This window comes from Streptomyces sp. NPDC111744, from assembly GCF_055634995.1.
This window is the reverse complement of sequence record NZ_JBVKCG010000007.1, coordinates 221,620-278,481: the sequence shown is the minus strand read 5'-3', so window position 1 is coordinate 278,481 and position 56,862 is coordinate 221,620. Positions and strand designations below refer to the sequence as shown.

The following is a 56,862-nucleotide window of genomic DNA, read 5'->3' as shown; positions in this document are numbered from 1 at the left end:
CCCGGGGCCGGGGTCAGAACGAGAACGGGATGTAACAGAGGGCGGCGAGGACCACCGCACCCCAGCCCAGCAGCGCCGGCCGCCGGTACCAGGCCTCGTCGCCGGGCGCGGGCGCCTCGGTCACGCCGGGGGAGCGGGTGCCGTAGACCAGGCCCGCGAGCTCCGCCTCCGGCTTGGGCGCGGTGAACAGGGACACGATGACCATCACCACCGCGCCGGCGACGAAGCCGGCGATTGCGGAGACGAAGTTGGCGCCCTGGTCGGAGGGGATGCCGATGATGTCCTTCTTGTAGAGGACGAAGTAGTCGACCATCGCGGTCACCGTCCCCGCGAGCAGCCCCCAGAAGCCGGATTTCGCCGAGGCGCGCTTCCAGAACATGCCGACGATGAAGACGACGAACATCGGCACGTTGAAGAAGGAGAACAGCGTCTGGAGGTAGCTCATGATGTTCGAGAACGACGACGCGAGGAACGCCGTACCGACGGACGCGCAGACGCCGATCGCCGTGATGAGACGTCCGAAGCGGACGTAATAGCCGTCCTCGCGGCCGCGCACCACGTACTTCGCCCAGATGTCCGTCGTGAAGACGGTGTTGAAGGACGACACGTTGGCCGCCATGCCGGCCATGAAGGCCGCCAGCAGACCGGTGACCGCGATGCCGAGGACGCCGTTTGGAAGCAGCTGGGACATCAGGTACGGGATCGCGTCGTTGTACTGGAGGCCGGAGCCGGACGTGCCGATGTTCGGCACCAGCGCGGCGGCGACCAGGCCCGGGATCATCACCAGGAAGACGATGAAGATCTTCGGGTACGCGGCGATCAGCGGGGTGCGCTGGGCGGCGGAGAGGTTCTTCGCCGACAGGGCGCGCTGGACCTCGGCGAAGTTGGTCGTCCAGTAGCCGAAGGAGAGGACGAAGCCGAGACCGAGGATGATGGTCAGCCAGTTCGCGCCGAGCGGGTTGGCACTGCCGATGCCGGTGCCGCCCCAGGCGGTGGTGAAGTTGTGGCCGTGGGTGACGGTGAGCTTGTTGACCAGACCGTCCCAGCCGCCGACCTTCTTCAGGCCCAGCACGGACAGCGGGATGAGGGCGGCCAGGATCACGAAGAACTGGAGCACCTCGTTGTAGATGGCCGATGAGAGGCCGCCGAGCGTGATGTACGCCAGCACGAACGCGCCCGCCACCACGATCGCCACCCACTGCGGCCAGCCCAGCAGCGCCTGCACGACGATCGCGAGGGCGTACAGGTTGACACCCGCGATGAGGATGGCGGCGAAGGCGAACAGGATCGAACTCAGCAGGTGTGCGCCTCTGTCGAAGCGCAGCAGCAGGAACTCGGGGACCGAGCGGACCTTGCTGCCGTAGTAGAAGGGCATCATCACCAGGCCGAGGAAGACCATGGCCGGGATGGCGCCGATCCAGTACCAGTGCACGGTGTACGCGCCGTACTGGGCGCTGTTGGCGGCCATGCCGAGGATCTCGGTGGCGGCCAGGTTCGCCGAGATGAACGCGAGCCCGGTGATCCAGGCGGGCAGTGACCGTCCGGAGAGGAAGAAGTCGAGGCTCGTCTTCACCGAGCGGCGGGCCGCGATGCCGATGCCCAGGACGACCACGAAGTAGATCGCGAGGATCGCGTAGTCGAGGCCGTTGGTGGGGAGGCGTAGCCCCGCCGCGAGGTATGTGGGGGATGTTGGGGCATTTGTGGGGTTTTGCATCCAGTAATTCAACACTTTTGTTGTCTCACCTTGATTGATTGCGATGTTGACTGACCTGGTGAGTTGTGTTTTGGTGTGTTCGGTTCTGTTTGAAGGTTGGCTGACTCGAACAACGCTCGATATTCGGGAGTCCGCAGTGAAGAAGACCTCGACCCGGCTGGCCGACGGTCGCGAGCTCATCTACTACGACCTGCGCGACGACACCGTGCGCGACGCGGTGGACCGCCGGCCGCTGGAGCGGACGCACACCTCCTCCGAAATCCGCCGTGACGCGCTGCTCGGCGACCAGGTCGCCGTCGCCTCGCACCGGCAGGGCCGCACCTACCATCCGCCGGCCGACCAGTGCCCCCTGTGCCCGACCCAGGGCGACCGGCTGAGCGAGATCCCGGACTCGTCGTACGACGTGGTGGTCTTCGAGAATCGTTTTCCCTCGCTGGCCGGCGACTCCGGGCGCTGTGAGGTGGTCTGCTTCACCTCGGACCACGACGCGTCCTTCGCCGGCCTCACCGAGGAGCAGGCGCGCCTCGTCCTCGACGCGTGGACCGACCGGACCTCGGAACTGTCCCATCTCCCCTCCGTCCAGCAGGTGTTCTGCTTCGAGAACCGCGGCGAGGAGATCGGCGTGACGCTCGGTCACCCGCACGGCCAGATCTACGCCTACCCCTTCACCACCCCCCGCACCGCCCTGATGCTGCGTTCACTCGCGGCTCACAAGGAAGCGACCAGCGGAGAGAACCTCTTCGACGCCGTCCTGGAGCGTGAACTCGCCGACGAGCGGATCGTCCTTGAGGGTGAACACTGGGTCGCCTTCGTGCCGTACGCGGCACACTGGCCCTATGAGGTCCACCTGTACCCGAAGCGCCGGGTCCCCGACCTGCTGGGTCTCGACGAGGCGGCACGCTCAGAGTTCCCCAAGGTTTATCTGGAACTCTTGAGGCGCTTCGACCGTATCTTCGGTGAGGGTGAACCTCCCACGCCCTACATCGCCGCCTGGCACCAGGCGCCGTTCGGGACGCTGGAGGAGTTCGACGGTGTCACGCGCGACGACTTCGCGCTCCACCTCGAGCTTTTCACCATCCGCCGAACGTCCGGCAAGCTGAAGTTTCTCGCGGGTTCCGAATCCGGCATGAGTGTGTTCATCAACGACGTGCCGCCGGAGCGCGCGGCCGAGCGACTGCGAGAGGTAGCGAGTTGATGAAGTACCTGGTGACGGGCGGGGCGGGTTACGTCGGCAGTGTGGTGGCCCAGCACCTGCTGGAGGCGGGCCACGAGGTCACCGTCCTCGACAACCTCTCCACGGGCTTCCGTGAGGCCGTCCCGGCGGGCGCGGCGTTCGTCGAGGGCGACATCCGCGACGCCGCGAAGTGGCTCGACGCCTCCTACGAGGCGGTGCTGCACTTCGCCGCGTTCTCCCAGGTCGGCGAGTCGGTGGCGAAGCCCGAGAAGTACTGGGACAACAACGTCGGCGGCACCATGGCGCTGCTCGCCGCGATGCGCGAGGCAGGCGTACGCAAGCTCGTCTTCTCCTCCACGGCGGCCACCTACGGCGAGCCGGAGCAGGTCCCGATCGTCGAGACCGCCCCGACGAAGCCCACCAGCCCGTACGGCGCCACCAAGCTCGCCGTCGACCACATGATCACCGGTGAGGCGGCCGCCCACGGCCTGGGCGCGGTCTCCCTGCGCTACTTCAACGTGGCCGGTGCCTACGGCGCGCAGGGCGAGCGCCACGACCCCGAGTCGCACCTGATCCCGCTGGTCCTCCAGGTCGCCCAGGGCCGCCGCGAGGCCATCTCGGTCTTCGGCGACGACTACCCGACGCCCGACGGCACCTGCGTCCGCGACTACATCCATGTCGCCGACCTGGCCGACGCCCACCTGCTGGCCCTGACCGCCGCACGCTCCGGCGAGCACCTGATCTGCAACCTCGGCAACGGCGAGGGCTTCTCGGTCCGCGAGGTCATCGAGACGGTCCGCCAGGTCACCGGCCACCCGATCCCCGAGGTCGTGGCCCCGCGCCGGGGCGGCGACCCGGCCGTCCTGGTCGCCTCGGCGGCCACCGCCCGCGAGAAGCTGGGCTGGAACCCGACCCGCGCGGACCTCGCGGGGATCGTCGCGGACGCCTGGGAGTTCGCACAGCACATCGCAAGGGAGCAGTAAGTGGGGGCAGCACAGCAGGTCAGAGACGCCTTCGAGGAGCTGTACGGCACGGCTCCCGACGGCGTCTGGTCGGCGCCGGGCCGGGTCAACCTGATCGGTGAGCACACCGACTACAACGACGGCTTCGTGATGCCGTTCGCACTGCCGCACGTGACGACGGCCGCGGTCTCCCGCCGCACCGACGGCGTGCTGCGCCTGCACTCCTCGGACATCGAGGGCGGGGTCGTCGAGCTCTCCCTCGACGCCCTGGAACCCGGCACCGACCACGACTGGACGGCGTACCCGGCGGGCGTGGTCTGGGCGCTGCGCGAGGCCGGCCACCCGGTCACCGGCGCCGACGTCCACCTGTCCTCCACGGTTCCGACCGGCGCCGGCCTGTCCTCCTCCGCGGCCCTGGAGGTGGTGATCGCCCTCGCCCTCAACGACCTGCACGGACTCGGCCTCGCACGCTGGCAGCTGGCCCGCCTGTGCCAGCGCGCGGAGAACGTCTACGTCGGGGCGCCGACCGGCATCATGGACCAGACGGCGTCCGCCTGCTGCGAGGCCGGGCACGCCCTGTTCCTGGACACCCGCGACCTCTCACAGCGGCAGATCCCCTTCGACCTCGCGGCCGAGGGCATGCGGCTGCTGGTCGTCGACACCCAGGTCAAGCACGCCCACAGCGGCGGCGAGTACGGCAAGCGCCGCGCCGGCTGCGAGAAGGGCGCGGCCCTGCTGGGCGTGGACGCGCTGCGGGACATCGCCTACGACGACCTCGACGCCGCGCTCGACCGGCTGGGCGACGAGGAGGAGGTACGACGCCTGGTCCGCCACGTCGTCACCGAGGACCACCGCGTCGAACGTGTCGTCGCTCTTCTGAAGGCCGGTGACACCCGCGCCATCGGCCCGGTCCTCACCGAGGGCCACGCCTCGCTGCGCGACGACTTCCGGATCTCCTGCCCGGAGCTGGACCTGGTCGTCGACACCGCCCTCGCCACCGGCGCCCTGGGCGCCCGGATGACCGGCGGCGGCTTCGGCGGCTCGGCGATCGTCCTCGCGGAGGCGTCCGACGTCGACACGATCACCAAGGCGGTCGAAGAGGCCTTCGCGGCGGCCGGTTTCAAGGCGCCACGGACGTTCGAGGCGGTGCCGTCGGCGGGCGCCCGCCAGGAGAGCTGAGGCTCAGCCCAGCCGCTTCGTGAGGGTGTACTCCGTGATCCCCGGCGGATAGTCGGGGATCACGCAGACCACCTCGTAACCCTGCTTCCGGTAGAAACCGGGCGCCTGGAAGTCCCAGGTCTCCACACGCGCGCCGGTGCAGGCGCGGTCCTTCCCGGCGATGCGTTCCGCCACGGCCAGCAGCCGGCCGCCCAGGCCCACGCCGCGATGGCGGGCGTCCACCCACAGATAGGTGACGTGCAGCCAGGTCGTCCACGTGTGCCCCACCAGGCCGCCCGCCAGTTCGCCCGAACCCTCGTCCATCGCCCAGACGTGCAGCGGCACTTGGCGTTCGCCGGGGGTGCCGCGCAGGGCCGCGAGGAACGGGGAGGCCGCGGTGTTGGTGTCCCGCAGCCTCGCGTGGAGCAGTTCCCGCCGTTCTTTGTCGACTTCCGCCTCAATACGAAACATGCGGCACACCATAAACGCGTCGGACGGCCAGTTCTGCAAATTGCCTTCCGCTCCCGCCCCCCTTCCGTACTCTGAGGAGCAGTACCGGTGGGGGCCGGTGCTGATCAGGGGGCGAGACAAGTCGGGTACGACACCCGCGGTGGGGGTAGCAGTCCAGGCACGGCGGCGGCCGTGCGGTTCCGTCCTCCCACGGGTGTCGTGCCCGCATGATCCGTCGTTCTGAGCACCTTGGGGTATCCCCTGCTCATGAAGAGCAAGGGGAAGGGGGTTTTGTGGTTCGCATCCGAGTTCTGGTCGTCGACGACCACCGTATCTTCGCCGAGTCGCTCGCCGCGGCACTGGCCGCCGAGCCCGACGTCGACGTGTCCGCGGCCGGCAGCGGCCCGGCGGCGCTGCGCTGCCTGGAGCGCGCGGCCGCCGAGGGCCGCCGCTACGACGTGCTGCTCGTCGACGCCGACCTGGGAGGCCGACTGCACGGCGGCCGCCCGGCCGTACCGGTGCAGGAGGGCAACGAGGAGGGTCTGGTCGACGGGATATCCCTGGTCGCCGGGGTCCGCTCGGCCCAGCCGGGCGTCCGTGTCGTCGTCCTCGCCGAGAAGGACGACCCGCGGCGTGCCGCCCTGGCCCTGCAGGCCGGCGCCTGCGGCTGGGTCGCCAAGGACTGCTCGCTGTCTCGGCTGCTGAACGTCATCCGGGGGGTGCTGCGCGACGAGACCCATCTGCCGCCCGCCCTGCTCACCGGGGTCCTGCGGGAGATGACGGCCGCGCGCAAGCACCGCACCGAGAGCGAACGGCTCGTGGAGTCCCTCACGCCGAGGGAACGGGAAGTGCTCCGGTGCATGGTGGCGGGCCTGGGGCGCAAGGCGGTCGCCGAGCGCCTGTTCCTGTCCCCGCACACCGTCCGCACCCATATGCAGAACGTGCTCGGCAAACTGGGCGTCCACTCCACCCTGGCCGCCGTCGCGCTCGCCCGCCGGGCCGGGGTCGGGCCGGCGGACCTGGGGACTGCCGGGCGGATCATGTCGGAGGAAAGCAGCAGTGCCTGATCAACACCGGTGAGCGGGGCGATGGGGGTCCCCCGCGCGAGCACGTTCGAGCGTGGGGAGCGTCTGGCTGCCAAGCCCCGCGTCTCCGGCAGGATCCGCCCGGCAGGCCCCTCAGCCGGGGATGTTGTCGAACGGGGCGGTCAACTGGCGTAGCAGGCCGGCCAGTTCGGCGCGCTGGGTGCGGGAGAGTTCGGCGAGGATCGCCCGTTCCTGGTCGAGGAGTCCGGCCAGGGCCTGGTCCGCGCGGTCCTGGCCCTCGTCGGTCAGCCGCACCAGCACGCCCCGCCGGTCGCTCGGGTCCGGCAACCGCTCCACCAGGCCCTTCTTGGCCAGTCGGTCGATCCGGTTGGTCATCGTCCCCGAGGTGACCAGGGTCTGGGTCAGCAACTGCCCGGGGGAGAGCTGGTAGGGCGTCCCCGCGCGCCGCAGCGCGGTCAGCACGTCGAACTCCCAGGGCTCCAGACTGTGCTCCGCGAAGGCCAGCCGACGTGCCCGGTCCAGGTGCCGGGCCAGCCGGCTCACCCGGCTGAGCACCTCGAGCGGCTCCACGTCGAGGTCCGGGCGCTCCCGGCGCCACGCAGCCACCAGCCGATCGACCTCGTCCTCCATGACGATCAGTGTAGTGGTTGTGTCGACATGAAGTCTCTTGATGTCGAGCTTCTTGACATCGAGATATCAGCCCGGGGAAGGTGGAGTACATGACGACTCCCGCCTGGGACCCCGCCCAGTACCTCCGTCACGCCGGCCACCGCGCCCGCCCCTTCACCGACCTCCTCGCCCGGATCCCCGTCCTCCCCGGCGACCGCCCGGCAGTCGCCGACCTCGGCTGCGGCCCCGGCAACATGACCGCCCTGCTCGCCGAACGCTGGCCCACCGCCCACATCACCGGCTACGACAACTCGCCCGAGATGCTCGAGAAGGCACTCGTGGAGTACGAGGGCCCCACGGCCGGCGGTGGCCGCCTGGACTTCTCCCACGCCGACGTCCGCACCTGGGCGCCCGAGCGGCCGTACGACCTGATCGTCAGCAATGCCACGCTCCAGTGGGTCCCCGGGCACGCCGAGCGGTTCGCCGACTGGATCGCCGCCCTCGCCCCCGGCGGCACCTTCGCCTTCCAGGTCCCCGGCAACTTCACCGCCCCCAGCCACCGGCTGATGCGCGCCCTCGCCGAGTCCCCCCGCTGGCAGGACCGCCTCGCCGGGGCCCTCCGCCACGACGACGCCGTCCTCACCCCCGAGGCCTACCTGGAGCGGCTGACCGCGCTCGGCTGCGCCGCCGACGTCTGGGAGACGACTTACATCCACCTGCTGACCGGCGAGGACCCGGTCCTCGACTGGGTGAAGGGCACCGGGCTGCGCCCCGTCCTCACCGCCCTCGCCGACGATCCCCAGGCCCGCGACGCCTTCCTCGCCGAGTACCGGGCCGCACTGCGCGAGGCCTACCCGGCAGGACCGCACGGCACCCCGTTCCCGTTCCGGCGCCTCTTCGCCGTCGCCCACAAGGAGGAAGCCTGATGCTCACCGCCCTCGACCACGTCCAGCTCGCCGCCCCGGCCGGGTTCGAGGACCGGCTGCGGACGTTCTACGTGGACACCCTCGGCATGACGGAAGTCCCCAAACCGCCCGTGCTCGCGGCGCGGGGCGGCTGCTGGTTCCGGGCCGGCGAGATCCATCTGCACGTGGGGATCGAGCAGGCTTTCCGGCCCGCCAGGCAGGCCCACCCCGGCCTCCGGGTGACCGGCATCGACGCGTACGCGGCCCGGCTCACCGCGCACGGTACGCCCGTCGTCTGGGACGAGGACCTCCCCGGCCACCGCCGCTTCTACTGCGAGGACCCCGTCGGCAACCGACTGGAGTTCCTGGAACCGGTGCGCTGAGCCGCCGTTTGCCCCGGCCCGGTCACGGTTACCCGGTGGGGAGACAGCCGACTACCGACCCGTCAGGAGTGATCGACGGTGGCACGAGAGCAGAAGGCCAAGGCGAAGAAGGAACAGATCAAGGGCAAGGCCAAGGAGGTCGGCGGGCGCGCGGTGCGCGACGTGCCGATGGAGGCGGAAGGACGCCTCGAAGAGTCGAAGGGCGACGCCCGCCAGGCCAAGGAGAAGATGAAGGACATCTTCAAGCACTAAAGGGCATCTTCAAGAAGCACCAAGGACGCCATCAAGCACTGAGGACACCTTCGAGCACGGAACGGCGGTCTCACGCCCTCCGGTGCCCGATCAGCCGCGGCTTCTGCTCCAGGCCGTCCAGGCCGTGCCAGGCCAGATTGACCAGGTGGGCGGCGACCTCCGCCTTCTTCGGGCGGCGCACGTCTAGCCACCACTGGCCGGTCAGCGCGACCATGCCCACCAGCGCCTGCGCGTACAGCGGCGCCAGCTTGGGGTCGAAGCCGCGCGACTTGAACTCGCGGCCCAGGATGTCCTCCACCTGGGTGGCGATGTCCGAGATGAGGGACGCGAACGAACCCGTCGACTGCGGGATGGGGGAGTCCCGGACCAGGATCCGGAACCCGTCCGTGCTCTCCTCGATGTAGTCGAGCAGGGCGAACGCGGCCTGCTCGCACAGCTCACGCGGATGGCCGGCCGTGAGGGAGCTGGTCACCATGTCCAGCAACCGGCGCATCTCACGGTCGACCACCACCGCGTACAGCCCCTCCTTGCCGCCGAAGTGCTCGTACACCACCGGCTTGGAGACCCCGGCCTTCGCCGCGATCTCCTCCACCGAGGTGCCCTCGAAGCCCTTCGCCGCGAAGAGGGTGCGACCGATCTCCAACAGCTGCTGGCGGCGCTCCGCACCGGTCATCCGGGTGCGACGGGCCCGCCGCGGCTTTTCGGGACTGGGGGTGCTGGAGTCGGTCGCCACGGCGTCAATCATGCCGTCTCGACGGGCTCCGTCCCTCGCCGGGAGCCGCCTTCCCCGGTGTTACGGCGCGAATCGATACGCGAGCGTGACGGCCACCGCACGTCGTACGCCCAGCCCAGCTGCTCGCACCAGCGGATGATCCGCGCCGACGAGTCCAGCTGGCCGCGCTCCACACCGTGCCGCGCCGAGGTGGGGTCGGCATGGTGCAGGTTGTGCCAGGACTCGCCGCAGGACAGGATCGCCAGCCACCACACGTTGCCCGACTTGTCCCGCGACCTGAACGGCCGCTTGCCCACCGCGTGGCAGATCGAGTTGATCGACCAGGTCACATGGTGCAGCAGCGCTACCCGCACGAGTGAACCCCAGAAGAACGCGGTGAACGCGCCCCACCAGGACATGGTCACCAGACCACCGATCAGCGGCGGCAGCGCCAGCGACAACACCGTCCAGTAGACGAACAGGCGGGAGACCGCCCGGATCGCCGGGTCCTTGATCAGGTCGGGCGCGTACTTCTCCTGCGGGGTCTGCTCCTCGTCGAACAGCCAGCCGATGTGCGCCCACCACAGGCCCTTCATCAGCGCCGGCATGGTCTCGCCGAACCGCCACGGCGAGTGCGGGTCGCCCTCCGCGTCGGAGAACTTGTGGTGCTTGCGATGGTCGGCGACCCAGCGCACCAGGGGCCCCTCCACCGCCATCGACCCCGCGACCGCCAGCGCGATCCTGAGCGGCCGCTTCGCCTTGAACGAGCCGTGGGTGAAGTAACGGTGGAAACCGATCGTCACGCCGTGACAGCCCAGGTAGTAGAAGAACACCATCAGGCCCAGATCGAGCCAGCTCACGCCCCATCCCCAGGCCAGCGGCACCGCCGCCAGCAGCGCGAGGAACGGCACCACGATGAACAGCAGGAGGGCGATCTGCTCGATCGAACCCTTCTTCTCGCCGCCCAGCGTGGCGGACGGAATCGGAGCGTCGGCCGACTTGTGGGCCTCTTCGATCACATCGGAACTAGACGAGGTCATACGCGTCCCCTGGGGGGTCGAGGGTTGAGACAGGTGCCGATCCGCGGCGACCGAACGGGACGACAATGATTCTTCCCTACGGTTCCGTAACCTACGGCGACGTAAGTATGGCAGCGAGGCGTCTCACAGCAAGAGCCCGAAAGCCTGCGCGTCCTCATGGACACCTATCCTTGGAGTCGGTCGGACAGCGCGGTCCGCTCTGTTTCCTTCCCGGATGTCCGGCCCGTATGCGGACAGGCCCCGCCTGCCGCCCGGCCGACAGACGGGTTCCCTTCAGACGAGCTTCAACACTGCAAGGAGCCGCACCTGTGAGCAGTGCCGACGACCAGACCACCACGACCAGCAGTGAGCTGCGCGCCGACATCCGCCGGCTGGGTGACCTTCTCGGCGAGACCCTTGTCCGGCAGGAGGGCCCCGAGCTGCTGGAACTCGTCGAGAGGGTCCGCCGTCTCACCCGCGAGGACGGCGAGGCCGCCGCCGAACTGCTGCGCGGTACGGAGCTGGAGACCGCCGCCAAGCTGGTCCGCGCCTTCTCCACCTACTTCCACCTCGCCAACGTCACCGAGCAGGTCCACCGCGGCCGCGAACTGCGCGCCCGCCGCGCCGCCGAGGGAGGCCTCCTCGCCCGCACCGCCGACCGGCTCAAGGACGCCGACCCCGACCACCTGCGCCAGACCGTCCAGAACCTCAACGTCCGCCCGGTGTTCACGGCCCACCCCACCGAGGCCGCCCGCCGCTCGGTCCTGAACAAGCTCCGGCGCATCGCGGCGCTCCTGGACACCCCGGTCATCGAGTCGGACCGCCGCCGCACCGACATCCGCCTCGCCGAGAACATCGACCTGGTCTGGCAGACCGACGAGCTGCGCGTCGTACGCCCCGAGCCCGCCGACGAGGCCCGCAACGCCATCTACTACCTGGACGAACTGCACGCCGGCGCGGTCGGCGACGTCCTGGAGGACCTGACCGCGGAGCTGGAGCGGGTCGGGGTGAAGCTCCCCGACGACACCCGCCCGCTGACCTTCGGCACCTGGATCGGCGGCGACCGCGACGGCAACCCCAACGTCACCCCCCAGGTGACCTGGGACGTCCTCATCCTCCAGCACGAACACGGCATCAACGACGCCCTGGAGATGATCGACGAACTCCGCGGCTTCCTCTCCAACTCCATCCGCTACACGGGTGCGACGGAAGAGCTGCTGGAGTCACTCCGCGCCGATCTGGAGCTGCTCCCGGAGATCAGCCCCCGCTACAAGCGCCTCAACGCCGAGGAGCCCTACCGGCTCAAGGCCACCTGCATCCGGCAGAAGCTGGTCAACACCAAGCACCGCCTCGCCACCGGCACCCCGCACCAGCCGGGCCGTGACTACCTCGGCACCGCCGAACTCCTCGCCGACCTCCGGCTGGTCCAGGCCTCCCTGCGCGAGCACCGCGGCGGCCTGTTCGCCGACGGCCGGCTGGCCCGCACGATCCGCACCCTCGCCGCGTTCGGCCTACAGCTCGCCACCATGGACGTCCGAGAACACGCCGACGCCCACCACCACGCTCTCGGCCAGCTCTTCGACCGCCTCGGCGAGGAGTCCTGGCGCTACGCCGACATGCCCCGCGAGTACCGCGCCAAGCTCCTCGCCAAGGAACTCCGCTCCCGCAGGCCGCTGGCTCCCACCCCGGCGCCGGTGGACGCGGCCGGGGAGAAGACCCTCGGTGTCTTCCAGACCGTGAAGAAGGCCCTGGCGGTCTTCGGGCCCGAGGTCGTCGAGTCGTACATCATCTCCATGTGCCAGGGCGCCGACGACGTCTTCGCCGCCGCCGTCCTCGCCCGCGAGGCCGGCCTGATGGACCTGCACGCCGGCTGGGCCAAGATCGGCATCGTGCCGCTCCTGGAGACCACCGACGAGCTCAAGGCCGCCGACACCATCCTGGAGGACATGCTCTCCGACCCCTCCTACCGGCGCCTGGTCGCGCTGCGCGGAGACGTCCAGGAGGTCATGCTCGGCTACTCCGACTCCTCCAAGTTCGGCGGCATCACCACCAGCCAGTGGGAGATCCACCGTGCCCAGCGCCGGCTGCGCGACGTCGCCCACCGCTACGGCGTACGCCTTCGCCTCTTCCACGGCCGCGGCGGCACCGTCGGACGCGGCGGCGGGCCCTCCCACGACGCGATCCTCGCCCAGCCCTGGGGCACCCTGGAGGGCGAGATCAAGGTCACCGAACAGGGCGAGGTCATCTCCGACAAGTACCTCATCCCGTCCCTGGCCCGGGAGAACCTGGAGCTGACGGTCGCGGCGACCCTCCAGGCCTCCGCCCTGCACACCGCCCCCCGCCAGTCGGGGGAGGCCCTGGCCCGCTGGGACGCGGCGATGGACGTGGTCTCGGACGCCGCCCACCTGGCCTACCGGCGCCTGGTCGAGGACCCGGACCTGCCCGCCTACTTCTTCGCCTCGACACCCGTGGACCAGCTCGCGGACCTGCACCTGGGCTCCCGGCCCTCCCGGCGCCCCGACTCCGGCGCCGGTCTGGACGGCCTGCGGGCCATCCCCTGGGTGTTCGGCTGGACCCAGTCCCGGCAGATCGTCCCCGGCTGGTTCGGCGTCGGCTCCGGACTGAAGGCCCTGCGCGAGGCCGGTCTGGACACCGTGCTCGACGAGATGCACCAGCAGTGGCACTTCTTCCGCAACTTCATCTCCAACGTCGAGATGACCCTCGCCAAGACCGACCTGCGGATCGCCCAGCACTACGTCGACACCCTCGTCCCCGACGAACTCAAGCACGTCTTCGACACCATCCGCGCCGAACACGAGCTGACCGTCGCCGAGGTCCTGAAGATCACCGGCGAGAGCGAACTGCTGGACGCCACCCCGGTGCTCAGGCAGACCTTCGGCATCCGCGACGCCTACCTGGACCCGATCTCCTACCTCCAGGTCGCCCTCCTCAAGCGCCAGCGCGAAGCGGCCGCCGCGGGCGCCGAACCCGACCCGCTCCTCGCCCGCGCCCTGCTCCTCACGGTCAACGGCGTGGCGGCCGGCCTGCGCAACACCGGCTGACCACCACCACCGCACAGGGCTGTGCCCCCGGCGTCATACACCGGGGGCACAGCCGTCTCTGCTCACTGCAACGCGAAGAAGGCGGCCGTCAGCAGCGCGATCCCCGAACCGCCCAGCACCCACGCCACCCGGGTCAGCCGCAGCCCCCCGGCCACCACCACCGACGCCAGCAGCAGCGCGCCGCCCAGCGGCACCCAGGCCAGCAGGACCCCGGCGGGGCCCGACCGGACCACGCTTTCGGTACCGGGCTTCACGATCACGTCGTACGTCTGCCCCCTGCGCACCGCGACCGACTTGCCGATGACCGCACGGGAGCGCGCCGACGCGCCGGACGACACCGGGGTGAACGGGCCCGTGCAGGTGTCCGCACCGCACGCGGTCACCTCGATCGTGCCCCGCTCCTTGCCCTTCGTCAGCATCACGTCCTGGGCCGTGCCCCAGGAGCCCCACACCCCGCCGACCAGGATCAGCACGGCGACCGCGCCCATCGACACGACCCGGCCGAACCGCAGGGCGGCGACCGGAGGCGTACGGGAGGAGGGAACCGAGGCAGCAGGCATGGCCGGGATCATTGGCCATGTCCCTACGGCCGGTCAACTGCGGTAGGGGACAAGTCAGGAGTTGTACGAGCTTTGCGCCCGCTCCAGCCCCTCGGTGACCAACGCCTCCACGGCGTCGGCCGCCCGGTCCACCAGGTAGTCCAGCTCCTTGCGCTCGGCCGGGGAGAAGTCCTTCAGCACGAAGTCCGCGACCTGCATACGACCCGGAGGACGCCCGATCCCGAACCGCACCCGGTGGTAGTCGGCGCCCATGGCCTTCGTCATCGACTTCAGTCCGTTGTGGCCGTTGTCGCCACCGCCGAGCTTGAGACGGAGGATGCCGTAGTCGATGTCCAGTTCGTCGTGGACCGCGACGATGTTCGCCACCGGCACCTTGTAGAAGTCGCGCAGCGCGTTCACCGGGCCGCCGGACAGGTTCATGAACGACATCGGCTTCGCCAGGATCACCCGCCGGCTCGCCGGCCCCGGCGCCCCGATCCGACCCTCCACGACCTGCGCCTGCGCCTTGCCGGCCCGCTTGAACTTCCCCCCGATCCGCCCGGCGAGCAGGTCCGCGACCATGAAACCGACGTTGTGCCGGTTCATCGCGTACTCCGGTCCGGGGTTGCCGAGGCCGACGATCAGCCAGGGAGCGTTGGCAGGGGAGGCGCCTGCGGGGGTGGTCACGTCCATGTCTCCTTGATACGCGCCAGCCGCCGCTCCCGGGAGGAAGCAGCGGCTGACGGACGATGAAACGAAGGTGAGGATCAGGCCTCGGCGACTTCCCCGGCCGCCTCGCCCTCTTCACCCTCCGCGGCCTCCTCGGCCTGCGCGGCCAGGACCTGCAGGACGACCGCGTCGTCCTCGACGGCCAGGGTCGTGCCGGACGGCAGGGGGATGTCCTTGGCGAGGATGGAGGCGCCGGCCTCCAGGCCCTCGACGGAGACCGTGACGGACTCCGGGATGTGGGTGGCCTCGGCCTCGACCGGAAGCGCGTTCAGCACGTGCTCCAGCAGGTTGCCGCCCGGGGCCAGCTCGCCCTCGGTGTGCACCGGGATCTCGACCGTGACCTTCTCGCCGCGCTTGACCAGCTGGAGGTCGACGTGCTCCAGGAAGCCCTTGATCGGGTCGCGCTGCACGGACTTCGGGATCGCCAGCTCGTTGGACTTGCCGTCGATGTCCAGGGAGATCAGGACGTTCGGCGTACGCAGCGCGAGCAGCAGCTCATGACCCGGGAGGGTCAGGTGGATCGGGTCCGAACCGTGGCCGTACAGGACACCGGGGACCTTGCTGTCGCGACGGATACGGCGCGCGGCACCCTTGCCGAACTCGGTGCGCGACTGCGCGGCGATCTTCACCTCGGACATGGTGATCACTCCTCGTAGAGGTAGATACGGACGTGGTCACCCGGCCACGAACGGCCTGCTACGAAGAGCGCGTCGATAACGGAGCACCGACACCTGTACGGAACAGGTACGGCCTCCCTCGCCGAGCAACTCGAGCAGTCTACTCGGAGGGGGAGGCCGTACCAAAAGGATCTTCAGTTGCTGTGCAGAAACCTCACTGCAAGGTCCTTACACCGCGCCGCTCACTGCTCGTCGAAGAGGCTCGTCACCGAACCGTCCTCGAACACCTCACGCACCGCACTCGCGATCGTCGGCGCGACCGACAGCACCGTGATCTTGTCCAGATCCCGGCTCAGCTCACCCGGCGTCGGCAGCGTGTTCGTCAGCACGAACTCACTCACCCGCGAGTTCTTCAACCGGTCCGCAGCCGGACCCGACAGCACACCGTGCGTCGCCGTCACGATCACGTCCTCGGCACCGTGCGCGAACAGCGCGTCCGCCGCCGCACAGATCGTGCCGCCCGTGTCGATCATGTCGTCGACCAGGACACACACCCGGCCCCTGACCTCGCCCACGACCTCGTGGACGGTCACCTGGTTCGCCACATCCTTGTCCCGGCGCTTGTGCACGATGGCCAGCGGCGCACCGAGCCGGTCGCACCAGCGGTCCGCGACCCGCACCCGGCCGGCGTCCGGAGACACCACCGTCAGCTTGTTCCGGTCCACCTTCCGCCCCACGTAGTCCGCGAGCATCGGAAGAGCGAACAGATGATCCACCGGACCGTCGAAGAACCCCTGGATCTGGTCCGTGTGCAGATCCATGGTCAGAATCCGGTCCGCACCCGCCGTCTTCATCAGATCGGCGACCAGCCGCGCCGAAATCGGTTCACGACCCCGGTGCTTCTTGTCCTGCCGCGCGTAACCGTAGAACGGCACAATCACCGTGATGGAACGCGCCGACGCGCGCTTCAGCGCGTCGATCATGATCAACTGCTCCATGATCCACTGATTGATCGGAGCCGTGTGGCTCTGGATCACGAAGCAGTCGGCACCACGCGCCGACTCATGGTAACGGACGTAGATCTCACCGTTCGCGAAGTCGAAGGCCTTCGTCGGGACGACCCCGACACCCAGCTCGTGGGCGACCTCCTCGGCAAGCTCGGGGTGGGCGCGGCCGGAGAAGAACATCAGCTTCTTCTCGCCGGTCGTCTTGATCCCGGTCACAGCACTGTCTCCTCAGAGGTGTCTCAGCCGTACAGCTGGATGTCCAGCGACCTCCGCGCCGTGACGCGGGAGGCCGAAACAGCTGGTTAGGTGCGGGTGTGCACTTATCACGGTACGACGTCTTCGGCGCACCTGTTTCCGGTCAGTCCTCGCTCACGCCCCGCCGGGAAGCCGCCTCGGCAGCCTTCGCCGCCGCACTCCCCGGACGCTTCCGGGCCACCCAACCCTCGATATTCCGCTGCTGACCGCGGGCCACGGCCAGCGAACCGGGTGGCACATCCTTCGTGATCACAGACCCGGCAGCGGTGTACGCACCGTCCCCCACCGTGACAGGCGCCACAAACATGTTGTCCGAACCTGTCTTGCAGTGCGACCCGACCGTGGTGTGGTGCTTGTTCTCACCGTCGTAGTTCACGAACACACTCGCCGCACCGATGTTCGTGTACTCACCGATCGTCGCGTCACCGACATAGGAGAGATGCGGAACCTTGGTCCCCTCCCCGATGGAGGCGTTCTTGGTCTCCACATACGTGCCGATCTTGCCCTTCGCCCCCAACCGCGTCCCCGCCCGCAGATAGGCATACGGTCCCACAGTCGCGTTCGGACCGACATGAGCGGAATCGGCCACCGTGTTGTCCACCCGGGCCCCCGCGCCGACCCGCGTGTCCTTCAGCCGGCTGTTCGGCCCGACCTCGGCACCCTCACCGAGATGCGTGGAGCCCTGCAGCTGCGTCCCCGGATGGACCACGGCATCCCGCTCGAAGGTGACCGTCACATCGACCCACGTGGTCGCCGGGTCCACCACCGTCACACCGGCCAGCATCGCCCGCTCCAGCAACCGGTCGTTGAGAATCCGACGAGCCTCCGCCAACTGCACCCGGTTGTTGATCCCCGCGATCTCCCGGTGATCGCCGGCCACCGACGCACCGACCCGGTGCCCGGCCTCACGCAGGATCCCCAACACGTCCGTCAGGTACTCCTCGCCCTGACTGTTGTCCGTCCGCACCTTCCCCAGCGCATCCGCGAGCAACTGCCCGTCGAACGCGAACACACCCGAGTTGATCTCCCGGATCGCCCGCTGCGACTCGGAGGCGTCCTTGTGCTCGACGATGCCCGTCACCGCACCGGACGCGCCGTCGCGCACGATCCGGCCGTAACCCGTCGCGTCCGGGACCTCCGCGGTCAGTACGGTCACGGCGTTGCCGTCGGCGTGATGGGTCTCGGCGAGCCGGGTGAGGGTCGCACCGGTCAGCAGCGGGGTGTCCCCGCAGACGACCACCACGGTCCCGTCGACCGCGCCGCCCAGCTCCTCCAACGCCATCCGCACGGCGTGCCCGGTGCCGTTCTGCCGCTCCTGCACTGCCGTACGGACAGCGGGGTCGACCGCCCCGAGATGCGCGCCGACCTGCTCACGGGCGTGCCCGACGACGACGACCAGGTTCTCGGGGTCCAACTCGCGGGAGGCGGCGAGCACATGGCCCACCAGGGAACGGCCACAGATCTCGTGCAGGACCTTGGGTGTGGCCGACTTCATACGGGTGCCCTCACCCGCTGCGAGAACGACGACGGCTGCCGGGCGAATGGCGCTCACGGAGTTGCCCTTCGGCTTTTTGGGATGGGTGGGGGTGACATCCGCAGGATACCGGGGCGTTTCGCGGGGGACATGAGAGCGGGCACTGACGGTGCTGTCAGGGCCCGAACCGAGGCCTTGTGTGCTGTGGCTCCCCCGCAAGGATTCGAACCTTGTCCTGCTGGTACCAAAAACCAGTGTGCTGCCAGTTACACCACGGGGGACAGCGCTCCAGACCTTACCGGAGACGTGCCTCGGCCTGAGCCACGATTCCGTTCCACCAGCCCTCGATCCGGTTGTCCAAGTGGGCGCTGCGGGCCACACCGATGACGAGGCAACCGTGGTAGTCGTCGCCAGTGTTCTTGCGGACGGTCTTCGGGTTGTGCTTCTTCAGCGTCGGCTTGGCGAAGACCGACGGGTCGACGTCTGCGATACCTGCCCAGAACCGGTGCGCCGCCTCGGTGTCGGCTGATTCGTGGATGAGCAGCCTGAAGCCCCGCCGCTCGCGGTCCACCTCCAGGAGGTCGAGCCAGGCGAGGTAGACGCGGATCACCCCCGGGTCGCTGTTGACGAAGATTGCCCGCTCTCGTCGGTCGTACGGTTTGCTCTTTCTTCCGGTGTGTACCGGGGCTCGGGGCGCGGCAGATCCCGGACCCACAGTGAAACCGAGCTCCTCGAACACCCCAGCTCCGCCTCGATCCGGTCGTACGTCCAGCCCTGCAGCCGCAGCTCCCGAGCCCTGGCCCGCAGGTCGTCATTCCAGTGGGTTTCGGTGTTGTTCGGTTACGGAGTGTGGTGTAAGCGAGTAGACGAAACTCGCCGGAAAAGCCCACCCTCGCGCCCGTAGGCTGGAGCCATGACCACGACGGGGGCAGACCACGCGACGGCCTTGACCGGGCCGTGGTGGTGGTCGCGGTGGCGTAGTGCGGTGCTGGACGTGGGGGTCGCGCTGGTGTCGGCGCTGGAGTGCGCCGCGGAGGGGATGCCGTTCGCGCGGGACGCGGGGATCCCGGTGCCGGCGGGGATCGTGTTCGGTCTGCTGGCCGGTTCCGTGCTGGTGCTGCGCCGGAAGTGGCCGATAGCCGTGGTGCTGGTCGCGATCGCGATCACGCCGGCCCAGATGGGTTTCCTGATGGGCATCGTCGGCCTGTACACGCTGGCCGCGGCGGAGCTGCCGCGTCGGATCATCGTGGCGTTGTCGGGGATGACGTTTCTGGGGACGTTGATCGTGACGTTCGTGCGGGTGCGGCAGAGCATGGCGCGCGGGGATCTGACGATGGGGGACTGGTTCGTCCCGTTCGCGGCGCTGGCGACCTCGCTGGGGTTGACCGCGCCTCCGGTGTTGCTGGGCCTGTACGTGGGTGCGCGGCGGCGGCTGATGGAGAGCCTGCGGGAGCGGGCGGACAGCCTGGAGCGGGAGCTCCAGTTGCTCGCGGAGCGCGCGGAGGAGCGTGCGGAGTGGGCGCGGGGTGAGGAACGGACGCGGATCGCGCGGGAGATGCATGACGTGGTCGCGCATCGGGTGAGTCTGATGGTGGTGCATGCGGCGGCGTTGCAGGCGGTGGCGCGGAAGGACCCGGAGAAGGCGGTGAAGAACGCGGCGCTGGTGGGGGACATGGGGCGCCAGGCGTTGACGGAGTTGCGGGAGATGTTGGGGGTGTTGCGTTCGGGGGAGGCGGCTCAGCGGCGTTCGGCTGCGGCTGCCGCTTCGGCCTCGGCGTCGGTTTCGGTGCCGTTGGCGGCGGTGGGGGTGGCGGCCGCTGCGGCGGCTTCGCGGGTGGCGGCGGAGGAGGAGGGGCCGTGGCTGTCGGAGCTGGAGGTGCTGGTGGGGCAGTCGGCGGCGGCGGGGATGGTGGTGGACCTGTCCGTCGAGGGGGATGCGCGGTCGTACGCGGCGGTGATCGAGCAGACGGCGTTCCGGGTGGTGCAGGAGGCGCTGACGAACGTGCACAAGCATGCGGCGGGTGCGAAGACGCATGTGCGGTTGGCGCACCGGGTGGCGGAGATCGCGATGCAGGTGGAGAACGAGCCGCCGCCGGAGCCGGCGTCGGCGGCGTCGGCGGGTCTGCCGTCGGGTGGGAACGGTCTGGTGGGGATGCGTGAGCGGGTGCTGGGGCTGGGTGGGGTGTTCGTGTCGGGGCCGACGGATGCCGGGGGTTTCCGGGTGTCGGCGGTCATTCCGGCGGTCTGACCGGCAGGGCCTGGCTAGGAGTGGGCGGTGAGGCGTCGGGGTTCGACGCCTGCGATGAGGGTGGTCAGGGCGTGGTCGATGTCGGGGCCGACGTACCAGTCGCCGGTGTGGTCGAGGGTGTAGACGCGGCCTTCGGCGTCGATGGCGAGGAGGGAGCGGGTGTCGCTCTCCTCGCCCAGGGGGCAGACCTCTGTGTCGAGGGCGCGGCCGAGGTCGCCGAGGGTGCGGGCGAGGTGGAGGCCGTGCAGGGGGTCGAGGTGGAGGGTTGCGGGGGCGATCTGGCGGCCGGGGCCGGTGGGGTTGATGTGCAGGCCGCCGAATTCGGCCCAGGCTTCCACGGCGGCGGGGAAGACGGCGTGCCGGTGTCCGGCGGGCGAGGTGTGTTCGCGGAGGGCGTCGGCCCAGACCTCGGCCTGTTTTATGTCCCAGCGTCCGGGTTGCCAGCCGGCGGCGCGCAGAGCTGCGTCGACGGGCACGGAGAAGCGGGTGGTGGAGGTGCGGTCGGGGTGCATCTGCCCTTCGTTCGTGTTTGGTGCGGGTGCGGGTACGGGGAGTTGGGTGCCGCCTGCTGCGGCGGGTGTTGCGTGGGTGGGGGTGTGCGTCAGTCGTCGGTGGCGGTGGGGTCGACGATGCGGACGCCGAAGTGGGCCGTGAGGGCGGCGCAGGCCCGGCAGGGGGCGGCGAAGCTGCCGTGCAGGGGGTCGCCGTCCTCGCGTATGCGGCGGGCGGTGAGCTTGGCCTGCTTGAGGGCTTTGCGGGCTTCGCCGTTGGTCATGGGTTTGCGGGCGGCGCGTTTGCTGCGGGCGCTGTCGGCCGTGGCGATGTGCCGTGAGATGAGGATGGCCTCGGCGCAGCGGCCGGTGAACCGGTCGCGTTGTCCGCTGGGCAGGGTGTCGAGGAACTCCTGGACCAGCGGGTGCAGCGGGGGCGGCTGGTCGCCGCGGGCAGCGGTGCCGGTGAGGGTGGCGCCGCGGACGGAGAGGGCGGCGGCGACGGTGGGCAGAATGCCGTCGCGGCGGTGCCGGAGGGTGGGAGCGGGCGGTATTTCGGTGCTGCTCCAGCCGATGCGGGGGTCGCCGGTGGTGGCGCTGTGAGTGGCGCCGGGCATGGCGGTGTGCGGTCCCGTCTGTGTGGCGTTCATGATCGTCTTCCCCTCCCGGGCATCCCCCGAAAGTTACAGACTGCCAAATCCCGTGGCGGGTGGGGAAGCTGGGGCGGTGCGACACGCCCGCGTTTGGGCAGGCTGTCACGCGGGGTGACGGCTGGTCACGGAAGCGGAGGCCCGGTGACCGGGGTTCGCGTACCGCATAGGCTGTCGGCACCGCGATGGGCGCGGTCGACGCGTCTGGGACGTGGGAGAGACAGCCGGATACGGGCCGTGGCGTGCTTTGGGGTGCGGTCTCGGTTCGTACAGAGTGCCGCAGGGGGCAACCGCCATGACGACAGGTCGGCTCGGGCAACAGGCCGCGCCGCCGAACGCGGCCTATGCCGGGCAGGTCGTGCATTTCCCGGATCCGGTCCGGGCGGCACGTCACCCGAGAGGGGTACGTGTCGACGAGCATGGCTACCCCGACTTCTCGCCCTACGCGCGTGCGGCGGCGGAGATCGCGGACCCGCCGGAGGGCTTCGGGGTCGACGAGTTGCGGCTGACGGACTACGTGTCGGCGAACGCGGTGCTGTCCGCTTCGGGTCATGAGCTGTGGGACACGGTGCCGGCGGTGGCGACACCGCACGGCTGGACGTGGCATCACGTGGCCGGGTCGCGGCGGCTGGAGCTGGTCCCGGTCGAGGTGAAGGCGTTGCTGCGGCATCACGGCGGGGTGGCGACGGCACAGGTGGACCAGGGCAAGCGGGGCACGCGGCCGTTGCAGGAGACGCGTCCGGCGCATGTGGGGCTGCCGAAGTCGGGTCTGGCGGTGTCGGAGTCACAGGTGCAGGGGGTCGAGGAGGACCTGGGGTACCGGCTGCCGGGTGCGTACCGCTCCTTTCTGAAGGCGGCGGGCGGGTGCGCGCTGGTGGGTACGGCGCTGGACGCCGAACTCGGTCTGCTGCTGGACCAGCCGTTCTTCACGGTCCGCGACGAGGCCGCGGTCAACGACCTCGTGTACGTCAACAAGTGCCTGCGGGACCACCTGACCAAGGACTACCTGGGCGTGTGTTTCGTGCAGGGCGGTCTGCTGGCCGTGAAGGTGAAGGGCGACCGGCTCGGCTCGGTGTGGTTCTGCGCGTACGACGATGTGCGCGACGTGGATCCGTCGTGGTCGCCGGCGGAGCGGGTGGAGCGGCTGCTGCTGCCCTGCGGTGAGGACTTCGACGTGTTCCTGTCGCGGCTGGCGGGTTCCCCGCCGGAGCTGGAGACGGTGGCGAACCTGATGGTGGACGGCGGTTTCGCACGTGTCGTCTCTGCTGGCCCGGGGGAGTGAGTTTCGGCATGGTGACGTTCGCGCAGGCGCAGGAGCGCGCGGAGGAGTGGATCAACGGGGACGTGCCGGCGTATCAGCACCGTGAGGTGCGGGTACGGGAGTTCGGCCTCGGGTTCGTGGTGTGGGGCGAGGATCGCGCGGAGGGTCCGCGTTCCGACGCGGGCGGGCAGCGGCTGGTGATCGCCCGGGACAGTGGCGACGCGACGCTGTGGCCGGCGCTGCCCGTGGGCGAGGTGGTCCGCCGGTACGAGGAGGAGTACGGCCGTGAGGCGGAGATCGCCGACGCGGTGCCGGCGCCCGCGGCGCGGGTCGACCTGAACCAGACCTCGTTCCTGTTGAGCCCCCCGGAGTGGCTCCAGGAGGCGGCGGACAAGCTGGGTATTCCGGATCGGCGGTCGGGGGCTGACGGGGTGTCGGCGGAGGGGGCGGCCGGCGGGGCCGGTACTGGGGCCGGTGGACTTGCGGAGACGCGGGCGGGGGTGCCGGCGGGTGCCGGTGGGGCTTCTTGGCCGGCGGCCGCGGGTGGTGCGAGCGGTGCGGATGGCGCCGGAGTGGGTACGGGCGAGAGGGCGTCTGTCGGGGCGCAGGGTGGGCTGGGCGTGCCCAACGTGCCTGTCGGCGCGACCCCTTGGTCGGGTACCGACACGAACGCCGATGCCGGTGAGGACCGTTCCGTGCCGTTGCCCGCGACGGTGTTCGCGCCGCCGCTGAGCGACTCCGGCGACGGCGGGCTGGGGGACGCCGAGACGGCGCTGATGTCGGGGGGCAGTCAACTGCCGCGCACGGCGGTGTCTCCGGCTCTCGACGACGCGAGCGTGCAGGGCGTGCAGGGTGGGGCGCCCGGCGCTCCGCAGGGCAGCACGCCCCCGCTGCCTCCGCCGGGCGCCCCGACATACGGCTACCCGCAGGGGCCGGCGGCCCCGGGGACGCCCCCGCCAGGCGCGCCCGCCGATCCGCCGGCGCCCGCGGCTCCGCCCGCGTCTTCCTACGGCTATACGCAGGCCCCCGCCGCCCCGAGCTACGGCTACCCGCAGGCGCCGGCCGGTGCTCCGGGCGTGCCCCGGCCGCCGGCGGGTCCGGCCGCTCCGGGCCGCCCGCCGGCGCCGAACGCCGGTGACATAGCGGACGCCGCGACGAGCAGGGCCGCACCTCCTCCGCGCAGGGCGCGCGGTGCGGCCGGTGCGCCGCCTCCGCCGCCGGGCGCCCCGGGAACTCCGGGTGCACGCCCCGGGGGTGCGCCTCAGCCGCCCGCGCCGGGTGCGCCGGCGGGCGGGTATGTGCCGACGCAGATGGTGTCGGCGTTGGGTCCCGAGGGACCTGGGGGTCCGGCGGGTGCGGCGCAGGCGCCGGGCGTGCCGACTCCGTCGGGCGCCCCCAACTCGCCCGGTGCGCCGGGCACTCCGGGTGGCACGCCCCCCGGAGATGTCCATCGTTCGGCCTCGATGCCGGCCGGCCCGAGCGTGATGGGAGGGGGCGCGCCTCAGCCTCCGGGAGCCCCAGGTGCCCCGGGCGTACCCCCTGCGCCCGGCGCGACACCGCCGTCGCATGCCCCGGGCGCGCCTTTCACGCCAGGTGCCCCGCAAGCCCCGGGCGCCCCTGGTGCCCCGCAGCCCCCTGGCGCCCCCGGCATGCCTCCCGCGGCTGGCGCGCAGGGCTCTGCTGGTGGTGCGCGTGGGGCGGTTCACCACGCGGAGACCGTGCTGGCCGCGCCTTTGGTGGGTGCCCCGGGCGCGCCGTTGCCCCCGGCCGCCCCTGGCGTACCCGCGGCACCGGGCGTCCCCGGTATGCCTCCGGGTGCCCCGCAGATGCCGCCGCCGATGCCGGCCGGTGCGATGCCGCCGCCGATGCAGGCCGGTGCGATGCCGCCGCCGATGCCGGCCGGTGCGATGCCGCCGCCGATGCCGGCCGGTGCGATGCCGCCGCCGCCCGGGCAGCCTGTGCCGGGGCAGCCGCCGCAGGCGTACGGCTACCCGCAGCAGGGTCAGCCGACAGTGGGCCCCGGCTACCAGGCGGTGCTGCGCTACCGTGCGCAGGACGGTTCGGAGCAGCAGCTGATCCGGCGTTCGGCGCCGGGTACGCCTCACCCGGAGTGGCAGATCTACCACGAACTGCGGGCGATGAACGTGCCGCCGGACCAGGTGCTGGAGCTGCACACGGAGCTGGAGCCGTGCGAGCTGCCGGGTGCCTACTGCGCGCGGATGATCCGGGAGCAGTGGCCGCAGGCGCGGCTCGCGAGCATCGCGCCGTACGGGACGGATCACGCCAGCCGGCAGCAGGGGATGCGGCAGTTGCTGGCGCACCAGGGCGAGCTGCACCAGGTGGCGGCGGGTCCCGCGCGGCCCGCGCCGGTGCGGGCGCCGTTGCCGCAGGTGCAGGCGGCGCCGCCGATCCCGCCGGAGGCGATCGCGCAGGAGCTGGGGGCGGCGTTCGGTCCTGGCGTGTTCCGGTGCGAGCAGGCGGCGGTGTCGCGGCAGGGCGTGCCGCCGATCGTGGCGCACACCCTGGTCGCGGCGGGGCTGCCGCTGGACATGGGGCCGTTCTTCTGGGCGCAGGCCCAGCCGGGCCGTCCGGTGCCGACGCTGGCGGAGCTGGCGCAGGAGCGCGGGGTGCAGCCGGCGCCGGACGCGGGGTCGTACCTCGTGATGGGCACCGACTTCGGCAAGGCGGTCTGTGTGCAGTACGGCACCGCGAACATCGTGGCCGTGCCCGTGGAGGCGGGGCCGGGCGGGGCGTCCGTGCCGCCGCAGTTCGTCAACACCGGGCTGCCGGAGTTCGCACGCTGCCTGGCGCTGCTGGGCCGGATGTGGCGGCTCAGGTTCGGCCTGAACCAGGAGCAGGCGGGCCGCTGGACCGTCGACTTCCAGGCCCAGTTGGCCTCCCTGGACGCGGCGGCGCTCGGTTCGCCGGAGAGCTGGTGGTCGGTGCTGCTGGAGCAGATGTGGGACGGCCTGTTGTAGCGCGGCGGTAGGAAGAACGGCCGGTGGGGGCCGGTCCGGTCGGGTGACCGGACCGGCCCCCACGCGCGCGTGCACGCCTTTGTTCCCGGGGCCGTGGCGGGGCCGCGGTGCTGAGCTGGTAGCGCGGGGGCGCACGACCCCTGCGTTCGCGCCCCCTGGTGCTCTCGTGGGCCCGGGTGTGGCATGCGGTGCTTCGGCCGTGACATCTCTGCGGAGTGTCGCGTTATGAACACTTACACCCGATCCATCAAGATGTGCGCGAAATCATCATTTCGTGCGGGTCCGGCGGAGAGGGGTTCCAGGGTGAGCAGCGCATCGATGTCGCCGTACGGCTTCGTGACCGTCCGGGGGCGTGGTTACCGCCCCGAGCAGGTCGACGCGTTCCTGGTGGCGCTCTCGCAGGACAGGGACGCCGCGTGGGAGCGTGCCGCGCGGCTCACCGTGCTCGCCAAGGACATGGAGGCGGAGGCCGTGCGGCTGCGTGCCGTCGTCGCCGAGCTCCCGCCCCAGACCTACGAGACGCTCGGGGACCGCGCGCACCGTGTGTTCCGGCTCGTGCTGGAGGAGGCGTCGGCCGTACGCAACAACGCCCGGCGCGCGTTGACCGACGGGGTTGTGCAGGCCGAGACGGGCGCCGAGAACGCGCTCTGTGTGGCGCGCGAAGAAGCGGACGCGCTCCGCGCGGACACCGAGGAACGCGCCCGCCAGCTGCTTCTCGCCGCGCGCGCCGAGGCCGACGAGATCCGCATCGGCGCCCGGCTGGAGGTGAAGGAGATGCGCTCTGAGGCCCTCGCGGCGTTGCGCGAGGTGCGGCAGCGCACCACCGGGATGCTCGCCGAGCAGGCCAAGGAGCACGCCGAGCGCTGGAACGAGGTGGAGCGCGAGGAGGCCGCGCGCGCGGCCGCGGTCGACGCGCAGAACGCCGAGCGCATCGCCCGCGCGGAGGCCGCTCTGTCCGAGGCGAAGCGTGCCCTGGGCGACGCGGAGGAGTGGGAGCACCGTTCCCAGGAGGCGGCGCGTGTGCGTGCCGACGAGATTCTCGCGGAGGCGCGGGTCCGGGAGGAGCGCATCGCGCGGGAGACCGAGCGGGTGCTGCGCGAGCACGGGGAGACCTGGGACGACGTACAGGCGCACATGGACCACATGCGCGACAGCCTCATGACCCTGACGGGGCGTGTGGCGACCGAATAGCGCCCCGCCGCCCACCCCCGCTCCCCCGGCGCACCACCCGCTCCGCTCAAGCTCCCCGGCGCCCGGCTCCCGCGAGGATCCAGCCCTCCACCGCCTCGTACTGCCGTCGCTGTTCCGCCGCCCCGCGCCGACTGGAGACGACCGTCCCCAGCCATCCCAGGAGGAAGCCGGCCGGGATGGAGACGATGCCGGTGGTGGTGAAGGGGAACCAGTTGAAGTCGGTGTGCGGGAAGGCGGCACCCGGTGAGCCGGAGACCAGGTTCGTGCCCGGCATCAGGAGGAGCACGGTGAGGGTGCCGCCGAGGAGGGTGCACATCAGGCCGGTGCGGGTGTAACGGCGCCAGAAGAGGCCGTAGACCAGGGCGGGGGCGAGGGCCGAGGCGCCGAGGCAGAAGGAGAGGGTGGCCAGGGGCTGCAGGCTGTGGTGCTGGACCAGGGTCGCCAGAAGGATCGTGGGGACTCCTGTGGCGAGCGCGCAGACGCGGGCGAGGGTCATCTCGCGGCGGGCCGGGATCTCCTGGACGCGGGTCGCGAAGACGTCGTGGGCGAGGGAGTTGGCGCAGGCGAGGATCATGCCGGCGACGGAGGCGAGCAGGGTGAGGAAGATCGCCGTGGTGACGGTGGTGAAGAGCAGGGTGCCCGCCGTCGACACGTCGGTCCCGAACGCCGCGCGGGAGCCCAGCAGATAGGCCGTGTTGCCCTGCGGGTCGGCGGCGGTGATGGCGGTACGGCCGACCAGCGCGGTGGCGCCGAAGCCGACGACGCTGATGATCAGGACGAACAGGGCGACGCCCGAGACGGCCCAGGACATCGAGCGGCGGACCTGGCGGGCGCCGGCGGCGGTGTACATGCGCATGGTGATGTGCGGCAGGCAGGCGCCGCCGAGGACGATGGTCAGCTCCGAACTGATCATGTCCAGACGCGGGTTGGGCCCTCCGGTGAACTGGAGGCCGGAGTGCAGGTAGGCGGTGCCGGCGCCGCTGCCCCGGGCCGCCGCGGCGAGCAGGGCGCCGGGGTCCCAGTCGAAGCGGCGCAGGATCAGCAGGGCGACCACCGTTCCGGAACCGAGCAGCATCACGATCTTCAGGATCTGGATGAGGGCGGTGCCCTTCATGCCGCCGATGGCCGCGTAGCTGATCATCAGCGCGCCGAGGCCGATGACACAGCCGGTCTGCACGGACTCGTCGGAGAAGCCGAGGATGAAGGCCATCAGCTGGCCCGCGCCGGCCAGCTGGACCAGCATCAGCGGCAGCAGGGCGGCGATGGTCACCGCGCAGGCCGTGATCCGTACGCACCGGCCGGGCATCCGGCGGGCCAGCGCGTCGCCCATGGTGAACAGGCCCGCGTTGCGCAGCGGTTCGGCCAGCAGGAACATCAGCAGCATCAGCGACAGTGCCGTGCTGAGGGCGAGGACGACGCCGTCGTAGCCGCACAGGGCGATCACGCCGCCGGTGCCGAGGACGGTGGCGGCGGAGATGTAGTCGCCGGCGATGGCCAGGCCGTTGCGCAGGGGGGAGAGGGAGCCGTAGCCGGTGTAGAACGCGTCGAGGTCGTCGCGGTCCGGGCCGGTCAGCACGCACAGCAGGAGGGTGAGCGTGGCGACGGCGGTGAAGGCGACCAGGGACATGGACTGCGCGGAGTCGCTGAAGCCGGTCACCGTACCGCTCCCCGCCTTTCGTCGAGTTCCGCCGTTCTGCGGATGCGGTCGGCGAGCGGGTCGACGTGGCGGCGCGCGGTGTGCTCGTACAGGGCGATCGCCAGCCAGGTGACGGGCAGTTGGAGGAGGGCGAGGAGCAGGCCGGCGGGTACGCCGTCGGCGACCGTGCTCGTCATCACGCGCGGGGCGAACGCGGACAGCACCAGGAAGAGGGTGAAGTAGCCGAGCGCGGTGAGGGTCGCGGTGCGCCGCTGGAGGCGGTAGGCGCCGCGCAGCATCCGCAGGTCGCTGTGGTGGCCGACCGGCTCCCGGTGCGGCACATGGCGGGGCCGGGGCGGCTCCGGCGGCAGCGGCTGCCAGGGATAGGTGAGATGTGACGGCTCGCGCGGGGAAGCGTCGTAGGACATCCCGGTGCTCCTTGCGTGGCTCGGGTCCGTGGCGGCGGACCGCAGGGAGAGGAGGGAGCGGGGCCACGCACGCTACTCGCAAGTAGCCGGGGCTCGCGGCGTTTTCCGTCAACTGGCCGACCGGTATGCGCTTACTGGGGGAGAGCGCGTCTGACCTCGGGTGTTACCCGCGTTAACTCTGAGGCGGGAGTCAGTCGTCGAGGGCCCGGGTTGACGTCAGTCCTTGAGGACCGGGAAGCGTCGTGGTGCCACGAACAGCAGGACCAGGAACGCCAGTGCCGCCGCGCACGCGGCTCCGAGGTACACGGCGTGGACCGCGTCCGCGATCGCGTGGCGGGTGGACTCGGGGGCGGTTCCGTCGTCCGACCTGGCGGGAGTGCGCACCCACGTGACCCTCCCGCGAGGAGAGGGGGAGGCTGCCTGCACCGAAGGGTGGAGCCGGACCCGGAGAAGGGCTCCACCCTTCGGTGGACTTCCCCTAGGGGGTCCTCCGTACAACGGCTCGGGGAGGGTTCGTACCGCCGGAGGAGGAGACGGCACCCCTGCCGTCCTTAATCTGGCTTCAGGCCGCCGGGGGGCGGTTGACCGAACCGGCGGGGGTGGGGTTTTCCCCCGGGAAAGACGGGGCTTCGCACCAGCGCGGAGGGACCCCGCGCACCGCGAGACTCATCGTCGTACCAATCGCTGCACAGCAAGGCGCGGCATCGCGCCGCCCGTTCGCTGACCGACTTAGGAGACATACCGTGACATCGGCTGTGACCATTCCCAGGCACGGGGGCACTGGAGGGCGTACGGCCGTTGCCGCGCGGGCGCGGCAGGTCGTCAAGGCGTACGGGTCCGGGGAGACCCGTGTCGTCGCTCTCGACCACGTCGACGTGGACATCGCGCGGGGGCAGTTCACCGCGATCATGGGCCCCTCGGGGTCCGGTAAGTCCACCCTGATGCACTGCCTCGCCGGGCTCGACACCGTGACGAGCGGTCAGATCTACCTGGACGAGACCGAGATCACCGGCCTGAAGGACAAGAAGCTCACGAAGCTGCGCCGGGACCGGATCGGGTTCATCTTCCAGGCGTTCAATCTGCTGCCGACGCTGAACGCGCTGGAGAACATCACGCTGCCCATGGACATCGCCGGGCGCAAGCCCGACAGGGAGTGGCTGGGGCGCGTGGTCGACACCGTGGGGCTCGCGGGGCGGCTCAAGCACCGTCCCACGCAGCTCTCGGGCGGTCAGCAGCAGCGCGTGGCCGTGGCGCGCGCCCTCGCCGCGCGCCCCGAGATCATCTTCGGTGACGAGCCGACCGGAAACCTCGACTCCCGCGCGGGCGCGGAGGTTCTCGGCTTCCTGCGCCGCTCCGTCGACGAACTGGGGCAGACCATCGTGATGGTCACGCACGACCCGGTGGCCGCCTCCTACGCGGACCGTGTGCTCTACCTCGCCGACGGCCGGATAGTCGACGAGATGTTCAAGCCGACCGCGGAGACCGTCCTGGACCGCATGAAGGACTTCGACGCGCGGGGGCGTACGTCATGACCGTCCTGAAGACCTCGATGCGCAGCTTCGTCGCGCACAAGGGACGCATGGCCCTGTCGGCCGTCGCCGTGCTGCTGTCGGTGGCGTTCGTGTGCGGCACGCTGGTGTTCACCGACACGATGAACACGACGTTCGACAAGCTGTTCGCGGCGACCTCGTCCGATGTGACGGTCAGCGCCAAGGGCGCCTCCGACACCGGTGCGACGACCTCCGACAACGGCAGGCCGCCCGTCATGCCGGCCTCGGTGGTCGCCCGGGTCCGTGCGGCGGACGGCGTCGAGGCGGCCGAGGGAACGGTCTTCTCGACGTCCGTGACCGTCGTCGACGCCAAGAAGGACAGCCTGTCGCCGTCCAGCGGGGCACCGACCATCGTCGGCAGCTGGAACTCCAACGACGCCCGCACCATGAAGATCACCTCCGGCGCGGCGCCGAAGAACTCCGGCCAGGTCATGGTGGACGCCGACACCGCCGACAAGCACCACCTGAAGCTCGGCGACGAGATCGGCGTGATCAGCGCGGTCGGCACGCACACCGCGAAGATCTCCGGCATCGCCGACTTCACCGTCACCAACCCCGGTGCCGCGATCTTCTACCTGGACACCAGGACCGCGCAGCGCACCCTCGTCGGGCGAAGCGGTGTCTTCACGAACGTCAACGTGACGGCCGCCTCCGGTGTCACCGACGCGCAGCTGAAGAAGAACGTGATCGGCGAACTCGGCGCCGGCTACCGGGTGCAGACCGCCAAGGAGACCGCCGACGCCAACCAGAAGGACGTCGCGAGCTTCATGGACGTCATGAAGTACGCGATGCTCGGCTTCGCCGGGATCGCCTTCCTGGTCGGCATCTTCCTGATCATCAACACCTTCTCGATGCTGGTCGCCCAGCGCACCCGGGAGATCGGCCTGATGCGGGCCATCGGCGCCGGCCGCCGCCAGGTCAACCGGTCCGTGCTCGTCGAGGCGCTGCTGCTCGGCGTGGTCGGCTCGGTCCTCGGCGTCGGCGCGGGCGTCGGCATCGCGGTCGGGCTGATGAAGCTCATGGGCTCGATGGGCATGCACCTGTCGACCAGCGATCTGACGGTTGCCTGGACGACGCCCGCACTCGGTCTGGTCCTCGGCGTCGTCGTCACCGTCCTCGCCGCCTACCTGCCCGCCCGGCGGGCCGGCAAGGTCTCCCCGATGGCCGCGCTGCGCGACGCGGGCGCCCCCGCCGACGCCAGGGCAGGCGTCGTACGCGCCCTGCTGGGCCTTCTCCTGACCGCCGGCGGCGGCTACGGCCTCCACCTGGCCGCGGGCTCCGACAAGGCGTCGGAGGGCGCCGCCTGGCTGGGCCTCGGCATCGTGCTCTCGCTGATCGGGTTCGTCGTCATCGGCCCGCTGCTCGCGGGCGCCGTGGTACGGGTCCTGGGCGCCGTCCTGCTGCGGATGTTCGGCCCCGTCGGACGCATGGCCGAACGCAACGCGCTGCGCAACCCTCGCCGTACCGGTGCCACGGGCGCCGCCCTGATGATCGGGCTCGCGCTGGTCGCCTGCCTCTCGGTGGTCGGCTCCTCCATGGTCGCCTCCGCCACCGACCAGCTCGACAAGACCGTCGGCACGGACTTCATCATCCAGTCCGACAGCGGCCAGCGGATCACCCCGCAGGCCGTCAAGGCGATCAAGGACACGTCGGGGCTCGCGCGGGTCACCGAGTACCGGGTCACCGAGGCCGACTACACCACCCCCGACGGCAAGACGCTCAAGGACACCGACATCACGGCGGCCGACCCGACGTACGCGATCGACCTGCGGACCAAGACCGTCGCCGGTGACCTCAAGGACGCCTACCTGCCGGACTCGATGTCCGTGCACGAGAAGTTCGCCAAGGCGCACGGCATCCACCTCGGCTCGAAGATCACCCTCAGGTTCAAGGAGGGGCGGACGGCCCGGCTGACGGTCCGGGCGATCACCAGCAGCGACGGCCTCATCGACGCCGGAGCCAAGTACATGTCGATCGCCACGCTCGCCAAGTACGTGCCGGCCGACAAGATGCCGCTCGACGACATAGTCTTCGCCACCGCCAAGGACGGGCAGCAGGACAGCGCGTACAAGACGCTCAAGAGCGAGCTGCACGACTACCCGCAGTACACCGTGCGCGACCAGACCGACTACAAGCAGGCGCTGAAGGACCAGATCGGCCAGCTGCTGAACCTGATCTACGGGCTCCTCGCCCTGGCGATCATCGTCGCGATCCTCGGTGTCGTGAACACCCTGGCGCTCTCGGTGGTCGAGCGGACGAGGGAGATCGGCCTGATGCGGGCCATCGGCCTCTCCCGCCGCCAGCTGCGCCGCATGATCCGCATGGAGTCCGTGGTCATCGCCCTCTTCGGCGCCCTGCTGGGCCTGGGGCTGGGCATGGGCTGGGGTGCGACGGCCCAGAAGCTGCTCGCCCTGCAGGGCCTGAAGGTCCTGGACATCCCCTGGCCGACGATCATCGGGGTCTTCGTCGGCTCGGCCTTCGTGGGCCTGTTCGCCGCACTGGTCCCGGCGTTCCGGGCGGGCCGCATGAACGTCCTGAACGCGATCGCCACGGACTGACGGGACCGACTGGAGCGACAGGTCTGACCGACAGGTCCGACAGGTCCGACAACCCGACTCCGAGACCACCGCATACGGGGGTTGCGGGGGAAGGCCCGGCGCCGGGGAGTCCTGGAGACTCTCCGGCGCCGGGCACATGTGTCCCGTGCGAGACTCCCCGGGGCGCGCGAGACGCCGCGCAGGGTGTCCACAGGCGGGTTGTCCACAGCCCCCGGCGCACGCCCACGCGGCGACGTAGGCTGGAGACCCCCCGGTCGCAGCCCGCGCCGGGCACTTCGCGTTGCCCACCCCCGGACGAAAGCCGCCCTGAATGAGCCTGCACGGTCTGCTCGACGCCGTCGTCAAGGACGCCGCACTCGCGGAAGCGATCAAGGCGGCCGCGGACGGCAACCGCATGCACGTCGACCTGGTCGGCCCCCCTGCGGCCCGCCCCTTCGCGGTCGCCGCCCTGGCCCGCGAGACCGGCCGCCCCGTGCTCGCGGTCACCGCCACCGGCCGCGAGGCCGAGGACCTGGCCGCCGCCCTGCGCACGCTGCTGCCGTCCGAGGGCGTCGTGGAGTACCCCTCCTGGGAGACGCTCCCGCACGAGCGGCTCAGCCCCCGCAGCGACACCGTCGGCCGCCGCCTCGCCGTCCTGCGCCGGCTCGCCCACCCCAGCTCCGACGACCCCGAGACCGGCCCGGTCTCCGTCGTCGTCTCGCCCGTACGGTCCGTGCTGCAGCCGCAGGTCAAGGGCCTCGGCGACCTGGAGCCGGTGGCTCTGCGCACCGGCCAGAGCGCCGATCTGAACGACATCGTGGAAGCCCTCGCGGCCGCCGCCTACGCGCGCGTGGAGCTCGTCGAGAAGCGCGGCGAGTTCGCCGTGCGCGGCGGCATCCTGGACGTGTTCCCGCCCACCGAGGAACATCCCCTGCGCGTCGAGTTCTGGGGCGACGACGTCGAGGAGATCCGCTACTTCAAGGTCGCCGACCAGCGCTCCCTCGAGGTCGCCGAGCACGGCCTGTGGGCGCCGCCCTGCCGCGAGCTGCTGCTGACCGACGAGGTCCGCGCACGCGCGCGTGCCCTCGCCGAACAGCACCCGGAGCTGGGCGAGCTGCTGAACAAGATCGCCGAGGGGATCGCGGTCGAGGGCATGGAGTCGCTCGCCCCGGTCCTGGTCGACGACATGGAACTGCTGCTCGACGTGCTGCCCAAGGGCGCGATGGCCGTCGTGTGCGACCCGGAGCGGGTCCGCACACGTGCCGCCGACCTAGTTGCCACCAGCCAGGAGTTCCTGCAGGCCTCCTGGGCGGCCACCGCGGGCGGCGGCGAGGCGCCCATCGACGTCGGCGCGGCCTCCCTGTGGTCGATCGCGGACGTCCGCGACCGCGCGCGCGAGCGGGACATGATGTGGTGGTCGGTGTCGCCGTTCGCCGCCGACGAGGAGCTGTCCGCCGACACCCTCAAGCTCGGCATGCACGCCCCGGAGACCTACCGCGGCGACACCGCCAAGGCTCTAGCCGACACCAAGGGCTGGCTGGCCGACGGCTGGCGGACGGTGTACGTGACCGAGGGCCACGGCCCCGCCTCCCGCACCGTCGAGGTGCTCGGCGGCGAGGGCATCGCGGCCCGTCTGGACGTCGACCTGGGCGAGCTGAGCCCCTCGGTCGTGCATGTGTCCTGCGGTTCGATCGACTACGGCTTCGTCGACCCGGCGCTCAGGCTGGCCGTGCTCACCGAGACCGACCTGTCCGGGCAGAAGGCGGCCGGCCGGGACGGCGCCCGCATGCCCGCGCGGCGCCGCAAGACCATCGACCCGCTCACCCTGGAGCCGGGCGACTACATCGTCCACGAGCAGCACGGCGTCGGCCGCTACATCGAGATGGTGCAGCGCACCGTCCAGGGCGCCACCCGCGAGTACCTGGTCGTCGAGTACGCCCCCGCCAAGCGCGGCCAGCCGGGCGACCGCCTGTACATCCCCACCGACCAGCTGGAGCAGATCACCAAGTACGTCGGCGGCGAGTCACCCACCCTGCACCGGCTCGGCGGCGCGGACTGGACGAAGACCAAGGCGCGCGCCAAGAAGGCCGTCAAGGAGATCGCGGCCGACCTGATCAAGCTGTACAGCGCGCGGATGGCCGCCCCCGGGCACGCGTTCGGCACGGACACACCGTGGCAGCGCGAGCTGGAGGACGCCTTCCCGTACGCGGAGACCCCCGACCAGCTGACCACCATCGCCGAGGTCAAGGAGGACATGGAGAAGTCGATCCCCATGGACCGCCTGGTCTGCGGCGACGTCGGCTACGGCAAGACCGAGATCGCGGTCCGGGCCGCCTTCAAGGCCGTACAGGACGGCAAGCAGGTCGCCGTCCTCGTGCCCACCACCCTGCTGGTGCAGCAGCACTTCGGCACGTTCTCCGAGCGGTACTCGCAGTTCCCGGTGAGCGTGAAGGCGCTCTCCCGCTTCCAGACCGACACCGAGGCGAAGACGACCCTTGAGGCCCTCAGGGAGGGCGCGGTCGACATCGTCATCGGCACCCACCGGCTGTTCTCCTCGGAGACCAAGTTCAAGGACCTCGGCCTGGTCATCGTCGATGAGGAGCAGCGCTTCGGCGTCGAGCACAAGGAGCAGCTGAAGAAGCTCCGCGCCAACGTCGACGTGCTGACCATGTCGGCGACCCCGATCCCCCGCACCCTGGAGATGGCGGTCACCGGCATCCGCGAGATGTCCACGATCACCACCCCGCCGGAGGAGCGGCACCCGGTGCTCACCTTCGTCGGCCCGTACGAGGAGAAGCAGATCGGCGCCGCCATCCGCCGCGAACTGCTGCGCGAGGGCCAGGTCTTCTACATCCACAACCGGGTCGAGTCCATCGACCGCGCGGCCTCCCGCCTCCGTGAGATCGTCCCCGAGGCACGCATCGCCATCGCCCACGGCCAGATGTCGGAGTCGGCGCTGGAACAGGTCGTCGTCGACTTCTGGGAGAAGAAGTTCGACGTCCTCGTCTCCACGACGATCGTCGAGTCCGGCATCGACATCTCCAACGCCAACACCCTCATCGTCGAACGCGGCGACACCTTCGGCCTGTCCCAGCTGCACCAGCTGCGCGGCCGGGTCGGCCGGGGGCGTGAGCGCGGGTACGCGTACTTCCTGTACCCGCCGGAGAAGCCGCTCACCGAGACCGCGCACGAACGGCTCGCCACCATCGCCCAGCACACCGAGATGGGTGCCGGCATGTACGTGGCGATGAAGGACCTGGAGATCCGCGGCGCCGGCAACCTGCTCGGCGGCGAGCAGTCCGGGCACATCGCGGGCGTCGGCTTCGACCTGTACGTCCGGATGGTGGGCGAGGCGGTCGCGGACTACCGGCGGCAGCTGGAGACCGGGGAGATCGAGGAGGAGCCGCCGCTGGAGGTCAAGATCGAGGTACCCGTCGACGCGCACGTCCCGCACGACTACGCGCCCGGCGAGCGGTTGCGCCTCCAGGCGTACCGGTCCATCGCCGCCGCCGACTCGGAGGAGGACATCAAGGCGGTCCGCGAGGAACTCACCGACCGCTACGGCAAGCTGCCCGAGCCGGTGGAGAACCTGCTCCTGGTCGCCGGACTGCGGATGCTCGCCCGCGCCTGCGGGGTCGGCGAGATCGTTCTCCAGGGCACCAACATCCGCTTCGCTCCGGTCGAGTTGCGCGAATCGCAGGAGCTGCGGGTCAAGCGGCTGTACCCGGGGACCGTCATCAAGCCGACCGCCCACCAGCTGCTGGTGCCCCGCCCGAAGACCGCCAAGGTGGGTGGAAAGCCGCTGGTGGGGCGGGAGTTGCTGGGCTGGGTCGGCGAGTTCCTGGCATCGGTTCTCGGGTCGTAGAACGGGCGAGGCGCGGCTGGTACCGGTTTCCTTGACACTGGCCGCGCCCCCGCCCGTCCCGGTACGGCGCCCGCGTCACCGGGCTGCTTCCGCGCCCGCCCGGCCCGGGGCGCCGGACGACTTCGGGCAACGGCGGTACGCCTCTGACGCTCGCCGCGCCCCTCGTCAGCCCGTCCGCGCAGGACTTTCCCTGGTGCACGTCGAACCGGTCGAGGACCCGGGGTGAAGCGGTGGCCCTCGGGTTCCCACTGCCCAGGACGGGTCCTGCGGGCGGCGGGCTGAAGGTCACGCCGGGAAGAACACCGCCACGGCCGCCCCCCTGACCGGCACCGGATGCGTCCACCTCACGGTCGCCATCGTGGACGCGTCCGACCGGAACGTCACCGTGGACGGGGTGCCCGCCGGCGCGGCCTGCGACGGCCCGGCCGACGTACGGAACTGTCAGTTCGACGTCTCGATCGTCGGCAAGGCGTGCGGTGTGGTGTGTGACCGCGGCGTGGTGTGAGCGGGCGTGAAGGGGTACCGCCCGGGCTTCTTCCGGAGCGTCAAAGCGGTTCCGATAAGAGGGAGTTAGTCACTTTCCGCCCCTTTAGGTCCTGTTCGACGCGAACCGCGCTGCGGCTACCGTGGGCCGGGAGAGATCCGCCCGCGTGGAGGCGGAAACAGGGAAGGAAGAGGGGGCGCACGTGACGCGTCTGAGGGGCGGGGCGGTCATCGCTGTCGTCGTGATCTTCGCCGTGGCCGGCTGTAAGGACCTGCAGGACAAGGGGAGCCCGGGAGCCCCGGGCACGGGCGGCGGCGGGGGAGCGGCGCTTACCGCCGCCGACGCGCTGACCGTCAAGGGCCGGGCGCCGAAGACCGGTTTCACCCGGGAGAAGTTCGGCTCCCCCTGGGCGGACACCGACTCCAACTCCTGCGATACGCGGGTTGTCTCTATGCTGCACAACGTGATCGCAGGGTTTTCGCAGCTCATTCAGGGGATGGTGCGCTATGCGTACTGAGAGGCGCATGAGGCACAGTGTCGGGGGTCGGCGCGTTGTTCTGGCATCCGCCGCGCTGGCGGCCACCGGACTCCTGATCACAGGCTGCAAGGACATTGCCCCACCTGCGGGCAGCGGATCCTCCGGTTCATCCGTCTCGACCGCCGGTGACGACCGGGCCGTGAACCCGCTGGACAATCCGGACGGCACGAAACCGGGGCTGGGGGCGATCACGTCCACCGCGGACAGGGCGAAGGCGCGGTCGGTGATCGAAAAAGTGGCGACGAAGGGACGTGGGCCGAAGACGGGGTATGCGAGGGACAAGTTCGGCTATGCCTGGATGGACTCGGCTCCAGGCGGCATACCCTTTGCACACAACGGCTGTGACTCGCGAAACGATCTCTTGAAACGAGATGGCGAGAAAGTCCGCTTCCGGGCCGGCTCCGACTGCGTCGTCGCCTCCATGACGCTGCACGACCCGTACACCGGTAGGACCATCGAGTGGATCAAGTCCCACGCCACGACGGTGCAGATAGACCACGTCATGCCGCTGTCGTACGACTGGCAGATGGGTGCGTCCCGTTGGACGAAGGACAAGCGGGAGGACATCGCCAACGACCCGCTCAACCTGATTCCCGTGGACGGCCCCGCCAACGGCGCCAAGAGCGACTCGGGGCCCGCGACGTGGCTGCCCCCCAACAAGCAGATCCGCTGCTCCTACGTGGTGCGCTTCGCCCAGGTGTCGTTGAAGTACGACCTTCCGGTGACGGTCGCGGACAAGCGGATGATGCTGACCCAGTGCGGCGGCTGACAAAGCCGACGCGGTGGGTATCAGCCGCGGGCCGAGGGAGCCGCGGTGCTCGTGGAGGGCCATTCCAGAACGGTCAGCTCAGGCCATTGCTCGCGCCACCGTGCCGTCTTGGCCTCGTAGACCGACCGCGGCGCGAGCACCGGGTTCGGTCGGACGATGAGGTTGAACACATCCGACAGCCCATGTGGCGCATATACACGCCACGTGCTGTCCGCCTCGGCACGTACGCCCAGACAGCAAGTGGTTGCGGCAAAGCTGTCGATCGCCGCCTCGGTGGACTCGTACGGAGGACACGCCACCCCGAACTTGTCCTCGTACCAGAGGTGCACCCGCGCCTCGTTCCGGATCTCAACCTCTGCGGGCAGGCCGGAGAAGACATCCCGGCCGGCCTTGATCGCAGCGTCCTCCGCCTCCCAGGACAGATCGCCGGCGTCGAAGTAGAAGACGTCATAGTCCTTGATGCCTCTGGTCGGCGGTCTGTCCGTGACCACGTTCCATACGGTCTGGAACAGGCACCCGGCCGTCACGTACCACCCGGGCAGGCCCAACGTCGCGGTGCGTGCCAGTACCTCCGTCAACACCTCGTTCCGGGACAGCGCCGCACGTAGGTGCTCGAGTTGCTCATCGAGAGGGAGTCGGCCGATCACGAAACCTGCCTACCACAACGTGGCCAACGGCGGCCCTGATGCCGGCTCACGCCGCGCGTCACTTCGAAGGCACCGCCCGCATCGCACGACGAAGACTTGCTCTGGCGGCGGTGAGGTCGTCTTCCGACTCCTGCGAGCGCCGCTCCAGGGCGATCAGGCGATTGCGCGTGTCCGACAGTTCGCGATCAAGGTCCGTGTTTCGCTGTTCCAACTGCTGGTTCCGCTCGACCAACTGACGGCGGTCGGCGTCATCCAGTTCCGCTCCGACGGCCTGTGGGTCACCGCCGCCGAGAAGACCGCGATGAAGAAGGTCCTCGCCACCTGCCCCGGTCAGAAGCTTCCCGCGGGCGGAAACCCGACCAAGGCACCGTCGCGCTTCAAGGCACACTGACGCGACGGCTCGCGCATCGGCCCGCGCCGGGGGCGTGGACGGGACCGCCCGGCGCCCGGCACACAACGGTTCGATACAACCCGGACCGCACGTCGGCATCGGGCCATATGCTCGGAGCGACCACCGCGCGACCGGTGTTGTCCGTAAACGGATGCACCGGACGGGCACGTACGCCCTATTCCAGGCAATACAGGAGCGATCATGCAAGGCCAGGGCCATGCGCAGCCGGTGCAGCGGCCGCCGCACGACGCGGTACTGGTCCTGTTGCGCGTGGTGTTCGTGGCGATGGGGGTGTTCAGCGCCGGCTTCCTGGCCTGGGTGATGATGCTGCGGCTGGCCGTGGTGACCCGCAGGCCGGCGGAGTTCGGCCTGCTGGTGGCGGTGGCCGCGGCCGACCTCCTCAGCATCGTGCTGCTGGCCACCGAGCCCGGCGACGACGTGCACACGGTCGGCGGCTACCTGGGGATCACGCTGCTGTTCGGCACGCTCCTGGTCACGACCATCTACTACCTCGCCGCCGACGTACGCCACTTCCAGCGGCAGCGCGAGGCGTACGCGGCGCAGACGTACGGTTACGCGCCCCCCGCCTCGCCGTACACCACGACGACGCCCCTGCGCGCGCAGCCGCCGCACACCCCGCCCCCGCACACCGTGCCCCCGGTACCCGCGCCGCCCCAGCCCCCGATACCCACGCCGCCCCAGCGCCCGGCGCCCGCGCGGATCGACCAGGTGCGTGCCGAGCTCGACGAGCTCAGTGACTATCTGCGCAAGCACGACAGCCGTAACGAGGGCGGAAGGTGACCGTGGCGACCGGGCGGACCGTCGCCGACCGCTACGAGCTGTCCACGCTCATCGGGCAGGGCGGCATGGGCCAGGTCTGGACTGCGTACGACCAGCGGCTCGACCGGCGCGTGGCGGTGAAGCTGCTGCGCCCCGACAAGGTGGCGGGCGCGGACGCCGACGAACTGCGCCGCCGCTTCCTGCGGGAGTGCCGGGTGACCGCGCAGGTCGACCATCCCGGCCTGGTCACCGTGCACGACGCGGGCACCGAGGGCGACGAGCTGTTCCTCGTCATGCAGTACGTGGACGGCACCGACCTCGCCGGGCACCTCGCGGAGCACGATCCCTACCCCTGGCCGTGGGCGGTCGCGGTGGCCGCGCAACTGTGCGCGGTGCTGAGCGCCGTGCACGCCGTGCCGATCGTCCACCGCGACCTCAAGCCGCGCAACCTGATGGTCAAGCAGGACGGCACCATCACCGTCCTGGACCTCGGTGTCGCCTCCGTGATGGACACCGACACCACCCGCCTCACCCACACCGGCACCCCCATCGGCTCGCCCGCCTACATGGCGCCCGAGCAGGCGATGGGCGGCGCGGTCGGTCCGTACACGGACCTGTACGCGCTCGGGGTGCTGCTGCACGAACTGCTCAGCGGGGAGGTGCCGTTCGCCGGCTCCACCTCGCTCGGCGTGCTGCACCGGCATCTGTACGAGCAGCCGGTGCCGGTGCGCCGGCTGCGCCCCGAGGTGCCCGAGCCGCTGGAGGCGCTGGTGCTGCGGCTGCTCGCCAAGGACCCCCAGCACCGGCCCGGCTCCGCCCAGGAGGTGTACGAGAACCTCGTCCCGCTCCTGCCCGCGCGCGGCATGCATACCGGGGCGCCCCTGGACCCCACGCGCCCCTTCCTGCGCCCGCACGCTCCCTGGCCGGACCGCGCGCGGACGCCCGCGCCCCAGCCCGCCGCCCCCGTGGCCGCCGTACCCGCAAGACCCGATGTCGCCGCCGCCGTCGACGAGGTCAAGCGGCTGCTCGGGGAGGGGCGCATCACCCAGGCCGTCGACATCCTGGGCGCGATCCTGCCGGTCGCCGCCGACCAGCACGGCGAGCGTTCCACGGTCGTACGCACCCTGCGCAAGCAGTACGCGGCCACCCTGATGGACGACGGCCAGTACCGGCGCGCGCTGCCCGAACTGCGCCGGCTCGCCGACGAACGCGCCGCCGAGGCCGGCCAGGCCGACCCGCAGTCCCTGCGCTTCCGCTACGAGACCGCCCAGTGCCTGGAACAGCTGGGCGAACCGGCGGCGGCGCTCGCCGAGTACCGTGCGCTGCTGCCGTACTACGAGAACCAGTACGTGGCCGGCGATCCACAGCTCGCGCACGACGTGCGCCGCCGGATCGGGCATCTGCTGCTCGCGCTCGGCGACCGGCCGGCCGCCCAGGACACGCTCACCCGGCTGCTGTTCGACGTGGAAAGGCTGCACGGACCCGGCCACCCCGTGGCGGGCGAGATCCGGCGGACGCTCCAGTGGCTGGGACAGGTGCGGGGCTAGGCCCGGTCGGATCTGGCACGCGCGACAGGGGCCCCGCGGGCCGGGTGCCTTGACTCTTCTTGCACAATGATCCTCCTTGCACAGTGCACATACAGGGGTGGGGTTACGGCATGTCCAGCCATCGGCAGTCGAAGAAGCGCAGATACATCACCTGGGGCGTGGCGGGAGCCGCGGTCGTCGCCGGGGCCGGGATAGCGGCGCAGACATCCATGGCGGCCACCACCTGGCCCGCCCAGAAGACGTACACCGGCCGCGCCTTCGACACCTGCACCGCGCCCTCGCTCGGCGCGATGAACGCCTGGCACGGCGGCCTCTACGGCGCCGCCGCCGTCTACATAGGCGGCAAGAACCGCGGCTGCGCCCAGCCCAACCTGACCGCCTCCTGGGTCAAGTCCGTCTCCGCGGGCGGCTGGAAGCTCATCCCGCTCTACGTCGGCGCCCAGCCGTCCTGCCAGAGCGGCTCCAACCCGGAGAAGATGACCACCGCCAACGCTGCCTCCCTCGGCACCAGCGACGCCACCGACGCGGTCGCCAAGGCCGCCGCCCTCGGCATGAAGGCGGGCAGCCCGATCTACCTCGACATGGAGGCGTACGACACGACGAACACGTCGTGCAACAACGCCGTGCTCACCTATGTGCGCGCCTTCGACAAGCAACTGCACGCGAAGACCTACCGCGCGGGCTTCTACGGCTTCACCAGCTCCAGCGCCAAGGCGATCGCGAACGCCACCGACAAGACGGACCTGCCGGGCAACCTCTGGTACGCACTGTGGGACAAGAACAACACCACCACGGCGGACTGGCCGTTCGGCGCGACCCAGTTCACCGGGCACAGCCGGGCGCACCAGTACATGGTGAACAGCAAGGAGACGCGCGGCGGTTTCACGATCACCGTGGACCGTGACGCGTGGGACGCGCCGGTGGCGATCACGGGCTGAGCCCGTCCGTACCGCAAACCCTTCCGGGGAGTGGCGCGGCGGTGCCGGATGCGCGAGTGAATCGTTGGTCGAATGGGTTGGCCAGAGCTTGCCGACTGCCTACCATCGATCACCGCAAGACTTTGTGCACCGTCGCACAATCTCCTCGGGAGGTTCCCTTGCACCGCCGCCGTCGCACCGCGCTCCTCCTCTCCGCCGCGATCGTCACCGCGGCCCCCCTCCTCACCGCCTGCGGAAGCGACGCGCACCCGGGCGCGGCGGCCGTCGTCGGCGGCCAGCGGATCAGCGTCGCCCAGCTGCAGACCCGCGTGAACGAGGTCCGCCAGGCCCAGCGCGCGGCGGTGCCCGACGAGCGGCAGTACCAGCAGGTACTCGCCGCCACCAGCAGCCTCACCCGGGACACCCTGCACAACATGGTTCTCGACCAGGTGCTGCACCGGGCCGCCCAGGACGCGGGCATCAGCGTCACCCGCAAGGAGATCCAGCGGATGCGCACCGGCCTCGAACAGCAGGCCGGCGGCTCCAAGGCGCTCCAGAACGCCTGGCTCCAGAAGTACGGCATCGCCCCCAAGCGCCTGGACGACAACCTCCGCCTCCAGCTGGAGGCCCAGAAACTCGCCCAGCTCCTCGGCACCGACACCACCCAGCCCGCCTTCTGGAAGGCACTGTCCAAGGCGTCCCAGGAACTCCACATCGACCTCAATCCGCGCTACGGCGCCTGGGACGTCGGGAAGAGCAGCCGGGTGGACGCCAGGACGCCGTGGGTACGGGAGGTCACGTCGTCGGGGACGCGGGTGACGGCGTAGGCGGGGCCGACGGAAGCGGTCATACGATCGCTTGATCATCCCCATCCTGTGGACAACGCCCGAGGCCGGCGGCGCGGGTGCGTTACGTTCGGATCGTGAACACCACCAGCCCGGAACCCTCTGCTCCCACCGTCCCCGACACCGGCCGGATCGTCCTGCTCACCACCAGCCACCGCGTCGCCCCCGGCCTGCTGTCCTGGCCCGCCTGGCAGGCGCTGCGCTCGGCGGACCGTGTGCTGTGCGCGGACGGCGCGCATCCGCAGCTGCCGTATCTGCGCGAGGCCGGGACGACCGTGGACGAGGCCGCCCCCACCGCCCAGGAGCTGGTCGACGCCTGCGCCGGCGGGCGGACGGTGGTGGTCGTGGCGACGGGTGAGGGCGAGCCCGCCCTCACCGACGGCCTGGCCCGCCTCGCCGGCTCCGGCCGGGTCCCGATGCCCCAGCTGGAGCTGCTCCCCGCCTCCTACGACCTGCCCGGCGCCCGCCTCCTCGACCTCGTCCAGGTCATGGACCGCATCCGCACGGAGTGCCCCTGGTCGTCCCAGAAGACCCATGAGGGCCTGGCGAAGTACGCCATCGAGGAGGCGTACGAACTCGTCGAGGCGATCGAGGCCGGCGACCGCGACGAACTGCGGGAGGAGCTGGGCGACGTGCTCCTCCAGGTCGTCTTCCACGCGCGCATCGCCCAGGAGGACCCGGACGCCCCCTTCTCCGTCGACGACGTGGCAGGGGGCATCGTCGCGAAACTCATCCACCGCCACCCGCATGTCTTCGGCGACGAGACCGCCTCGACACCGGAGGAGGTCAAGGAGCACTGGCTGCGCACGAAGGCGATCGAGAAGCGGCGCGAGTCGGTCACGGACGGCATACCCCTCGCCCAGCCGGGTCTCGCCCTGGCGGCGAAACTCGCCTCCCGGGTGCGGACGGCGGGGATGGAGGTACCGCTGCCCAAGGCGGAGGACATCGGGTACCAACTGCTCGCGCTGGCGGTGCGGGCCGAGGCGGAAGGGGTCGACCCGGAAGCGGCCCTGCGCGCGGCTGCCCGGGCCTACCGGGACGCGATCAGGGAGACGGAGGGCCACTGACACGGTCCCGTGCCCTGCGGCTACCGTCGAGGAGTGACCGACCAGCCCGCCCCTCACCCAGAGGTTCCCCAGCCCACCGCCCCCGACCTCTTCACCTGGGAGTTCGCCGCCGACCCCTACCCCGCCTACGCCTGGCTCCGGGAACACGCGCCCGTGCATCGCACCCGGCTTCCCAGTGGGGTCGAGGCCTGGCTGGTCACCCGCTACGCCGACGCCAGGCAGGCCCTCGCCGACCCCCGGCTGTCCAAGAACCCGGCGCATCACGACGAGCCCGCGCACGCCAAGGGGAAGACCGGGATCCCCGGGGAGCGCAAGGCCGAGCTGATGACGCATCTGCTGAACATCGACCCGCCGGACCACACCCGGCTGCGCCGGCTGGTCAGCAAGGCGTTCACACCGCGCCGGGTCGCCGAGTTCGCGCCCCGGGTGCAGGAGCTGACCGACCGGCTCATCGACGGGTTCGCGGACCGGGGCGAGGCCGACCTCATCCATGAGTTCGCCTTCCCGCTGCCCATCTACGCCATCTGCGACCTGCTGGGCGTCCCCCGTGAGGACCAGGACGACTTCCGGGACTGGGCGGGGATGATGATCCGACACGGGGGAGGGCCGCGAGGCGGGGTCGCGCGGTCCGTGAAGAAGATGCGGGGATATCTGGCCGAGCTGATCCACCGGAAGCGGGAGGCGCTGTCCGCCGAGCCCGCCCCCGGTGAGGACCTCATCTCCGGGCTCATCCGGGCCTCCGACGAAGGCGAGCACCTCACCGAGAACGAGGCCGCCGCCATGGCGTTCATCCTCCTGTTCGCCGGCTTCGAGACCACGGTCAACCTCATCGGCAACGGGACGTACGCCCTGCTCACCCATCCGGCACAGCGCCGCCGCCTCCAGGACTCCCTCGCCGCCGGCGAGCGCGGGCTGCTGGAGACCGGGGTCGAGGAACTGCTGCGCTACGACGGGCCGGTGGAGCTGGCCACCTGGCGATTCGCCACCGAGCCGCTCGGCATCGGCGGGCAGCGCATCGCGCCAGGCGACCCGGTCCTCGTCGTACTCGCCGCCGCGGACCGGGACCCGGAGCGGTTCGCCGAGCCGGACACGCTCGACCTCGCACGCCGGGACAACCAGCACCTCGGATACGGCCACGGCATCCACTACTGCCTGGGCGCCCCGCTCGCCCGCCTGGAAGGACAGACCGCGCTCGCCGCCCTCCTCAGCCGCCTCCCCGACCTGCGACTCGCGGTGGCGGAGAGCGAGTTGCGCTGGCGCGGCGGGCTCATCATGCGCGGACTGCGCACGCTCCCCGTGGAGTTCACCCCCCACGGCCGATGAGCCCACCACCGGCATCCACCACCGGCACGCCTCCCTCCGGCCTCCCACCGGCAAAGATGACCACTGTTCAAGTCTGTGATCTTCACGTGATCTGCGCGGCATTAACTTGTGACAAGTGATCGTCTGCCTATACGTTCACCCATCAGTGCGACGCCCCGGCGGGACCCGTCGCCGGTCACCGCTGTCGCTCGAAAGGTTTCCGCATGCTCTCCGGGAACGGTCGTCACCGTCGCCCCCGTCAGGCTCCGGCCATCCTCGTCGCGGCCGGCGTGACCGGCTCCGCCATCGCCATCCCGCTCCTCGGGGCGGCGAGCGCCAACGCGGCCGACGGCAGCACCTGGGACCGGGTGGCCGAGTGCGAGAGCGGCGGCTCCTGGAGCATGGACGCCGGCACCGGCTACTACGGCGGCCTGCAGATGTCCCAGGACGACTGGGACCAGTACGGCGGCCAGGAGTACGCCACCACGCCGGACCAGGCGAGCCGTTCGCAGCAGATCGCCGTCGCCGAGAAGATCCTCGCCGACCAGGGCACCAAGCCCTGGCGGACCTGTGCCCTACTCGCCGGCCTCTCCTCGGACGACGCCTCGGTGAACGTCGACACGGGCCTCGGCGGATCGGACAACACGTCGGGCACATCCGACTCGTCCTCCGGGTTGTCGGATTCGTCCTCTTCATCTGGTTCATCCGGCTCATCGGATTCCGGCTCGTCCAACCCCTCCTTGGGTGCCGCGGACTCCGGAGCCGGCTCCGCCACCCCGTCCCCGAGCGCGAGTGGGGACTCGGGTACGGGCACCCCTGCCGACTCCACCAAGGCGGACAAGTCGAGATCCAACGGCTCCGGCACCTCGAAGGCGAGTGAGAACCCCGTCACGTCCGAAGCTGATGAGTCGGACAATTCATGGCAGACCGGCGGCTCTTGGAGCCTTGTCGACACGGGAGCCGTCAGTGGCGGTGGCAAGCATCGCGGCGGCACGGCGGACGAAAACGTGACAAACGGTCAGAGTGCGACTTCTTCCGGCCGTCACGCCTCCCGTGACGCCGGCACCTACACCGTCCGGGACGGCGACACCCTCGCCTCCATCGCCGACTCCCTTGGCCTCGAAGGAGGATGGCGCGCGCTCTATGCCGCCAACAAGGCCGACATCGGCACCGACCCGAACCACGTCGCCCCCGGTCAGACCCTGAAACTCGGCACCGAAACGAACGCGGACTAGCGGGAGTTGGCGCTCTCGAACCGCCCCACTTAGAAGTCAAATGTCCGGTTTGGCGAAAGTGTGGGATGAGTCTCAGAAGCCCTGATCATCTTTGAAATTCACCTGATCGCCTGTTTACGGTCGAGGCCGCTCGTCACCACGAGCCCCGGCCGTCGCAACGCCGAGTCCTGCCAGCGGCTGCCCGGGAACAGTCGTCGCGTAAAGCGCCGTAGGCAGGAGCGGGGGACCCAAGGTAAGTGCCAGGACCGGTAGTTGAGGCTGCCGTGTCCGGCTCGGGGTGAAGCCGCGCACCGCGAGGTGTGCGGCCGGGCAACTCAACCGGCCCGAACCCGACAGCTCACCTCGCAGGCGTCGGTGAGGGGATCCACCATGCTGTTTTCCGGCAAGGGCAAGCACCGTCGTCCGTCCAAGGCCACCCGCGCCGCCGCGCTCGCCGGCGTCACCGGTGTCGCCATCGCCGCCCCGCTGATGGCGTCCGGCACCGCCTCCGCCGCCACCGCCTCCGAGTGGGACGCCGTCGCCCAGTGCGAGTCCGGCGGCAACTGGGCCATCAACACCGGCAACGGCTACTACGGCGGCCTGCAGTTCTCCGCCTCCACCTGGGCCGCGTACGGCGGCACCCAGTACGCCGCGCAGGCCAACCAGGCCGGCAAGGCGCAGCAGATCGAGATCGCCGAGAAGGTCCTCGCCGCGCAGGGCAAGGGCGCCTGGCCGGTCTGCGGCACGGGCCTGTCCGGCGCCGCCTACACCGGCAGCAGCTCGTCCTCCAGCTCCAGCTCGTCGAACAGCGGCACCAGCAGCCGTACGACCGACACCCAGGCCGCCTCCCGCTCCGCCGAGCGTCCCGCCGCCAAGAAGACCGTCACCACCCCGACCGGCAAGAAGGTCAAGAAGGGCGACGGCGAGTACAAGGTCCTCAAGGGCGACACGCTCAGCTCGATCGCCGAGAAGCACAAGGTCAAGGGCGGCTGGCAGGCGCTGTTCAAGCTGAACAAGGACATCGTCGACGACGCCGACTTCATCTACCCGGGTCAGCAGCTGCACCTGAAGTAAGCGCCCGAAGTAATACGCGGGCGCCGGCTGAAGCACAGCGCCCGCACAGCCGTGCTCCTCATAGTGAGGAGCACGTGCGGGCCACCCCCGTCCCCCACGAGCCCCCGCTCCGGTGCGTTTTCCCCCGAACGCACCGGGGCGGGGTTTCTCATTGCCGTCCGCCTGCCGTCCGCCTGCCGTCCTCGCGCGGTCCTCCCCTTGACCCGCTCTTCTTCCGTTCTTCATCGGGCCCCCCTTTGTTCCGCGCATGAACAATGGGTACCGTCTGTGTGTCCACGGGCCGGTCGGTCGGCTGGCTGACGGCCCCGGGACGGTTAGGCTCTAGTCGCAAGGCTGAGCAAGGGCCGACAAGGCCCGCGTGCGCCCGCACAACCAGCGTCACATCCCAAGAAGGAGATGCTCGTGCCGTCCATCGACGTCGTCGTAGCCCGGGAAATCCTGGACTCCCGAGGCAACCCCACGGTCGAGGTCGAGGTCGGCCTCGACGACGGCAGCACCGGTCGTGCCGCCGTCCCGTCCGGCGCCTCCACGGGCGCCTTCGAGGCCATCGAGCTCCGCGACGGTGACCCCAACCGCTACCTGGGCAAGGGCGTCGAGAAGGCCGTCCTCGCCGTGATCGAGCAGATCGGTCCGGAGCTGGTCGGCTACGACGCCACCGAGCAGCGCCTGATCGACCAGGCCATGTTCGACCTGGACGCCACCGACAACAAGGGCTCGCTCGGCGCCAACGCCATCCTCGGCGTCTCCCTCGCCGTCGCCCACGCCGCCTCCGAGGCCAGCGACCTGCCGCTGTTCCGCTACCTGGGCGGCCCCAACGCGCACCTGCTGCCGGTGCCGATGATGAACATCCTCAACGGCGGCTCGCACGCGGACTCCAACGTGGACATCCAGGAGTTCATGATCGCCCCGATCGGCGCGGAGTCGTTCTCCGAGGCGCTGCGCTGGGGTGCCGAGGTCTACCACACCCTGAAGAAGGTCCTGAAGAACAAGGGCCTGTCCACCGGCCTCGGCGACGAGGGCGGCTTCGCCCCGAACCTGGAGTCCAACCGCGCGGCCCTCGACCTCATCCTCGAGGCGATCAAGCAGGCCGGCTACGTCCCGGGCGAGCAGATCGCGCTGGCGCTCGACGTCGCCGCGTCCGAGTTCTACAAGGACGGCAAGTACGAGTTCGAGGGCAAGTCCCGCTCGGCCGCCGAGATGACCGAGTACTACGAGGAGCTCGTCTCCGCGTACCCGCTGGTCTCCATCGAGGACCCGCTGTTCGAGGACGACTGGGCCGGCTGGAAGGTCCTCACCGACAAGCTCGGCGACAAGGTCCAGATCGTCGGCGACGACCTCTTCGTCACCAACCCGGAGCGCCTGGCCCGCGGCATCGAGGACGGCGCCGCCAACGCGCTGCTCGTCAAGGTGAACCAGATCGGCTCGCTCACCGAGACCCTGGACGCCGTCGAGCTTGCCCAGCGCAACGGCTTCAAGTGCATGATGTCCCACCGCTCCGGCGAGACCGAGGACGTCACCATCGCCGACCTCGCCGTCGCCACCAACTGCGGCCAGATCAAGACCGGCGCCCCGGCCCGATCGGAGCGCGTCGCCAAGTACAACCAGCTGCTGCGCATCGAGGAGATCCTCGACGACGCCGCGGTGTACGCCGGCCGCAGCGCCTTCCCGCGGTTCCGCTCCGCGGACCAGTAGGCACAGCAAGGGCTGACCGGGCTGACCCTTACGGGGTCAAGCCTTAGCCAGTCGTACGTACGTCCCCGTACCGGTCCCGTACCGTGTGCGGGGACGTACGCGCGTGTGAACGGGAGGCGGGGACATGGCCGCGAAGGACCGGGACCGGTTCTCCACCGCGACCAGGCTGAAGTTGCTCGGCGAGCAGACGGCGGCCCGGGTCTACCGCTCCCAGACCAGGCGCCAGGCCCGCCGCTCCCGGCTCACCGGCCGCGCCGCGCTGCTCGCGATCGTGCTCTGCACGATGGTCGTCGCGCTCGCCTATCCGATGCGGCAGTACGTCTCCCAGCGCGCCGAGATCGCCGACCTGGAACGGCAGCAGGAGCAGGCCCGGCAGCGGGTCGAGCAGCTGCGGGACGTCAAGGCCCGATGGCAGGACGACGCGTACGCCGAGCAGCAGATCCGGGAGCGGCTGCACTATGTGATGCCGGGGGAGACGGGGTACATCGTGATCGACCCCGCCGTCGCCAAGCAGGCGCACGCCAACCTAGGGGCGGCCGACCGGCCCTGGTACGCGAACGTCTGGGACGGCGTCGACAAGTCCGACGCGTCCGACCAGTGAACCGACAGAAAGCCACACAGAACACAGTCATGGAAACGCCTCCGCCCTCCACTCCGCGCACCGAGCCGACCGACGCGGACGTCGAGGCCTTCAAGCAGCAGCTCGGGCGGCCGCCGCGCGGGCTGCGGGCGATCGCGCACCGGTGCCCCTGCGGGCAGCCGGACGTCGTGGAGACCGCGCCGCGGCTGCCGGACGGCACGCCGTTCCCGACGCTGTACTACCTGACGTGCCCCAAGGCCGCGTCCGCCATCGGCACCCTGGAGGCCGACGGCGTGATGAAGGAGATGACGGCGCGGCTGGAGAGCGATCCGGAGCTGGCGGCGGCCTACCGGGCCGCGCACGAGGACTACATCCGGCGCCGGGACGAGATCGAGGAGCTCACGGGGTTCCCGAGCGCCGGCGGGATGCCGGACCGGGTGAAGTGCCTCCATGTGCTCGTCGCGCACTCGCTGGCGGCGGGGCCCGGCGTGAACCCGCTGGGGGACGAGGCGATCGCCATGCTGCCCCAGTGGTGGCTCAAGGGCGCCTGCGTGGTGACAGGGCCGGCCGAGACGTCACGAACAGAGAAGGAACACCAGTCATGACCCGCGTCGCCGCCATCGACTGTGGCACCAACTCCATCCGGCTGCTCGTCGCCGACGCCGACCCCGGGACCGGCGAGCTCGTCGATCTGGACCGGCGGATGGTGATCGTGCGGCTCGGGCAGGGGGTCGACCGGACCGGGCGGCTCGCGCCGGAGGCGCTGGAGCGGACCTTCGCCGCCTGCCGGGAGTACGCGGCGGTCATCAAGGAGCACGGGGCGGAGCGGCTGCGGTTCGTCGCCACCTCCGCGTCCAGGGACGCCGAGAACCGGGACGACTTCGTGCGCGGGGTGCTGGACATCCTCGGTGTCGAGCCGGAGGTCATCAGCGGCGACCAGGAGGCCGAGTTCTCCTTCACGGGTGCGACGAAGGAACTGACGGGCCGCGACGACCTCGCCAAGCCCTTCCTCGTCGTGGACATCGGCGGCGGCTCCACCGAGTTCGTCGTCGGGGACGAGCACGTGCGGGGCGCCCGGTCCGTGGACGTCGGCTGTGTGCGGATGACCGAGCGGCACCTGGTGCACGAGGGGCAGGTCAGCGACCCGCCGACCGAGGCCGAGATCGCCGCCATGCGGGCCGACATCGAGCGCGCCCTCGACCTCGCGGAGCAGACGGTGCCGCTGCGCGAGGCGCGCACGCTGGTCGGCCTGGCCGGATCCGTCACCACCCTCTCCGCCATCCACCAGGACCTGCCGGAGTACGACTCCGCCGCCATCCACCACTCCCGTATCCCCTGTGCCCGGGTCCGGGAGATCACCGAGCGGCTGCTGGACTCCACCCACGCCGAGCGCGCCGCGATCCCCTCCATGCACCCCGGGCGCGTCGACGTCATCGGTGCGGGCGCCCTCGTACTGCTGTCGATCATGGAGCGGGTGGGCGCGGCGGAGGTCGTGGTGAGCGAGCACGACATCCTCGACGGCATCGCCTGGTCCATCGCCTGACCCGCCCCGACCGCCCTTCCGGCCGCCTCGCCGGCCCGGCCGACCGCCCTTCCGGCCGCCTCGCCGGCCCGGCCGACCGGCCTCTCCGGCTGCCTCGCCGCGCCCTCCTGACCTCCTCGGATGAGCGTGCGGGAGGACGGGTGAGCGTCCCGGAGGGCCCGTGACACGCCGTGTCACGACACCCCCTCGGAAAACTTCGTGAAGTTCTTCACAAGGAATTCGGTGCAGGTGGGGGGTCCAAGGGCCCCCGTTGGCCCGTTCAGGGGCTCAACAGCCCCGGGCGCGTGCTCAGGAGAGCATTTCGGGGGTGTTTCCGGGGCGCTCGTGCGGGTGACATCCGGTGCCCAGGGGGTGCCCCCGGAAGCCTGGAGAGGCAGCTCACGCGGCATTGACAACGGGTCGTATCGGAAGTCGGTTCCCGCTGTTGACCATGACCTGCGTCACGTGAGCGGCGGAGTGTAGCACGACCCCCGGGGAACCTTGTGAAGGGGCGCACGAGCGACCCCCCTTGGGCGGGTGGATACTCGATGCCATGAGCACCACGGAGCGTCCCAGGATCCTCGTAGTAGGCGGTGGGTACGTAGGCCTGTACGCAGCTCGGCGCATTCTCAAGAAGATGCGCTACGGCGAGGCGACCGTCACGGTCGTCGACCCCCGGTCGTACATGACCTACCAGCCCTTCCTCCCCGAAGCCGCCGCCGGCAGCATCTCCCCTCGGCACGTCGTCGTCCCGCTGCGACGCGTGCTGCCGAAGGCGGAGGTCCTCACCGGCCGGGTCACCACCATCGACCAGGACCGCAAGGTCGCCACGATCGCCCCCCTCGTGGGCGAGGCGTACGAGCTGCCGTTCGACTACCTGGTCATCGCGCTCGGCGCGGTCTCCCGTACGTTCCCGATCCCCGGCCTCGCCGAACAGGGCATCGGCATGAAGGGCATCGAGGAGTCCATCGGCCTGCGCAACCACGTCCTGGAGCAGCTGGACAAGGCCGACTCCACGACCGACGAGGAGATCCGCCGCAAGGCGCTCACCTTCGTCTTCATCGGCGGTGGCTTCGCGGGCGCGGAGACCATCGGCGAGGTCGAGGACATGGCCCGCGACGCGGCGAAGTACTACAAGAACGTGTCCCGCGAGGACATGCGCTTCGTTCTCGTCGACGCTGCCGACAAGATCCTTCCCGAGGTCGGCCCGAAGCTCGGCCTGTACGGCAAGGAGCACCTGGAGAGCCGCGGTGTGGAGATCTACCTCTCCACCTCGATGGACTCCTGCGTCGACGGCCACGTCGTGCTGAAGAACGGCCTTGAGGTCGACTCCAACACGATCGTGTGGACCGCGGGCGTCAAGCCGAACCCGGCGCTCTCCCGCTTCGGTCTGCCGCTCGGCCCGCGCGGCCACGTCGACACCGCCCCCACCCTCCAGGTGCAGGGCACCGACTACATCTGGGCCGCGGGCGACAACGCCCAGGTGCCGGACGTCGCCGCCCGCAAGGCCGGCGTCGAGAACGCCTGGTGCCCGCCGAACGCGCAGCACGCGCTGCGTCAGGCCAAGGTCCTCGGCGACAACGTGGTCTCCGGTATGCGGGGCTTCCCGCAGAAGGAGTACAGCCACGCCAACAAGGGCGCGGTCGCCGGTCTGGGTCTGCACAAGGGCGTCGCGATGATCGTCCTGGGCAAGACGAAGATCAAGCTCAAGGGCCGTCTCGCCTGGTACATGCACCGCGGCTACCACGGTCTGGCGATGCCGACCTGGAACCGCAAGATCCGTATCTTCGCCGACTGGACGCTGGGCATGTTCCTCAAGCGCGAGGTCGTGTCCCTCGGTGCCATGGAGAACCCCCGCGAGGAGTTCTACGAGGCCGCCAAGCCGGCTCCGGTCGCCGCCCCGAAGGCCGAGGAGAAGGCCAAGGCCTCCTAGGCCGGGGACTGCTGGGCCAAGGCCTGCCGGTCACGGCCGGGCCTCGGCCACCGGTCGACGAACCACCCGAAGGACCTCCCGCCATCCGTGGTGCGGGAGGTCCTTCGGCGTTCCCGGGAGCAGCCGCAACTGCGTGGCCGCTACAGCTGTTTGCCCAGTCGTAACTCCTTTGCGGGACTGCGCTGCTGCCCTCACGGTGTTTACGTGGTAACCGGCATCCGGGATCGTCGTCTTGGAGGTGTGCGCCATGGCCGACGCCGCGTCGCGGCTGAGGAGTGTTGCCGAGCAGGTGCTGGGAGTTCCGCTCCCGGTACGGCTGCGGGCCTGGGACGGATCACAGGCCGGACCGCCGGACGCTCCGGCACTCGTGATCCGTAACCGCCGTGCCCTGCGTTACCTGCTGTTCAAGCCCGGTGAACTGGGCCTGGCCCGGGCCTGGGTCGCCGGAGATCTGGACATCGAGGGCGACCTGTACAGCGCCCTGGCGGTGATGTCCGGACTGATCTGGGAGCGCGGGGAGGACGGCCGTACCCTCGGCCAGGCCCTGCGCGACCCCGAGGTGCGGGCCGCCGCCCGGGAGCTGCTGAAGCTCGCCGGACCGCCCCTCCCGCCCACCCCGCCCCGCGAGGAGGTCCGCAGACGCCGCCATCTGCACACCCGCCGCAGCGACAAGCAGGCCATCAGCCACCACTACGACGTGGGGAACGACTTCTACGAGATCGTCCTCGGGCCGTCGATGGTCTACTCGTGCGCGTACTGGGAGGACGACGGCACCCTGGAGACCGCCCAGCGCGACAAGCTCGAACTCGTCTGCCGCAAACTCGATCTGAAACCCGGTCAGCGGCTGCTCGACGTCGGCTGCGGCTGGGGCTCGATGGCGATCCACGCGGCCCGCGAGCACGGCGTGAGCGTCGTCGGGGTCACCCTCTCCCAGGAGCAGGCCGCGTACGCCCGTAAACGGGTCGCGGACGAGGGTCTGACGGACCGGGTGGAGATCAGGGTCCAGGACTACCGGGACGTCAGGGACGGGCCGTACGACGCGATCTCGTCGATCGGGATGGCCGAGCACGTGGGCGCGGAGAAGTACCTGAAGTACGCGAGTGATCTGTACGCGCTGCTGAAGACGGGCGGCCGGCTGCTCAACCACCAGATCGCGCGGCGGCCGCAGCGCGACGAGGTGGCCTACCACGTCGACCAGTTCATCGACGCGTATGTCTTCCCGGACGGGGAACTCGCGCCGATCGGCACCACCGTCACCCAGCTGGAGCGGGCCGGGTTCGAGGTGCGGGACGTGGAGTCCCTGCGCGAGCACTACGCCCTGACCCTGCGTCGGTGGGTGGCCAACCTGGAGGCCGACTGGGCGCGGGCGGTACGGCTCACCAGCCCCGGCCGGGCCCGCGTCTGGAGGCTGTACATGGCCGCCTCCGCCCTCGCCTTCGAACGCAACCGCATCGGCGTCAACCAGGTGCTGGCCGTCAAGACCCCGGAGCCGGGTGCGTCGGGGCTGCCGCTGCGTACCCGTACCTGGACCCGGTAGGACGGCGAAGGGGCCCCACACGGTGTGGGGCCCCTTCGCCGTGTGTACGGCTGCTTACTCGGACTTGATCGCCGCCAGCATGTTCAGCCTCGCCGCGCGCCGGGCCGGCCACAGGGCCGCCAGGACGCCGACCACGCCGGCCAGCAGCAGGAAGAGCGCCATCCTGGACCAGGGCAGGACCAGTTCGTAGGTCGGCATCTTCGCGCCTACCAGCTGCCCGGCCGCCCAACCGAAGAACACTCCCAGGCCGAGGCCGAGCACCCCGCCGAAGAGTGAGATGACCAGGGACTCCAGACGGACCATCCGCTTGACCGCCTTGCGGTCCAGGCCGATCGCGCGGAGCATGCCGATCTCCTGCTGGCGTTCGAAGACCGACATCGCCAGGGTGTTGATGACACCGAGGACCGCGACGATCACCGCCATCGCGAGCAGGCCGTAGACCATGTTCAGGATCAGTGTGAACGCCTGTGCGATGGAGTCGGACAGGTCCTGTTTGTCCTGGACCTTGATCGCCGGGTTGAAGCCGAGGACCTTCTCCAGCTTGTCCTTGGCCGCGCCCGACGCGCCGTCCGCCGTCTTGACCATGACCTGCATGTCGGCGGGGTCGGTCTCGTGCGGGGTGAGGGTGGCGTTGTCGACCATGATCCCGCGGATCATCTCGTTGCCCTCGTAGACCCCGGCGACCGTCAGCTTCTGCGCCTTGCCGTCCTCGTAGTGGACGGTGAAGCCCGAACCGGCCTTCCAGCCGTGCGACTTGGCCGTGTCGGCGTCCACCGCCACGTCCGAGCCGCCGACCCTGAAGGAGCCGCTGTCGACCGTGAGGTCGGTCAGCCTGCCGATCGCCGAGCCGTTGACGCCGGTGAGCGACTCGGTGTCGCCGTCGATCCGGGAGGCCGCGTTGCGCAGCGGGCTGCTGGCGCTCACCCCGTCGGCGGTCGCGAGCTTCCTCGCCACGTCGGGGGAGAGCGCGTTGCCGTTGGCCATCGATACGACGTAGTCCGCGCGGATCGCCGAGCTCGCCATCTTGTCGATCGACTTCTGCAGACTGCCCGCCATCACCGTCATACCGGTGATCAGGGTCAGGCCGATCATCAGCGCCGAAGCGGTCGCGGCGGTACGGC

49 protein-coding genes, 1 tRNA gene, 2 pseudogenes and 1 riboswitch (1 of these 53 only partly in view) are annotated in these 56,862 nt (G+C 70.5%); of the genes and pseudogenes, 33 read left to right on the top strand and 19 right to left on the bottom strand.

All coding sequences use genetic code 11. The features are described from left to right. Positions 1-13 precede the first annotated feature (13 nt). Positions 14-1,714 carry a sodium:solute symporter family protein gene (locus tag ACZ7OO_RS18870; protein ID WP_471505880.1) on the bottom strand — a complete coding sequence of 567 codons (1,701 nt, stop codon included), beginning with the start codon at positions 1,712-1,714 and terminating at the stop codon, positions 14-16. 136 nt (positions 1,715-1,850) lie between these two features. Between ACZ7OO_RS18870 and galT the strand changes: the two genes are divergently transcribed. Genes galT through galK form a run of 3 tightly spaced genes read left to right on the top strand, consistent with a single transcriptional unit; the run spans position 1,851 to position 5,029 of the window. Further along, entirely contained in the window at positions 1,851-2,909 is a 1,059-nt protein-coding gene (galT, locus tag ACZ7OO_RS18865) for a galactose-1-phosphate uridylyltransferase (protein ID WP_471505879.1), read from the top strand. Next, positions 2,909-3,871: a UDP-glucose 4-epimerase GalE gene (galE, locus tag ACZ7OO_RS18860; protein ID WP_471505878.1), complete on the top strand. Its 963-nt coding sequence runs from the start codon at positions 2,909-2,911 to the stop codon at positions 3,869-3,871. The genes galT and galE overlap by 1 nt, the downstream gene beginning before the upstream one ends. Then, the gene (galK, locus tag ACZ7OO_RS18855; RefSeq protein WP_471505877.1) at positions 3,872-5,029 is read left to right on the top strand and encodes a galactokinase; all 1,158 of its coding nucleotides are present in this window, start codon (positions 3,872-3,874) and stop codon (positions 5,027-5,029) included. Positions 5,030-5,032: 3 nt separating this feature from the next. Here galK and ACZ7OO_RS18850 read toward each other — a convergent pair whose 3' ends face one another. Continuing rightward, positions 5,033-5,491 (bottom strand): GNAT family N-acetyltransferase, encoded by a 459-nt coding sequence (locus ACZ7OO_RS18850; protein ID WP_471505876.1) that lies wholly within the window; start codon positions 5,489-5,491, stop codon positions 5,033-5,035. A 260-nt stretch (positions 5,492-5,751) separates the two neighbouring features. Here ACZ7OO_RS18850 and ACZ7OO_RS18845 point away from each other — a divergent pair, with 260 nt between their 5' ends. Next, positions 5,752-6,525, top strand: coding sequence for a LuxR C-terminal-related transcriptional regulator (locus tag ACZ7OO_RS18845; protein WP_471505875.1), 774 nt, complete (start codon positions 5,752-5,754; stop codon positions 6,523-6,525). A 111-nt stretch (positions 6,526-6,636) separates the two neighbouring features. On the opposite strand, the gene tamR is transcribed toward ACZ7OO_RS18845, so the two are convergent. Next, the gene (tamR, locus tag ACZ7OO_RS18840; protein ID WP_471505874.1) at positions 6,637-7,134 is read right to left on the bottom strand and encodes a MarR family transcriptional regulator TamR; all 498 of its coding nucleotides are present in this window, start codon (positions 7,132-7,134) and stop codon (positions 6,637-6,639) included. A gap of 89 nt (positions 7,135-7,223) precedes the next feature. Here tamR and ACZ7OO_RS18835 point away from each other — a divergent pair, with 89 nt between their 5' ends. From ACZ7OO_RS18835 to ACZ7OO_RS18825, 3 genes are all read left to right on the top strand, one after another. After that, entirely contained in the window at positions 7,224-8,039 is an 816-nt protein-coding gene (locus ACZ7OO_RS18835; RefSeq protein ID WP_471505873.1) for a trans-aconitate 2-methyltransferase, read from the top strand. Beyond that, on the top strand, positions 8,039-8,401 hold the full coding sequence (locus ACZ7OO_RS18830) for a VOC family protein (RefSeq protein WP_471505872.1): 363 nt from the start codon (positions 8,039-8,041) through the stop codon (positions 8,399-8,401). The genes ACZ7OO_RS18835 and ACZ7OO_RS18830 overlap by 1 nt, the downstream gene beginning before the upstream one ends. Positions 8,402-8,479: 78 nt before the next feature. Continuing rightward, positions 8,480-8,653, top strand: a complete 174-nt coding sequence (locus ACZ7OO_RS18825; protein WP_471505871.1) for a CsbD family protein — start codon at positions 8,480-8,482, stop codon at positions 8,651-8,653. Between the two features lie 70 nt (positions 8,654-8,723). On the opposite strand, the gene ACZ7OO_RS18820 is transcribed toward ACZ7OO_RS18825, so the two are convergent. Continuing rightward, a complete protein-coding gene (locus ACZ7OO_RS18820) occupies positions 8,724-9,398 on the bottom strand; it encodes a TetR family transcriptional regulator (RefSeq protein ID WP_471505870.1) in 675 nt (224 codons plus the stop codon). Then, a complete protein-coding gene (locus ACZ7OO_RS18815; protein ID WP_471505869.1) occupies positions 9,395-10,405 on the bottom strand; it encodes an acyl-CoA desaturase in 1,011 nt (336 codons plus the stop codon). The genes ACZ7OO_RS18820 and ACZ7OO_RS18815 overlap by 4 nt, the downstream gene beginning before the upstream one ends. A 308-nt stretch (positions 10,406-10,713) precedes the next feature. Between ACZ7OO_RS18815 and ppc the strand changes: the two genes are divergently transcribed. Next, positions 10,714-13,446, top strand: coding sequence for a phosphoenolpyruvate carboxylase (gene ppc / locus ACZ7OO_RS18810; protein ID WP_471505868.1), 2,733 nt, complete (start codon positions 10,714-10,716; stop codon positions 13,444-13,446). 62 nt (positions 13,447-13,508) lie between these two features. Here the strand turns inward: ppc and ACZ7OO_RS18805 are convergent, their stop codons facing one another. The 7 genes and pseudogenes from ACZ7OO_RS18805 to ACZ7OO_RS18775 form a co-directional block, all read right to left on the bottom strand. Then, positions 13,509-14,018 carry a hypothetical protein gene (locus tag ACZ7OO_RS18805; protein ID WP_471505867.1) on the bottom strand — a complete coding sequence of 170 codons (510 nt, stop codon included), beginning with the start codon at positions 14,016-14,018 and terminating at the stop codon, positions 13,509-13,511. Positions 14,019-14,060: 42 nt separating this feature from the next. Beyond that, positions 14,061-14,678, bottom strand: a complete 618-nt coding sequence (gene pth, locus ACZ7OO_RS18800; protein ID WP_471505866.1) for an aminoacyl-tRNA hydrolase — start codon at positions 14,676-14,678, stop codon at positions 14,061-14,063. Between the two features lie 74 nt (positions 14,679-14,752). Then, complete coding sequence (locus ACZ7OO_RS18795; protein ID WP_471505865.1) at positions 14,753-15,352, bottom strand: 50S ribosomal protein L25/general stress protein Ctc; 600 nt, start codon at positions 15,350-15,352, stop codon at positions 14,753-14,755. 221 nt (positions 15,353-15,573) lie between these two features. After that, positions 15,574-16,554: a ribose-phosphate diphosphokinase gene (locus ACZ7OO_RS18790; RefSeq protein WP_471505864.1), complete on the bottom strand. Its 981-nt coding sequence runs from the start codon at positions 16,552-16,554 to the stop codon at positions 15,574-15,576. A 142-nt stretch (positions 16,555-16,696) separates the two neighbouring features. Beyond that, positions 16,697-18,145, bottom strand: a complete 1,449-nt coding sequence (glmU, locus tag ACZ7OO_RS18785; protein ID WP_471505863.1) for a bifunctional UDP-N-acetylglucosamine diphosphorylase/glucosamine-1-phosphate N-acetyltransferase GlmU — start codon at positions 18,143-18,145, stop codon at positions 16,697-16,699. Between the two features lie 127 nt (positions 18,146-18,272). Beyond that, a tRNA-Gln gene (locus ACZ7OO_RS18780) sits at positions 18,273-18,348 on the bottom strand. A gap of 14 nt (positions 18,349-18,362) precedes the next feature. Further along, a pseudogene (locus ACZ7OO_RS18775) lies at positions 18,363-18,880 on the bottom strand (terminase gpP N-terminus-related DNA-binding protein); the annotation flags it as partial. 100 nt (positions 18,881-18,980) lie between these two features. Here ACZ7OO_RS18775 and ACZ7OO_RS18770 point away from each other — a divergent pair. After that, positions 18,981-20,315: a sensor histidine kinase gene (locus tag ACZ7OO_RS18770; protein WP_471505862.1), complete on the top strand. Its 1,335-nt coding sequence runs from the start codon at positions 18,981-18,983 to the stop codon at positions 20,313-20,315. Positions 20,316-20,329: 14 nt separating this feature from the next. Here ACZ7OO_RS18770 and ACZ7OO_RS18765 read toward each other — a convergent pair whose 3' ends face one another. Both ACZ7OO_RS18765 and ACZ7OO_RS18760 read right to left on the bottom strand, forming a co-directional pair. Further along, positions 20,330-20,827 carry an SUKH-3 domain-containing protein gene (locus ACZ7OO_RS18765; RefSeq protein ID WP_471505861.1) on the bottom strand — a complete coding sequence of 166 codons (498 nt, stop codon included), beginning with the start codon at positions 20,825-20,827 and terminating at the stop codon, positions 20,330-20,332. Positions 20,828-20,916: 89 nt separating this feature from the next. Beyond that, positions 20,917-21,456, bottom strand: coding sequence for a YwqJ-related putative deaminase (locus ACZ7OO_RS18760; protein WP_471505860.1), 540 nt, complete (start codon positions 21,454-21,456; stop codon positions 20,917-20,919). 295 nt (positions 21,457-21,751) lie between these two features. Between ACZ7OO_RS18760 and ACZ7OO_RS18755 the strand changes: the two genes are divergently transcribed. From ACZ7OO_RS18755 to ACZ7OO_RS18745, 3 genes are all read left to right on the top strand, one after another. After that, the gene (locus ACZ7OO_RS18755; RefSeq protein ID WP_471505859.1) at positions 21,752-22,738 is read left to right on the top strand and encodes an SMI1/KNR4 family protein; all 987 of its coding nucleotides are present in this window, start codon (positions 21,752-21,754) and stop codon (positions 22,736-22,738) included. A gap of 8 nt (positions 22,739-22,746) precedes the next feature. Further along, complete coding sequence (locus tag ACZ7OO_RS18750) at positions 22,747-25,695, top strand: SUKH-4 family immunity protein (protein ID WP_471505858.1); 2,949 nt, start codon at positions 22,747-22,749, stop codon at positions 25,693-25,695. Between the two features lie 318 nt (positions 25,696-26,013). Further along, a complete protein-coding gene (locus ACZ7OO_RS18745; protein WP_471505966.1) occupies positions 26,014-26,886 on the top strand; it encodes a cellulose-binding protein in 873 nt (290 codons plus the stop codon). Between the two features lie 46 nt (positions 26,887-26,932). Here ACZ7OO_RS18745 and ACZ7OO_RS18740 read toward each other — a convergent pair whose 3' ends face one another. The 3 genes from ACZ7OO_RS18740 to ACZ7OO_RS18730 all read right to left on the bottom strand — a co-directional run bounded on the left by ACZ7OO_RS18740 (position 26,933) and on the right by ACZ7OO_RS18730 (position 29,334). Then, entirely contained in the window at positions 26,933-28,543 is a 1,611-nt protein-coding gene (locus ACZ7OO_RS18740) for a sodium/solute symporter (RefSeq protein ID WP_471505857.1), read from the bottom strand. Further along, positions 28,540-28,950 (bottom strand): DUF485 domain-containing protein, encoded by a 411-nt coding sequence (locus ACZ7OO_RS18735; protein WP_471505856.1) that lies wholly within the window; start codon positions 28,948-28,950, stop codon positions 28,540-28,542. Before ACZ7OO_RS18735 ends, ACZ7OO_RS18740 begins: the two co-directional genes overlap by 4 nt. 216 nt (positions 28,951-29,166) lie before the next feature. After that, on the bottom strand, positions 29,167-29,334 hold the full coding sequence (locus ACZ7OO_RS18730; RefSeq protein ID WP_471505976.1) for a hypothetical protein: 168 nt from the start codon (positions 29,332-29,334) through the stop codon (positions 29,167-29,169). Between the two features lie 359 nt (positions 29,335-29,693). Between ACZ7OO_RS18730 and ACZ7OO_RS18725 the strand changes: the two genes are divergently transcribed. The 6 genes and pseudogenes from ACZ7OO_RS18725 (at position 29,694) to ACZ7OO_RS18700 (ending at position 38,693) form a co-directional block, all read left to right on the top strand. Beyond that, the gene (locus ACZ7OO_RS18725) at positions 29,694-30,482 is read left to right on the top strand and encodes an ABC transporter ATP-binding protein (protein WP_471505855.1); all 789 of its coding nucleotides are present in this window, start codon (positions 29,694-29,696) and stop codon (positions 30,480-30,482) included. After that, positions 30,479-33,058, top strand: coding sequence for an ABC transporter permease (locus ACZ7OO_RS18720; RefSeq protein ID WP_471505854.1), 2,580 nt, complete (start codon positions 30,479-30,481; stop codon positions 33,056-33,058). The genes ACZ7OO_RS18725 and ACZ7OO_RS18720 overlap by 4 nt, the downstream gene beginning before the upstream one ends. A 310-nt stretch (positions 33,059-33,368) precedes the next feature. Beyond that, on the top strand, positions 33,369-36,902 hold the full coding sequence (mfd, locus tag ACZ7OO_RS18715) for a transcription-repair coupling factor (RefSeq protein ID WP_471505853.1): 3,534 nt from the start codon (positions 33,369-33,371) through the stop codon (positions 36,900-36,902). 358 nt (positions 36,903-37,260) lie between these two features. Beyond that, positions 37,261-37,407, top strand: coding sequence for a hypothetical protein (locus ACZ7OO_RS18710; protein ID WP_471505852.1), 147 nt, complete (start codon positions 37,261-37,263; stop codon positions 37,405-37,407). Between the two features lie 181 nt (positions 37,408-37,588). Beyond that, positions 37,589-37,828 (top strand): annotated as a pseudogene (locus ACZ7OO_RS18705) (hypothetical protein); the annotation flags it as partial. A gap of 82 nt (positions 37,829-37,910) precedes the next feature. Beyond that, a complete protein-coding gene (locus ACZ7OO_RS18700) occupies positions 37,911-38,693 on the top strand; it encodes an HNH endonuclease family protein (RefSeq protein ID WP_471505851.1) in 783 nt (260 codons plus the stop codon). A gap of 20 nt (positions 38,694-38,713) precedes the next feature. Here the strand turns inward: ACZ7OO_RS18700 and ACZ7OO_RS18695 are convergent, their stop codons facing one another. Next, positions 38,714-39,340, bottom strand: coding sequence for a nucleotidyltransferase family protein (locus ACZ7OO_RS18695; RefSeq protein WP_471505850.1), 627 nt, complete (start codon positions 39,338-39,340; stop codon positions 38,714-38,716). Positions 39,341-39,359: 19 nt separating this feature from the next. Here ACZ7OO_RS18695 and ACZ7OO_RS18690 point away from each other — a divergent pair, with 19 nt between their 5' ends. From ACZ7OO_RS18690 to ACZ7OO_RS18620, 15 genes are all read left to right on the top strand, one after another. Further along, positions 39,360-39,731, top strand: a complete 372-nt coding sequence (locus ACZ7OO_RS18690) for a hypothetical protein (RefSeq protein ID WP_471505975.1) — start codon at positions 39,360-39,362, stop codon at positions 39,729-39,731. A gap of 201 nt (positions 39,732-39,932) precedes the next feature. Further along, a complete protein-coding gene (locus tag ACZ7OO_RS18685; protein ID WP_471505849.1) occupies positions 39,933-40,532 on the top strand; it encodes a hypothetical protein in 600 nt (199 codons plus the stop codon). A 38-nt stretch (positions 40,533-40,570) separates the two neighbouring features. After that, entirely contained in the window at positions 40,571-42,058 is a 1,488-nt protein-coding gene (locus ACZ7OO_RS18680) for a protein kinase domain-containing protein (RefSeq protein WP_471505965.1), read from the top strand. A 110-nt stretch (positions 42,059-42,168) separates the two neighbouring features. Next, positions 42,169-42,996: a glycoside hydrolase domain-containing protein gene (locus tag ACZ7OO_RS18675; protein WP_471505848.1), complete on the top strand. Its 828-nt coding sequence runs from the start codon at positions 42,169-42,171 to the stop codon at positions 42,994-42,996. Positions 42,997-43,154: 158 nt separating this feature from the next. Beyond that, complete coding sequence (locus ACZ7OO_RS18670) at positions 43,155-43,802, top strand: SurA N-terminal domain-containing protein (RefSeq protein ID WP_471505847.1); 648 nt, start codon at positions 43,155-43,157, stop codon at positions 43,800-43,802. A 95-nt stretch (positions 43,803-43,897) separates the two neighbouring features. Further along, a complete protein-coding gene (locus ACZ7OO_RS18665) occupies positions 43,898-44,887 on the top strand; it encodes a nucleoside triphosphate pyrophosphohydrolase (RefSeq protein ID WP_471505846.1) in 990 nt (329 codons plus the stop codon). 33 nt (positions 44,888-44,920) lie between these two features. Then, on the top strand, positions 44,921-46,210 hold the full coding sequence (locus ACZ7OO_RS18660; RefSeq protein WP_471505845.1) for a cytochrome P450 family protein: 1,290 nt from the start codon (positions 44,921-44,923) through the stop codon (positions 46,208-46,210). A 203-nt stretch (positions 46,211-46,413) separates the two neighbouring features. Continuing rightward, positions 46,414-47,424 (top strand): transglycosylase family protein, encoded by a 1,011-nt coding sequence (locus tag ACZ7OO_RS18655; RefSeq protein WP_471505844.1) that lies wholly within the window; start codon positions 46,414-46,416, stop codon positions 47,422-47,424. A 194-nt stretch (positions 47,425-47,618) separates the two neighbouring features. Beyond that, positions 47,619-47,790, top strand: a riboswitch (cyclic di-AMP (ydaO/yuaA leader). A 3-nt stretch (positions 47,791-47,793) separates the two neighbouring features. Continuing rightward, positions 47,794-48,477, top strand: a complete 684-nt coding sequence (locus tag ACZ7OO_RS18650; protein WP_471505843.1) for a transglycosylase family protein — start codon at positions 47,794-47,796, stop codon at positions 48,475-48,477. A gap of 396 nt (positions 48,478-48,873) precedes the next feature. Further along, positions 48,874-50,169 (top strand): phosphopyruvate hydratase, encoded by a 1,296-nt coding sequence (gene eno, locus ACZ7OO_RS18645; RefSeq protein ID WP_352220265.1) that lies wholly within the window; start codon positions 48,874-48,876, stop codon positions 50,167-50,169. Between the two features lie 124 nt (positions 50,170-50,293). Continuing rightward, a complete protein-coding gene (locus tag ACZ7OO_RS18640; protein WP_471505842.1) occupies positions 50,294-50,770 on the top strand; it encodes an FtsB family cell division protein in 477 nt (158 codons plus the stop codon). 29 nt (positions 50,771-50,799) lie between these two features. Next, the gene (locus tag ACZ7OO_RS18635) at positions 50,800-51,354 is read left to right on the top strand and encodes a DUF501 domain-containing protein (protein WP_471505841.1); all 555 of its coding nucleotides are present in this window, start codon (positions 50,800-50,802) and stop codon (positions 51,352-51,354) included. Next, the gene (locus tag ACZ7OO_RS18630; RefSeq protein WP_471505840.1) at positions 51,351-52,292 is read left to right on the top strand and encodes a Ppx/GppA phosphatase family protein; all 942 of its coding nucleotides are present in this window, start codon (positions 51,351-51,353) and stop codon (positions 52,290-52,292) included. The genes ACZ7OO_RS18635 and ACZ7OO_RS18630 overlap by 4 nt, the downstream gene beginning before the upstream one ends. A gap of 532 nt (positions 52,293-52,824) precedes the next feature. Then, positions 52,825-54,204, top strand: coding sequence for an NAD(P)/FAD-dependent oxidoreductase (locus ACZ7OO_RS18625; RefSeq protein ID WP_471505839.1), 1,380 nt, complete (start codon positions 52,825-52,827; stop codon positions 54,202-54,204). Positions 54,205-54,451: 247 nt separating this feature from the next. Beyond that, positions 54,452-55,741 (top strand): class I SAM-dependent methyltransferase, encoded by a 1,290-nt coding sequence (locus tag ACZ7OO_RS18620; protein ID WP_471505838.1) that lies wholly within the window; start codon positions 54,452-54,454, stop codon positions 55,739-55,741. A gap of 54 nt (positions 55,742-55,795) precedes the next feature. On the opposite strand, the gene ACZ7OO_RS18615 is transcribed toward ACZ7OO_RS18620, so the two are convergent. After that, positions 55,796-56,862, bottom strand: partial view of an ABC transporter permease gene (locus tag ACZ7OO_RS18615; protein WP_471505837.1) — the 3' portion only. Its footprint extends 1,462 nt past the window's final position; the window shows 1,067 of its 2,529 coding nt (coding positions 1,463-2,529); its start codon lies off the right edge, out of view; it ends in the stop codon at positions 55,796-55,798.

Excerpts from the sequence above, each read along its gene's own strand:
- ACZ7OO_RS18805 (WP_471505867.1), bottom strand. The coding sequence starts at position 14,018 with ATGATCCCGGCCATGCCTGCTGCCTCGGTTCCCTCCTCCCGTACGCCT.
- galE (WP_471505878.1), top strand. The coding sequence starts at position 2,909 with ATGAAGTACCTGGTGACGGGCGGGGCGGGTTACGTCGGCAGTGTGGTG.
- ACZ7OO_RS18745 (WP_471505966.1), top strand. The coding sequence starts at position 26,014 with ATGTCGCCGTACGGCTTCGTGACCGTCCGGGGGCGTGGTTACCGCCCC.
- ACZ7OO_RS18770 (WP_471505862.1), top strand. The coding sequence starts at position 18,981 with ATGACCACGACGGGGGCAGACCACGCGACGGCCTTGACCGGGCCGTGG.
- ACZ7OO_RS18720 (WP_471505854.1), top strand. The coding sequence starts at position 30,479 with ATGACCGTCCTGAAGACCTCGATGCGCAGCTTCGTCGCGCACAAGGGA.
- ACZ7OO_RS18750 (WP_471505858.1), top strand. The coding sequence starts at position 22,747 with ATGGTGACGTTCGCGCAGGCGCAGGAGCGCGCGGAGGAGTGGATCAAC.
- pth (WP_471505866.1), bottom strand. The coding sequence starts at position 14,678 with ATGGACGTGACCACCCCCGCAGGCGCCTCCCCTGCCAACGCTCCCTGG.
- ACZ7OO_RS18835 (WP_471505873.1), top strand. The coding sequence starts at position 7,224 with ATGACGACTCCCGCCTGGGACCCCGCCCAGTACCTCCGTCACGCCGGC.
- mfd (WP_471505853.1), top strand. The coding sequence starts at position 33,369 with ATGAGCCTGCACGGTCTGCTCGACGCCGTCGTCAAGGACGCCGCACTC.
- ACZ7OO_RS18795 (WP_471505865.1), bottom strand. The coding sequence starts at position 15,352 with ATGTCCGAGGTGAAGATCGCCGCGCAGTCGCGCACCGAGTTCGGCAAG.
- ACZ7OO_RS18815 (WP_471505869.1), bottom strand. The coding sequence starts at position 10,405 with ATGACCTCGTCTAGTTCCGATGTGATCGAAGAGGCCCACAAGTCGGCC.
- ACZ7OO_RS18735 (WP_471505856.1), bottom strand. The coding sequence starts at position 28,950 with ATGTCCTACGACGCTTCCCCGCGCGAGCCGTCACATCTCACCTATCCC.
- ACZ7OO_RS18650 (WP_471505843.1), top strand. The coding sequence starts at position 47,794 with ATGCTGTTTTCCGGCAAGGGCAAGCACCGTCGTCCGTCCAAGGCCACC.
- ACZ7OO_RS18820 (WP_471505870.1), bottom strand. The coding sequence starts at position 9,398 with ATGATTGACGCCGTGGCGACCGACTCCAGCACCCCCAGTCCCGAAAAG.
- ACZ7OO_RS18640 (WP_471505842.1), top strand. The coding sequence starts at position 50,294 with ATGGCCGCGAAGGACCGGGACCGGTTCTCCACCGCGACCAGGCTGAAG.
- ACZ7OO_RS18625 (WP_471505839.1), top strand. The coding sequence starts at position 52,825 with ATGAGCACCACGGAGCGTCCCAGGATCCTCGTAGTAGGCGGTGGGTAC.
- ACZ7OO_RS18685 (WP_471505849.1), top strand. The coding sequence starts at position 39,933 with ATGCAAGGCCAGGGCCATGCGCAGCCGGTGCAGCGGCCGCCGCACGAC.
- ACZ7OO_RS18655 (WP_471505844.1), top strand. The coding sequence starts at position 46,414 with ATGCTCTCCGGGAACGGTCGTCACCGTCGCCCCCGTCAGGCTCCGGCC.
- ACZ7OO_RS18760 (WP_471505860.1), bottom strand. The coding sequence starts at position 21,456 with ATGAACGCCACACAGACGGGACCGCACACCGCCATGCCCGGCGCCACT.
- ACZ7OO_RS18635 (WP_471505841.1), top strand. The coding sequence starts at position 50,800 with ATGGAAACGCCTCCGCCCTCCACTCCGCGCACCGAGCCGACCGACGCG.
- ACZ7OO_RS18675 (WP_471505848.1), top strand. The coding sequence starts at position 42,169 with ATGTCCAGCCATCGGCAGTCGAAGAAGCGCAGATACATCACCTGGGGC.
- tamR (WP_471505874.1), bottom strand. The coding sequence starts at position 7,134 with ATGGAGGACGAGGTCGATCGGCTGGTGGCTGCGTGGCGCCGGGAGCGC.
- eno (WP_352220265.1), top strand. The coding sequence starts at position 48,874 with ATGCTCGTGCCGTCCATCGACGTCGTCGTAGCCCGGGAAATCCTGGAC.
- ACZ7OO_RS18850 (WP_471505876.1), bottom strand. The coding sequence starts at position 5,491 with ATGGTGTGCCGCATGTTTCGTATTGAGGCGGAAGTCGACAAAGAACGG.
- ACZ7OO_RS18620 (WP_471505838.1), top strand. The coding sequence starts at position 54,452 with ATGGCCGACGCCGCGTCGCGGCTGAGGAGTGTTGCCGAGCAGGTGCTG.
- ACZ7OO_RS18630 (WP_471505840.1), top strand. The coding sequence starts at position 51,351 with ATGACCCGCGTCGCCGCCATCGACTGTGGCACCAACTCCATCCGGCTG.
- ACZ7OO_RS18765 (WP_471505861.1), bottom strand. The coding sequence starts at position 20,827 with ATGCACCCCGACCGCACCTCCACCACCCGCTTCTCCGTGCCCGTCGAC.
- ACZ7OO_RS18755 (WP_471505859.1), top strand. The coding sequence starts at position 21,752 with ATGACGACAGGTCGGCTCGGGCAACAGGCCGCGCCGCCGAACGCGGCC.
- ACZ7OO_RS18870 (WP_471505880.1), bottom strand. The coding sequence starts at position 1,714 with ATGCAAAACCCCACAAATGCCCCAACATCCCCCACATACCTCGCGGCG.
- ACZ7OO_RS18830 (WP_471505872.1), top strand. The coding sequence starts at position 8,039 with ATGCTCACCGCCCTCGACCACGTCCAGCTCGCCGCCCCGGCCGGGTTC.
- ACZ7OO_RS18700 (WP_471505851.1), top strand. The coding sequence starts at position 37,911 with ATGAGGCACAGTGTCGGGGGTCGGCGCGTTGTTCTGGCATCCGCCGCG.